This is a genomic window from Corynebacterium jeikeium (assembly GCF_028609885.1).
GTDB lineage: Bacteria > Actinomycetota > Actinomycetes > Mycobacteriales > Mycobacteriaceae > Corynebacterium > Corynebacterium jeikeium.
The window spans coordinates 115,344-173,014 of the sequence record NZ_CP063195.1; the positions used below are offsets into that span (position 1 = coordinate 115,344).

Annotated in this window: 52 protein-coding genes (2 of these 52 cut by a window edge); 31 read left to right on the top strand and 21 right to left on the bottom strand. The window is 62.3% G+C overall.

The genetic code is table 11. The features are described 5' to 3' along the window. Together CJEIK_RS00500 and CJEIK_RS00505 are read left to right on the top strand one after the other, a co-directional pair. Nucleotides 1-402, top strand: the 3' portion of a protein-coding gene (locus tag CJEIK_RS00500; protein WP_011113078.1) for an IS256-like element IS3506 family transposase. 837 nt of this gene lie to the left of the window's left edge; 402 of the gene's 1,239 nt are visible here — the last part of the coding sequence; its start codon lies off the left edge, out of view; it ends in the stop codon at nt 400-402. 168 nt (nt 403-570) lie between these two features. Next, nucleotides 571-1,038 carry an MFS transporter gene (locus CJEIK_RS00505; protein ID WP_143336422.1) on the top strand — a complete coding sequence of 156 codons (468 nt, stop codon included), beginning with the start codon at nt 571-573 and terminating at the stop codon, nt 1,036-1,038. A gap of 12 nt (nt 1,039-1,050) precedes the next feature. Here CJEIK_RS00505 and CJEIK_RS00510 read toward each other — a convergent pair whose 3' ends face one another. Further along, a complete protein-coding gene (locus CJEIK_RS00510) occupies nt 1,051-1,992 on the bottom strand; it encodes a pseudouridine synthase (protein WP_005297332.1) in 942 nt (313 codons plus the stop codon). Nucleotides 1,993-2,088: 96 nt separating this feature from the next. Between CJEIK_RS00510 and CJEIK_RS00515 the strand changes: the two genes are divergently transcribed. The 3 genes from CJEIK_RS00515 (at nt 2,089) to CJEIK_RS00525 (ending at nt 4,216) form a co-directional block, all read left to right on the top strand. Continuing rightward, nucleotides 2,089-2,244 carry a hypothetical protein gene (locus tag CJEIK_RS00515; protein WP_162145167.1) on the top strand — a complete coding sequence of 52 codons (156 nt, stop codon included), beginning with the start codon at nt 2,089-2,091 and terminating at the stop codon, nt 2,242-2,244. A gap of 162 nt (nt 2,245-2,406) precedes the next feature. Continuing rightward, nucleotides 2,407-3,318, top strand: coding sequence for a universal stress protein (locus CJEIK_RS00520; protein WP_005297327.1), 912 nt, complete (start codon nt 2,407-2,409; stop codon nt 3,316-3,318). 142 nt (nt 3,319-3,460) lie between these two features. Beyond that, complete coding sequence (locus tag CJEIK_RS00525; protein WP_005297324.1) at nt 3,461-4,216, top strand: TetR/AcrR family transcriptional regulator; 756 nt, start codon at nt 3,461-3,463, stop codon at nt 4,214-4,216. On the opposite strand, the gene yidC is transcribed toward CJEIK_RS00525, so the two are convergent. Continuing rightward, nucleotides 4,213-5,142, bottom strand: coding sequence for a membrane protein insertase YidC (gene yidC / locus CJEIK_RS00530; RefSeq protein WP_011272850.1), 930 nt, complete (start codon nt 5,140-5,142; stop codon nt 4,213-4,215). The two genes, CJEIK_RS00525 and yidC, sit on opposite strands and share 4 nt — an antisense overlap. Before the next feature lie 79 nt (nt 5,143-5,221). On the opposite strand from yidC, the gene CJEIK_RS00535 reads away from it, so the two are divergent. Further along, nucleotides 5,222-6,022, top strand: coding sequence for a class E sortase (locus CJEIK_RS00535; RefSeq protein WP_005297320.1), 801 nt, complete (start codon nt 5,222-5,224; stop codon nt 6,020-6,022). Beyond that, nucleotides 6,023-6,217 (top strand): hypothetical protein, encoded by a 195-nt coding sequence (locus CJEIK_RS00540; protein ID WP_005297318.1) that lies wholly within the window; start codon nt 6,023-6,025, stop codon nt 6,215-6,217. A gap of 26 nt (nt 6,218-6,243) precedes the next feature. Here the strand turns inward: CJEIK_RS00540 and CJEIK_RS00545 are convergent, their stop codons facing one another. The 4 genes from CJEIK_RS00545 to CJEIK_RS00560 all read right to left on the bottom strand — a co-directional run bounded on the left by CJEIK_RS00545 (nt 6,244) and on the right by CJEIK_RS00560 (nt 9,945). Next, on the bottom strand, nt 6,244-6,789 hold the full coding sequence (locus CJEIK_RS00545) for a DUF2020 domain-containing protein (protein ID WP_005297317.1): 546 nt from the start codon (nt 6,787-6,789) through the stop codon (nt 6,244-6,246). A 75-nt stretch (nt 6,790-6,864) separates the two neighbouring features. Further along, the gene (locus CJEIK_RS00550; protein WP_005297315.1) at nt 6,865-7,209 is read right to left on the bottom strand and encodes a histone-like nucleoid-structuring protein Lsr2; all 345 of its coding nucleotides are present in this window, start codon (nt 7,207-7,209) and stop codon (nt 6,865-6,867) included. Between the two features lie 266 nt (nt 7,210-7,475). Further along, on the bottom strand, nt 7,476-9,248 hold the full coding sequence (locus CJEIK_RS00555) for an alkaline phosphatase D family protein (RefSeq protein ID WP_005297313.1): 1,773 nt from the start codon (nt 9,246-9,248) through the stop codon (nt 7,476-7,478). Nucleotides 9,249-9,318: 70 nt separating this feature from the next. After that, nucleotides 9,319-9,945 carry a DUF6474 family protein gene (locus tag CJEIK_RS00560; protein WP_005297311.1) on the bottom strand — a complete coding sequence of 209 codons (627 nt, stop codon included), beginning with the start codon at nt 9,943-9,945 and terminating at the stop codon, nt 9,319-9,321. Between the two features lie 416 nt (nt 9,946-10,361). Here CJEIK_RS00560 and CJEIK_RS00565 point away from each other — a divergent pair, with 416 nt between their 5' ends. Then, nucleotides 10,362-11,801 (top strand): TM0106 family RecB-like putative nuclease, encoded by a 1,440-nt coding sequence (locus tag CJEIK_RS00565; RefSeq protein WP_005297307.1) that lies wholly within the window; start codon nt 10,362-10,364, stop codon nt 11,799-11,801. 15 nt (nt 11,802-11,816) lie between these two features. Next, entirely contained in the window at nt 11,817-12,545 is a 729-nt protein-coding gene (msrA, locus tag CJEIK_RS00570; RefSeq protein WP_005297304.1) for a peptide-methionine (S)-S-oxide reductase MsrA, read from the top strand. A gap of 19 nt (nt 12,546-12,564) precedes the next feature. On the opposite strand, the gene CJEIK_RS00575 is transcribed toward msrA, so the two are convergent. Together CJEIK_RS00575 and CJEIK_RS00580 are read right to left on the bottom strand one after the other, a co-directional pair. Then, on the bottom strand, nt 12,565-13,329 hold the full coding sequence (locus CJEIK_RS00575) for an LppP/LprE family lipoprotein (protein ID WP_005297301.1): 765 nt from the start codon (nt 13,327-13,329) through the stop codon (nt 12,565-12,567). 284 nt (nt 13,330-13,613) lie between these two features. Continuing rightward, nucleotides 13,614-14,216 (bottom strand): superoxide dismutase, encoded by a 603-nt coding sequence (locus tag CJEIK_RS00580; RefSeq protein WP_005297298.1) that lies wholly within the window; start codon nt 14,214-14,216, stop codon nt 13,614-13,616. A 234-nt stretch (nt 14,217-14,450) separates the two neighbouring features. On the opposite strand from CJEIK_RS00580, the gene CJEIK_RS00585 reads away from it, so the two are divergent. From CJEIK_RS00585 to CJEIK_RS00595, 3 genes are all read left to right on the top strand, one after another. Then, nucleotides 14,451-15,431 (top strand): L-lactate dehydrogenase, encoded by a 981-nt coding sequence (locus CJEIK_RS00585; protein WP_050760860.1) that lies wholly within the window; start codon nt 14,451-14,453, stop codon nt 15,429-15,431. A gap of 110 nt (nt 15,432-15,541) precedes the next feature. Next, entirely contained in the window at nt 15,542-16,453 is a 912-nt protein-coding gene (locus CJEIK_RS00590) for a glycerophosphodiester phosphodiesterase (RefSeq protein WP_005297294.1), read from the top strand. A 34-nt stretch (nt 16,454-16,487) separates the two neighbouring features. Then, nucleotides 16,488-17,360, top strand: a complete 873-nt coding sequence (locus tag CJEIK_RS00595; RefSeq protein WP_370510489.1) for a DUF5926 family protein — start codon at nt 16,488-16,490, stop codon at nt 17,358-17,360. A 38-nt stretch (nt 17,361-17,398) separates the two neighbouring features. Here the strand turns inward: CJEIK_RS00595 and CJEIK_RS00600 are convergent, their stop codons facing one another. Genes CJEIK_RS00600 through CJEIK_RS00610 form a run of 3 tightly spaced genes read right to left on the bottom strand, consistent with a single transcriptional unit; the run spans nt 17,399 to nt 20,912 of the window. After that, nucleotides 17,399-18,742 (bottom strand): LCP family protein, encoded by a 1,344-nt coding sequence (locus CJEIK_RS00600; RefSeq protein ID WP_115597301.1) that lies wholly within the window; start codon nt 18,740-18,742, stop codon nt 17,399-17,401. A 60-nt stretch (nt 18,743-18,802) separates the two neighbouring features. After that, a complete protein-coding gene (locus CJEIK_RS00605; RefSeq protein WP_005297285.1) occupies nt 18,803-19,537 on the bottom strand; it encodes a CPBP family intramembrane glutamic endopeptidase in 735 nt (244 codons plus the stop codon). Beyond that, nucleotides 19,527-20,912 carry an amidase family protein gene (locus CJEIK_RS00610; RefSeq protein ID WP_005297283.1) on the bottom strand — a complete coding sequence of 462 codons (1,386 nt, stop codon included), beginning with the start codon at nt 20,910-20,912 and terminating at the stop codon, nt 19,527-19,529. Before CJEIK_RS00610 ends, CJEIK_RS00605 begins: the two co-directional genes overlap by 11 nt. A 135-nt stretch (nt 20,913-21,047) precedes the next feature. Between CJEIK_RS00610 and pheA the strand changes: the two genes are divergently transcribed. Continuing rightward, entirely contained in the window at nt 21,048-22,058 is a 1,011-nt protein-coding gene (gene pheA, locus CJEIK_RS00615; protein WP_005297280.1) for a prephenate dehydratase, read from the top strand. Between the two features lie 3 nt (nt 22,059-22,061). After that, nucleotides 22,062-22,886 carry a histidine phosphatase family protein gene (locus tag CJEIK_RS00620; RefSeq protein ID WP_005297278.1) on the top strand — a complete coding sequence of 275 codons (825 nt, stop codon included), beginning with the start codon at nt 22,062-22,064 and terminating at the stop codon, nt 22,884-22,886. On the opposite strand, the gene CJEIK_RS00625 is transcribed toward CJEIK_RS00620, so the two are convergent. Further along, entirely contained in the window at nt 22,883-23,233 is a 351-nt protein-coding gene (locus CJEIK_RS00625) for a metallopeptidase family protein (protein WP_005297277.1), read from the bottom strand. The genes CJEIK_RS00620 and CJEIK_RS00625 overlap by 4 nt on opposite strands. Before the next feature lie 13 nt (nt 23,234-23,246). Beyond that, nucleotides 23,247-24,338, bottom strand: coding sequence for a septum formation family protein (locus CJEIK_RS00630; RefSeq protein ID WP_005297275.1), 1,092 nt, complete (start codon nt 24,336-24,338; stop codon nt 23,247-23,249). A gap of 184 nt (nt 24,339-24,522) precedes the next feature. Between CJEIK_RS00630 and serS the strand changes: the two genes are divergently transcribed. The 16 genes from serS to CJEIK_RS00710 all read left to right on the top strand — a co-directional run bounded on the left by serS (nt 24,523) and on the right by CJEIK_RS00710 (nt 48,769). Next, a complete protein-coding gene (gene serS, locus CJEIK_RS00635; RefSeq protein ID WP_005297271.1) occupies nt 24,523-25,797 on the top strand; it encodes a serine--tRNA ligase in 1,275 nt (424 codons plus the stop codon). Between the two features lie 104 nt (nt 25,798-25,901). Further along, a complete protein-coding gene (locus CJEIK_RS00640) occupies nt 25,902-26,852 on the top strand; it encodes a lysophospholipid acyltransferase family protein (RefSeq protein ID WP_005297268.1) in 951 nt (316 codons plus the stop codon). 9 nt (nt 26,853-26,861) lie between these two features. Next, the gene (locus CJEIK_RS00645) at nt 26,862-27,680 is read left to right on the top strand and encodes an HAD family hydrolase (RefSeq protein ID WP_005297266.1); all 819 of its coding nucleotides are present in this window, start codon (nt 26,862-26,864) and stop codon (nt 27,678-27,680) included. 6 nt (nt 27,681-27,686) lie between these two features. Further along, entirely contained in the window at nt 27,687-28,148 is a 462-nt protein-coding gene (locus CJEIK_RS00650) for a TIGR02611 family protein (protein ID WP_005297264.1), read from the top strand. A 76-nt stretch (nt 28,149-28,224) separates the two neighbouring features. Then, on the top strand, nt 28,225-29,442 hold the full coding sequence (glf, locus tag CJEIK_RS00655; RefSeq protein ID WP_005297262.1) for a UDP-galactopyranose mutase: 1,218 nt from the start codon (nt 28,225-28,227) through the stop codon (nt 29,440-29,442). A gap of 45 nt (nt 29,443-29,487) precedes the next feature. Then, a complete protein-coding gene (locus tag CJEIK_RS00660; protein ID WP_248623879.1) occupies nt 29,488-30,426 on the top strand; it encodes an EamA family transporter in 939 nt (312 codons plus the stop codon). Between the two features lie 114 nt (nt 30,427-30,540). Then, nucleotides 30,541-32,604 (top strand): glycosyltransferase, encoded by a 2,064-nt coding sequence (locus CJEIK_RS00665; RefSeq protein WP_034965465.1) that lies wholly within the window; start codon nt 30,541-30,543, stop codon nt 32,602-32,604. A gap of 77 nt (nt 32,605-32,681) precedes the next feature. Then, nucleotides 32,682-33,284, top strand: a complete 603-nt coding sequence (locus CJEIK_RS00670) for a phosphatase PAP2 family protein (protein ID WP_005297253.1) — start codon at nt 32,682-32,684, stop codon at nt 33,282-33,284. Continuing rightward, nucleotides 33,281-34,309, top strand: coding sequence for a decaprenyl-phosphate phosphoribosyltransferase (locus CJEIK_RS00675; protein WP_005297252.1), 1,029 nt, complete (start codon nt 33,281-33,283; stop codon nt 34,307-34,309). The genes CJEIK_RS00670 and CJEIK_RS00675 overlap by 4 nt, the downstream gene beginning before the upstream one ends. Before the next feature lie 334 nt (nt 34,310-34,643). Next, nucleotides 34,644-35,657 (top strand): alpha/beta hydrolase, encoded by a 1,014-nt coding sequence (locus CJEIK_RS00680; RefSeq protein WP_005297249.1) that lies wholly within the window; start codon nt 34,644-34,646, stop codon nt 35,655-35,657. A 557-nt stretch (nt 35,658-36,214) separates the two neighbouring features. Beyond that, a complete protein-coding gene (locus CJEIK_RS00685; RefSeq protein ID WP_370510486.1) occupies nt 36,215-38,176 on the top strand; it encodes an alpha/beta hydrolase-fold protein in 1,962 nt (653 codons plus the stop codon). Between the two features lie 2 nt (nt 38,177-38,178). Beyond that, nucleotides 38,179-38,775 (top strand): DUF732 domain-containing protein, encoded by a 597-nt coding sequence (locus tag CJEIK_RS00690; RefSeq protein ID WP_005297244.1) that lies wholly within the window; start codon nt 38,179-38,181, stop codon nt 38,773-38,775. A 123-nt stretch (nt 38,776-38,898) separates the two neighbouring features. After that, nucleotides 38,899-39,831, top strand: a complete 933-nt coding sequence (locus CJEIK_RS00695) for a cutinase family protein (RefSeq protein WP_005297242.1) — start codon at nt 38,899-38,901, stop codon at nt 39,829-39,831. 220 nt (nt 39,832-40,051) lie between these two features. After that, nucleotides 40,052-41,941 carry a FadD32-like long-chain-fatty-acid--AMP ligase gene (locus tag CJEIK_RS00700; RefSeq protein WP_034965462.1) on the top strand — a complete coding sequence of 630 codons (1,890 nt, stop codon included), beginning with the start codon at nt 40,052-40,054 and terminating at the stop codon, nt 41,939-41,941. A gap of 97 nt (nt 41,942-42,038) precedes the next feature. Then, the gene (gene pks13 / locus CJEIK_RS00705) at nt 42,039-47,102 is read left to right on the top strand and encodes a polyketide synthase Pks13 (protein ID WP_005297237.1); all 5,064 of its coding nucleotides are present in this window, start codon (nt 42,039-42,041) and stop codon (nt 47,100-47,102) included. A gap of 74 nt (nt 47,103-47,176) precedes the next feature. Continuing rightward, nucleotides 47,177-48,769, top strand: coding sequence for an acyl-CoA carboxylase subunit beta (locus CJEIK_RS00710; RefSeq protein ID WP_005297234.1), 1,593 nt, complete (start codon nt 47,177-47,179; stop codon nt 48,767-48,769). Between the two features lie 9 nt (nt 48,770-48,778). On the opposite strand, the gene CJEIK_RS00715 is transcribed toward CJEIK_RS00710, so the two are convergent. The 4 genes from CJEIK_RS00715 to CJEIK_RS00730 form a co-directional block, all read right to left on the bottom strand. Then, nucleotides 48,779-49,546 (bottom strand): hypothetical protein, encoded by a 768-nt coding sequence (locus CJEIK_RS00715; protein ID WP_011272874.1) that lies wholly within the window; start codon nt 49,544-49,546, stop codon nt 48,779-48,781. Beyond that, a complete protein-coding gene (locus CJEIK_RS00720; protein ID WP_005297228.1) occupies nt 49,530-50,132 on the bottom strand; it encodes a DUF6114 domain-containing protein in 603 nt (200 codons plus the stop codon). The genes CJEIK_RS00715 and CJEIK_RS00720 overlap by 17 nt, the downstream gene beginning before the upstream one ends. Beyond that, on the bottom strand, nt 50,119-50,688 hold the full coding sequence (locus tag CJEIK_RS00725) for a DUF6230 family protein (RefSeq protein ID WP_034965459.1): 570 nt from the start codon (nt 50,686-50,688) through the stop codon (nt 50,119-50,121). The genes CJEIK_RS00720 and CJEIK_RS00725 overlap by 14 nt, the downstream gene beginning before the upstream one ends. A gap of 160 nt (nt 50,689-50,848) precedes the next feature. Next, nucleotides 50,849-52,081, bottom strand: a complete 1,233-nt coding sequence (locus tag CJEIK_RS00730; protein WP_005297223.1) for an MFS transporter — start codon at nt 52,079-52,081, stop codon at nt 50,849-50,851. Nucleotides 52,082-52,276: 195 nt separating this feature from the next. On the opposite strand from CJEIK_RS00730, the gene CJEIK_RS00735 reads away from it, so the two are divergent. Further along, a complete protein-coding gene (locus CJEIK_RS00735; RefSeq protein WP_005297221.1) occupies nt 52,277-53,185 on the top strand; it encodes a LysR family transcriptional regulator in 909 nt (302 codons plus the stop codon). 10 nt (nt 53,186-53,195) lie between these two features. On the opposite strand, the gene CJEIK_RS00740 is transcribed toward CJEIK_RS00735, so the two are convergent. The 4 genes from CJEIK_RS00740 to CJEIK_RS00755 form a co-directional block, all read right to left on the bottom strand. After that, the gene (locus tag CJEIK_RS00740) at nt 53,196-55,298 is read right to left on the bottom strand and encodes a PhoX family protein (protein WP_005297220.1); all 2,103 of its coding nucleotides are present in this window, start codon (nt 55,296-55,298) and stop codon (nt 53,196-53,198) included. A 142-nt stretch (nt 55,299-55,440) separates the two neighbouring features. Then, entirely contained in the window at nt 55,441-55,926 is a 486-nt protein-coding gene (locus CJEIK_RS00745; protein ID WP_005297217.1) for a DUF3054 domain-containing protein, read from the bottom strand. A 30-nt stretch (nt 55,927-55,956) separates the two neighbouring features. Then, a complete protein-coding gene (locus tag CJEIK_RS00750) occupies nt 55,957-57,027 on the bottom strand; it encodes a lysylphosphatidylglycerol synthase transmembrane domain-containing protein (RefSeq protein ID WP_005297215.1) in 1,071 nt (356 codons plus the stop codon). Continuing rightward, a protein-coding gene (locus CJEIK_RS00755; RefSeq protein ID WP_005297213.1) for an MMPL family transporter crosses the window boundary here: on the bottom strand, nt 57,027-57,671 show its 3' portion. It continues 1,689 nt past the right edge of the window; 645 of the gene's 2,334 nt are visible here — the last part of the coding sequence; its start codon lies beyond the right edge, outside the window; the stop codon is at nt 57,027-57,029. The genes CJEIK_RS00750 and CJEIK_RS00755 overlap by 1 nt, the downstream gene beginning before the upstream one ends.

A 57,671-nucleotide genomic window follows, 5' to 3' on the forward strand; every position in this document is an offset into this window, starting at 1 on the left:
CAGACAATCTTCCAGCAACCTGACGCCACATCCACTTGGGCTCAAGCCCGCGAAGTTGTCGACCTACTGGAGCCGAAATTCCCTCACGTCGCGGCGTATTTGGAGGAATCACTCGATGAAGTACTGGCGTTTACCGCAGTGCCGAAACCAGTCTGGACGAAGGTGTGGTCAAACAACCCCACAGAACGGTTAAACCGAGAGATCCGCCGGCGCACCGACGTCGTCGGCATTTTCCCAAACCGTGAATCCATCATCCGGCTTGTCGGTGCGGTCCTAGCCGAGCAACACGACGATTGGATCCAACAAAAACGCTACATGTCACTGACCGCACTCGAACACACCAAGCACCTCATGCACCACCCAGGAGAACATCGTGACGACCACCACCAGCTAACCGCCTAACCAAGCCCCGAACTTCATATCGAGCCGAAAGCACAAACGGCTACACCACTACACCGGACTTGACCCATTGGGGCCCTTTTCTCGTCTATTTATGCCGGTGCTCGTTTAGCGCGCTTCGGAATCAGGCGACTGATCGCTGGCGGCTTCGGACTAGCCACCATCGGTGCGGTGATTGTGTGTCTTTATGGTCTTTGGGAGTCGACGCCCCTACTGCTCGGCGGCCTGTTTATTAAGGGTATGGGGTTGGGCGCGGTGATGGCGGTAGCCTCCATCGCCATGATCTCTGGCGTACCCAGCCATCGTGCAGGCATGGCCTCCTCAGTGGAGGAAGTCAGCTACGAGTTCGGCTCCCTGACGTCCATTGCTGTTCTCGGTAGCTTGGTGACGGCCTTCTATTCGGCACTGATTACTCTGCCAACCGGTGCTCCCGAGGAGGCTGCGGACAGCTTGCACGCCGCCGTGCATCTTGCGCATTCTTCAGACGCCAGCTGGGCGGAACCGCTGATAGCTGCCGCAGACACGGCCTATTCCCATGCCTTCGCGCTGATTACAGTCTTGGTCGTGGTGGTTTTGGCGGCCGGCTGCCTCTACACAGCCCGTATCCTGCGGGGCGTAACTGTGGAGCTGCAGGACTGATCTCGCAGATGGCTAGAAGCGGCTGACGAACTTCCGCTCCTGGCCACTCAAAGGGTCGGGGAAGCGGAGCTCCTTGGCGATAAGCCCCATTGGGGAGGAAAAGTCCTCGTCCTCCACGTAGACCGGCCGGGGCGTAGGGGCGTCAATAGAAAAGAGCGCCGCGTCTGTGAGTTCGGTGTACAAGGGATCATTCAGAATCGGCAGACCAAGCGAACGGAGGACGACGCGCAGCTGGTGGGTCTTGCCGGTGTGGGGTTCCAGACGCCAAACAAGAATCTTTCGCCCCTCGCGCCACTCCGTGCGCAGCCCTGTGACCAGGGTAAGAGCATTGGGTGACCCGTCGGTAAGGATGGTGCTGAGGTGCCCGCGCGTCTTCGACATGCTGTGCTCCAGACGCCACGGACGCTCAGGCGTGGGCGGATCCCACGAGCGCCAGTCAGCTAGTGGAGCGATGGGAGCGAATGGAGCCTCCTCAGGCAGGGGAGTCAGTGCCTCGTAAACCTTGTGGGGGATTCGGCGCTCGAACATCGTCTGGTAAGCGCCGCGGATCTCTGGGCGGGCGGTCATCAACAGCACGCCGCGAGTGAGGCGATCGAGGCGGTGAGAGGGGGAGAGCTCCGGGATACCGAGCTGTACCCGTGCTTTGACCAGTGCCGTCTCGGTGATGTGCTGTCCCCGCGGGAGAGTAGCCAAGAAAGGCGGCTTATCCACCACGACGATATCCGCATCCTGGTGCAGTACTGCGATCTCGCCGGGGACGGGACGCTCCGGGGCAGGGCGGCGGTAGAAATTGATAAAGCTACCGGGACGCAGAACGTCGTCCGGGGCGAGTGCCTCGCCTGAATCCAGGCACACTTCGCCTGCAGCGAAGCGATCTAAAACGGCGCTAAAATTATCATCTTCTGCGCGGTGGCGCTGGGAGGAAATAAGGTGCCACAAAAAATCTTTTGCCACCCACGGCGTGTCGGTAGCTGGGGGAACAAGAATCCGCGTAGGATTTAGTCCCTTTTTTACTGGTAATGGTCCCATCAATCCGTTATGCTACCCGGCATGGATATTGCTGCAATTACCGGTTCCCTGTCTTCCCTGTTCAAGAGCGAGCTTGGCGGTGTTCTGCTGAACATCTTCCGCACGCTCCTCGAGTTCTTCTCCCCGTCCAACGCCCCCGGCGCTGAGGACGTTCCGCTGCCCGACACCCAGGCCTAGTTCCTCAATCTAAAATCTAAATTCTCACCCAAAGGGCGCCCGAATTGTCCCGAGAATAGGGGCAAAAGGGCGCCCTTTCTGCATTGATTAGCGCTTTTGAGGATAATGGGAGGTGGTAGAGGATCAATCAAATAATGCCCTTGCAAGGAAGGATCGTTTCCCATGGCTACCACGAGCGATAAGGAAATCATCGTCGCAGTTGATGGCTCAGACGCCAGCAACGAGGCCGTCAGGTGGGCTGCGAACGCCGCCCTGAAGCGCAAGCAGCCGCTGAAGCTGGTCAGCGCTTACACCATGCCGCAGTTTATGTACGCCGACGGAATGGTTCCGCCGCAGGAGCTCTACGACGAGCTTGAGAGTGAAGCCGGCGACAAGATCGAGAACGCCCGCAGGATCGTCACCGACTTCAGCACTGATGTCGAGGTCAGCTACCTGGTCAAGGAAGGCGCCCCGATTGATACCCTGCTGGATCTCTCCGAAACTGCGGAGATGATCGTCATGGGTTCCCGCGGCCTAGGCGGACTCTCGGGCCTGGTCATGGGTTCCGTCTCCAGCGCTGTTGTCTCCCACGCCGAATGCCCGGTCGTGGTTGTGCGCAGGGACAACGACGTCACCGTCGACAACAAGTACGGTCCGGTCGTGGTCGGCGTAGACGGTTCTGAGGTTTCCCGCCAGGCACTACAGATTGCGTTCCGCGAGGCGGAGGCACGTGGCGCCCTGCTGCGCGCAGTGCACTCCTGGACCGACACGCAGATCCACACCACCTACGTTGGTCTGGTGGATGCTCAGAACCAGATGGATCGCATGATCGTCGAGCGTCAGAACATGATGGAAGACGAGCTGAAGGAGCTCATCAAGGAGTACCCGAGCGTACAGGTGGAGGAGATCGTTGAGCGCGAGCGCCCGGTGCAGTCCCTCACCGAGGCGGCAAAGGATGCCCAGCTGCTGATCGTTGGCTCTCACGGTCGCGGCGGATTCAAGGGCATGCTCCTGGGTTCCACCTCCCGCACCCTGCTGCAGTACGCACCGTGCCCGATGATGGTTGTCCGTCCGAAGGACAAGAAGCGCAAGTAAGCCAACGTAACTAGCGGTCGCCACCGGCCGTATAATGCAAATCCTGTAGAGTCCAAAGGGCTCTACAGGATTTTGTAGACTTGAGCGAGTAATCGCGCCACAAGCCGAATAACAGGGATGACAGGACTAAGGAGAAAAGTAGATGGCAACGGCAGAGGATAAACCCCGCACGGCGGGCTCCGCGGCCTCTACTAACTCCTCGGCCAAGGCAGCAGCCAAGACATCGGGAGCAAAGACGGCCAAGAAGGTCGCGAAGAAGACGGCCAAGAAGACCGGTAAGGCCACAAAGCAGACAGCGCGTTCCAGTCGACGTAACCGTCCTGGACCGCGCCAAAGGCTGCTGGCAAGCGCGACGAACCTCTTTACCACGCAAGGCATCCGTGTTATCGGCATCGATCGCATCCTGCGAGACGCAGACGTGGCGAAGGCCAGCCTGTATTCCCTATTTGGATCGAAGGATAATCTGGTTGTCGCCTACCTGCAGGAACTGGATGAGAAGTGGCGCGCCGATTGGCATGCGCTGGCGGATCAACGCGAAAAGCCAGAGGATCGCATCATCGCGTTCTTTGACCTGTGCATTCAGCAGGAACCAGACAACAACTTCCGTGGATCTCACTTCCAGAATGCGGCCAGCGAGTACCCGCGCCCCGAAACCGATTCGGAGCAGCGCATTCGCGACGCGGCGATGGAGTATCGCCGCTGGTGTCGCGACACGATGGCAGAGTTGTTAACCGAACGTTTTGGCTATGCCTCGCAGACACTGGCAGACCAGCTGATGGTGTTCATGGACGGTGGGCTTAACGGAGCGAAAATGTCCCGCAACACCGTGCCGTTGGAAACCGCGCGCGGCCTGGCGAAGCAGCTGCTGCTGACGGCTCCGATGAGCTACAACATCTAGCTATTCCGCTTGGCCTTCCGCGCGAGCTTCTTCTCCTTCTTTCGCTCAACCAGCTGGTTCTTCATCAGCTTGTGGTGCTCCAGGAATTCATCTGAGTAGGGGATCTTGCGGTCCAGGATCCGCTGAATGGTGATCGTCTGGGTAGTGGTCCACAGGTTATTACCCACCCAGTAGATCATCAGCGCTACGGGACCGACAGCCCCCAAAGCGATGGTGAACGGGGCGAGCAGTACGACAGGTCCAATCAGCCACATCATCTTCAGTAGCCCGCGAGCTAATCCCGAATTGTGGTCCACCGTGAGGTAATTCCGGTACATGGAATAACCCCAGTTAGAGGTGGTGAAAATTGCCGCCAAAATCGCCATAGGGAACACCACCCAAAAGACCTGCTCCTTAGTGGTGTGAATTTCCGCGAACTGCGAATCCGCCATCTGTACATAAGCGGCCATAGGAACTCCGAAGAGCTTCGCGGAAAGTAATGATTGGACTTCCTCGGCATTCAGAGGGCCAAAGCCGTTGACGGAAGCATTGATCTCCGGGTCCGGGCTGGTGACGTGGATGAGCATGCGGTACAGGCCCAGCAGAACCGGAATCTGGATAAGCGCGGGAATACAACCATCGGAGAACCGATATTCGTGTTCCTTCTGTAGCTCACGTCGCCGCTTGCCTAACTCCTTGCGACCTTCCGCTGATTTATCGTCGCTGTATTCCTGCTCCAGCCGATAAACCTTCGGTCGGATGTTAACCAAAATACGGCTGGAATAAGACTGCCGATAAACGAAGGGTAAAAGCAGCGATCGGACGGTGACGATCAAAAGCACAAGTGCCAGCAACCAAGATTGCGCTGCATCCCAGCCGAAAATGTCTGCAAAAAGGTAATGCCATGCCTTCAGGAATAAAGCAACGGGATACTCGACAATCTTCATGGAGGTGAGCTTACCCGCCATGGACGGTAGCTGCGGGACACGGTAGGGGAACCCCCTGAAACGTAGTACGATGTGACGCATGGCGCGACACCGACGACAGGCGAAAACACGACTCGATCCGATTAGTGTTTTCGGCGAGGTCTTAATCACCTTTGGCGTCCTTGCACTGCTCTTCGGATTCTGGGATGTTTTTTGGACGGACATCCAATCTGGCCGTCAACAGGCCGCCGTCGCCCAGGAGCTGGATAACCAGTGGGACGATAAGAACCCCCGCCCGCTCACTGAACCGGCCGAAGGCACAGCCTTTGCACGTCTTTTCATTCCTTCTTTTGGCTCGGACTTTAACTTTTCCGTGGTTAAGGGAGTTTCCGATGAGGATCTCACCAAGGGGCCGGGCCACTACCAGGAAACACAGGCGCCCGGTAAGCCGGGTAACTTTGCGATGGCCGGCCACCGCGTGGGGCGCGGCTCCCCATTTAACGACCTAGGCCTGCTGAAAACCTGCGATTCTGTGGTGGTGGAAACTGCAGGTAGTTGGAATATTTACCGCGTGCTGCCAATCGATGTAGCCCCAGGTGATCGTCAGGCGGAGGCTGAGAAATGTATGCCCCCAGAGCTGGCGAAGAAGATCTCCAGCGGCGAATACGCGGGCGTCAACGGCCGCTACATCACCACCCCCAGCGACGTTAACGTGATCAATCCTGTCCCCGGCCAGCAGCGCGTCGAAGTTCACCCGAAGGACGATGCTGCGCTGTTGACCATGACGACCTGCCACCCGCAGTTTTCCAACAAGCAGCGCATGATCGTCCATGCGGCGTTGGTCCGTTCGGAGCCGAAGAAGGGCGGAGAGCTGCCCGAGGAATTGACGAAGGGAGCTTAAATGTACGCGATGTTGTGGCGTAACCTGCCGGGGCCCTGGTGGGTCAAGCTGCTGATCGTCCTGGTGCTGCTGGTGGGCATCTTCTTCCTCCTTATGGAGGTAGTGTTCCCCTGGATCGGGCCGATGATGCCCTGGACGGACGTGGAGGTCTCCGAGGGGCTGCTGCGGGTCGCCACTGGAGGGGCTGCTACTTAAGCTTTAGCACCGCAGCTCTAGCACCGCTAGAGCTTGAGATTCTTGATCGTCTCCTCGGCGATCTTCTGCGCCTTTACGGACTGCTCCTGTGCCGTGGTAACCACCACGGCCGTCTCGTCCTTCCACACTGCGTACACCGCACCGGATTGCCCGTCGCCACCACGGCGCCCGCCGCTCCACCCCTCCGGCTCGAGGGCCTTAAGAGTGGAATCGATTGGCGCGGCATGGTCCACTACCGCGATTGCATCGGAGTTGGTTCGCATGTGGCGCACCATCACCGTGGCCTGCGGGTAGTCTTCGTAGGACCAGAAAACGCATGCAGGAGGGTCGAAGCGTTCATCCGTGCCCGTGCCAGTCAGGCGCTGGCCATTTGTGTTCTGCAACCATTCGCCGTCCAGGTATGGGCAAACCTCTTGGCCGCCCTGCCCCACTGGCTCCGGGGCAGCGTCAATTGGCAGTTCCGTTCCCTTCACCGGGTCGACGGTGCGCTCTGCGGAGGTTTCGGAGGTTGGCTCGTCGGTCTCTGTGCTCCCGCAGGCACTGGCGCTAAAGGCCAGTGCGATGCCTGCCACGAGCGCTAGGGAAGCTCTTTTTACTTTGTGACGCCCCAATTTCGGCAACCTTGAATCCTTCAAAAAGAGTAGCGTTTACTTGCCCTGAGCTTTTTCAAACTTTTCAATAACGTCGGCCGAAATACGGCCACGTTCAGATACCTCAACGTTGTTTTCGCGTGCCCATTCACGGATCATACGGTTGCGCTCCGGATTGGAGTTGCGGCCAGTGGTGCGACGGCCGGCGCTGCCGCGAGTCCTGCGGCGGGCAACCTGAATGTAGGGTTCCAACGCCTTTTCGAAAGCCTCGCGGTTCTTGGCGGACAAATCCAAAGTGTAATCAATTCCATTGACACTGAAATCAACGACGTTGACCTCGTCCTCGGAAAGTGGGGCATTGTCAAGGTCGTCGAAGAACTGGGTAATTTCACGGCGGGCCATCGGGGCATTCCTTCCATTCGAAATGATTGTTGCCTGTAGTTTCCAGGCTGTTGCTTGCGCTGCCTGCGTTACCGGCGCTACTTGCAATATTTAGTGAGTGGATATTCGCACACCAGTCTAACTCATTAAAGACAAAACTCAATGGCGAGTTTTGTTTAAAGCTAAATTATCTGTAAAGGTGCTGGAAAGGTGGCGTCATTAAGAAAAGAAAAGATAAAAATACCCCCAGGTGGGCACCTGGGGGTAATACGACGCTTTAGCGGTTTTTAGCGAGCGGAGTGCTTAGCAGGGTCGATGCGCACGGTGGAGGTGTGGATTCCCTCGCCCCACTTCGCGGTGGCGGCCTTGCCGAAGTGCAGTGGCTGGTTTGGCTGTAGCTTGCCGTCTGGGCCGAGGAAGATCCAGTTGGCGTCCACGGCATCCTTCGTGACACGCACGACGGTGTAGCCGTGGGAGTCGAAATCTAGGTACTTCACGTGGCGGTTCATGTTGGTGAAGGCGTACTCCACGGTGTGAGACAACGCGTTATCCTCCGGCAGCTTCAGAATGTCGTCGATGTTGGAGGAGGTAACGGAGGTGCAGACGATCTCCACGCCGGCAGTGCCGCCGTTCGGGTAGGTTCCCGGCTTGGCCGGAATGTCATTGGCCCAGGAGGAGTGGATGTCGCCGGTGAGCCAGACAGTGTTGCGGATCTTGTTGTCCACCAAATACTTGATTACACGGCGACGCTCGGCGGCGTAGCCATCCCACTGGTCGAAGTTGTAGGGCATGCCTTCTTCCGGCAGTCCCAGAAGCTGGGTGACGGCCTTGGTGGCCTCCGGGTCCAGCGGCGGAATCAGGACCGGGCTGAACATCACAGAGTTGCCGATGAGGTTCCATCGGGCCGTGGAGGTGGACAGCTTCTTGGTCAGCCAACCGAACTGCTCAGAGCCCAGCATGGTGCGGGACTCATCGTCGGTCTTGCGGGCGGAAGTGAAGCCGGGCTTTTCGTTGCGGTAGGTGCGCAGATCCAGCATGTTCAGCTCGACCAGGTTACCGAAGGACAGGTTGCGGTAGATGTGGCCCTGCTTGGAAACCGGGGTGGCGCGGATTGGCAGCCACTCCAGGTATGCCTGCATGGCGGCGTTGCGGCGGGCGATGAAGTCGCCCTCCTTGTCTGCCTGGTGGTTCTCCGCGCCGTGCGACCAGTTATCGTTGGCGACCTCATGGTCATCCCAGGTAACGATCCACGGGCAGGCAGCATGCGCGGCCTGCAGGTCCGGGTCGGTGTGGTGCAGGGCGTAGCGCTGGCGGTAGTCGGCCAGGGAGACGATCTCGTTGGCCGGCTCGTGCAGGCGGACAGAGCCGGTCTTACCGGTGTACTCACCGCGCGGGTACTCGTAGATGTAGTCGCCGACGTGCAGCGCGTAGTCGATGTCGCCGCGCTTGGCCATATCGCGGTAGGCGCTGAAGAAGCCGGCTTCCCAGTTAGAGCAGCTAAACAGCGCGAATCGCAGTTCGGAAACATCGGCGCCCTTGGCTGGTGCGGTACGGGTCTTGCCTACCGGGGAAGTCTGGTCCTTGCGAGGGCCGTCGACAGTGATGAAGCGGTAGAAGTAGCCGGTGTAGGGCTTTAGGCCACGGGCTTCTACCTTCACGGTCATGTCGCTGGATGGCTCTGCCTTGGCGGTGCCGGAAGTGACGATCTGGGTGAACTTTTCGTCGCTGGCGACCTCCCACTTCACAGTGGTGGCCTGGCCTCGGCCATCGCCCGGGTAGTCGTTTTCGTTAGAGGTCACGCGAGTCCACAGCAGGACGCTATCCGGGTATGGGTCGCCGGAAGCAACGCCGTGCTGGAAGGCCTGCTTGCCCATCTTCTTGTTGATGGGCGGGTTCGCGGGCTTGGCGGACCCCAGCGGCGCGGCAGAGGCAGTGGAGTTGGCGGCAACGGCGCCGATGCCGACGGCAGCTGCACCAGCGGCGCTGGTCTGTAGAACCTGGCGGCGGGTGAACTGGCCGGACTGGGCCGGGGTGGAATTATCCTGAGGCTTCTTCGTCATAGCCCAATAAAACCACGCGCAAACGGGTTTCGCTGGGCAAGTTCCCCCCAGCTTGAGCTAGCTCGAGTGCCTACTTGCGCTTGGCCTTAATCTGGGCCTCTACCAGATCCAGTTCATTGGATACGGAGCGCAGCACTCGCTTTGCCTGACCTTCGCTCATGGACCGGGAGTTCTCAACGGCCGTGTCTAGGTCGTCCATACGCTCGGAGATGTCCTTGGCGAAGCCGGTAGGCACGCCGTCATCCAAAGACCTACGGATCTTCTTGATACGCGCTTGCTGCAGGCCGCCATCGCCCGGGAACTGCGCGGTTGCCTGGGTGGCCAGGCCGCTGCGGCGGGCCGCAGAGCTATTAGATGCCTCCTGCAGGGCAGTCATGCCACGGTAGAACAGCGGGATGGCAAAAGGTGCGGCAACGCGGGCGGCGCCAGCGACCTTCAGTACGTTCTTGGAGTTGAAACGACCGGCCTTGATCTGCTCCAGCGAGGCCTTCGCCATCTTCTCGTTGTGCTTGCGCTGCGCCTTGAGTTCCTTGGCATCCAACTTGCGTACCTGCTTGGCCGTCTTGCGCAGGTAGGCCTCCTTGCGCTTCTCCAGCTTCGAGTCGGCCTTTACCTGTGCCTTGGCGCGAACCTTCGCTGCCTTCTCGATGGCCTTCTTTTCCTGACGGCGCTTGCGCATACCGCTGAGCAGTCCCATGTCACTCCGATGCGAATTGATCTGTCTTGATCTGTCTTACTGTTCAACCAGATTACTTAAGAAACATCTTTACTGTACTTGCTTCACTGTACTCCGACACCCCGAGGCAGAAGCTCAACCCTTTAGGGAGGCGCGCAGCCAGCCTCAGGGACGCGCTAGGCTTAGAAACTATTGTGAGTGTGAGCCTGCCTGAAGATCTTCCGCCGCTCGGCCCTAGCGACCTCGTGGGCTGCCGCCACCGTGCGGTACTGCGGCGTCATCAGAATCGGCGCTCCACAGAACAGCAGGAACCACCTGTTGCCCCGCGCATCCATACCGCGCAGGATCTCGAGGCCTACGTGGAGTCCGTTCAGCACAAAGCCACCGCGGCGCTCCGCCGGGAACAGGTGTTTCGCTGTCTGCCGAGTAGGCCGCGGATGGGCGACAAAGTGTTCCCCACCAGGGTGGATATCGACCCTAGCGAGCCCGACACAGCCGTTGAGCAGACCTTGGAGGCACTGGCTTCGGGCGCTCGCCTGATCACCCGTCCCGTGTTGGCCGAAGGTCCTTTCCGGGTGGAGCTGGACCTGCTGGTTCGCGCGGACCTTGGCAAGGGGGTCGACGAGTTTATGCAGTACACCCCTGTCGCCATCTCCTCGCACTCCGTGGCACGTCGCGCGCGGGCTACGCAGCTGGCGGACTGTCGAGTGGCGGACATAGGTGCGCTGGGCTTGGCCGTGCCGGCGCCTATCGACTTCCGCCACCGCGCTGCCGCCGGAGACGCCCAAAAAGTGGCCATTGCCCACGTTGTGCTGCGGAAGTGGGGCTTTGCCGCCAGCGCCGTCGCGCTGATCGGGCGCGCCGGGCCGGGTAGGCCTCGTTGCTTCTTTTTTGACGCCCCCTCTGTCCTCCCCGGCCTGCAGGCCGCGTTGGAGGAACCGATCCCGACCGAGCCACGCAGAATCAAGGAATGCCAGACCTGCGAGTTTCATAATCACTGCCGGGCCCAATTGCTGCAAAGCCAGGAGATCAGCCTGCTGCTGCCGGGGGACAAGGCCCGCAAGTGGCGGGAAAAAGGGATAGAAACTCTGCCGCAGCTGGCGGCCTCCGGTAACGGGGAACAGTCAGAGCTGGCACAGGCCTGGATGGACGGGCAAGTGGCCCTTCGCCGCCCGAAGAAAAACTGGCTGGAGCAGCCGGAGCTTTGGGGCGGTAGCGCGCGGAACGCCGCCGGGGCCTTGCGCGACTGGGTGGAGATCGACGTGGACATGGAGGCCCACCCCAACCGTGGCACTTTCCTTTGGGGTACTTTCGACGGCTCGCGCTACATCGGGTTTGGGGATTTCAGCCGGGACGGCGATGAAGGCCAACACGTCGCCGAGTTCTGGCACTGGCTGCAATTGCAGAAGGATCGCGCTCTGGAGAAAGGAAAGAACTTCCAGGTGTGGGTGTATGCCGCGCAGGGGGAAAACTACTGGCTGCGCCATGCCGCCGAGCGTTACGGCGGGCACCGTTACGAGGTCGCGGGCACCAACGTGAAGGTGACCATGCCCACGTTGGAGGAGGTGAATGCCTTCATCGCCTCCGAGCACTGGTGCGATTGCTTCGGCCTGGTGAAGAAGGCGCTGGCGCCCACGGACTCGCTGGGGCTAAAGACGGTGGCGCCGCTGGCGGGATTCGAGTTCAGCCAGGCGGGCATCAACGGCAAGGCAGCGGTGGAACTATTTGAGCAGGCCATCGGCGGATCCCGCACCACGGCGCAGGCGGCCAGGCGTAAGCTGGAGCGCTACAACGCCGACGACTGCGTGGCGACCTCGGCGGTTCGCGCCTGGCTGCGCCGGGGCGCGCCGGGCCTGCGGGAACTGCGGCGTCAATAAGAAAGAGGACAAGGCATGACGAACTTCTTCGACCGCATTATGGCACTCAACAGCAAAGGACCGTACCGGGCCGAAAGAGTCGGGCCGGAGGATGCACTGAAGGGCGGACGGACGCCCGTACTGGAGAATCCGCAGCCGAACGTAGTTCTGGGAACGCCACTGACCGGCCTGGAGGATAGCTATTGGGCCGAGGCCGATGGGCTAGAGCAACCCGCGCAAATCGTTCTGGGGCTGGGCTGCTTCTGGGGTGTGGAGCGCATGTTCTGGGGCGTGGACGGAGTGTGGGGAACCTCCGTAGGCTACGCCGGTGGCTACACCCCAAACCCCACCTACCGCGAGGTCTGCACCGGGCGGACCGGTCATGCGGAGGTGGTGCGGGTTATCTTTGACGCCGCCGCGGTGAGCCTGGAACAACTGCTGCAGATCGCCTTTGAGAACCACGATCCTACGCAGGGGGACCGGCAGGGCAACGACGTGGGCACGCAATACCGTTCGTGTGTGTACACGCAGGATGCTGAACAGTTGGGACGCGTGCGGCAGGCCATCGCAGGCTGGCAGCAGCGCTTTAGTGACGCGGGCTTCGGGGAGATCACCACGGAAGTGGCCGAGCTGGCGGACATTGGCGACGGTCAGTACTACCTGGCCGAGGACGAGCACCAGCAGTATCTACACAAGAACCCCGGCGGGTATTGCAACCACGGTTCAAATGGCGTGAGTTGCCCCGTCGGGGTGCTGGGGGACTAGCGAGCCAGCAACTTTGGCTCTACTTGGAGAGGTTCTGGTTCGGAATGCGCCCCTCCGGAACGACCTTGCCGCCGTCCCAGCGGAAGGTGACGTCTGAGTAGTACTTGCCAGCATTCGCATTGGCATCGCCGGACTCTTGCAGTGCCTCCCAGTCGCGCATGCGCACGGTGACGGAGGAATCCGTGTCGGAAAGGATCTCCGTCTGCTGGATTGTGTCGGAGCCAACGCCGATGTACTTGCCCTTGTGGAAGAGCATCAGCTGGGTCGCAAACTGGCTATTGCCCTGCTGCGCCTGGGTGATCAGTGCGTAACTGAGGTCGTTGCAGGGGTTGTAGTTCGACTGGCCCGTGGGCTTCCAGCCGAACTGGTTCGGCGGCAGCTTGCTGATGTTGTTCGTGATCTCCGGGGAGTTCGGCTGTTCGGAGCAATCCTTGTTGCCACCGTCAGCGCCAGTACCAGCATCGCCACCTTCGGCATTCTCGCCTTCGGCGGGGTTCGGCGCAGCAGCGTTCTCGGTGTTTGCCTCCGCTGCTGGGTCGCTGCCTCCCTCTGGCGCTTTGTCCTTGTCGGCGTTTTCGCCGTCCGCGGCTTGGGCGCTGGAGGTTGCGGATGCAGAGGGAGCGCCCTCATTGTCGTCATTGCTGTCATCACCGCAGGCGGCGGTGCCCAGCAGGAGGCCGGTCAGGGCGACCACGGCGCCAAGCTGGCGGCTGCGGCGTGTGCCGCGCGTGCTCTGGGGGTCGGGGGAGTGGTTGGAACGGATGGTTCGTACGTGAGCCTTCATTGTTCTTCTCCAATCTCAGGTGGGTGTGTAGGTGACTTGCGGGCCAGCCGTGTAAAACCCAGTCGAGCGCGTGAGCTGAGTGAGTACTCGTTTAAGGGATCGTTCGTATAGCCCGGAGCGTTTCTAGGTACGCAAAAAGCCCTGTATCAAATGGCCGGAAAACCTCCGGCGGATACAGGGCTAGCTCTATTTAGTTTTCAGTGCTAGAAGGCGCTTACAAAGGCGCCCCTTGAGTCAGCTTTACTGCTGGGCTACTACTGAGCTACTGCTGGGCTACTGCTGGGCTATTTCTGGGCAGCCTCGTAGCGCTTTGCAACCTCGTCCCAGTTGAAGACGTTCCAAACAGCCTTTACGTAGTCTGCCTTAACGTTCTTGTACTGCAGGTAGAAAGCGTGCTCCCACATATCCAGCAGCAGCAGCGGGGTCAGGTTGATGGACAGGTTGCCCTGCTGGTCGGTCATCTGCTCGATAACCAGGCGGCCAGCGATGTGGTCGTAGCCCAGGACTGCCCAGCCGGAGCCCTGCAGGCCCAGAGCAGCGCCGTTGAAGTGCTCCTGGAATGCCTCGAAGGAGCCGAAGTCGCGGTTGATAGCCTCAGCCAGCTCGCCGGTCGGCTCGCCGCCACCGTTCGGGGAGAGGTTCTTCCAGAACAGGGAGTGGTTGGTGTGGCCACCCAGGTTGAACGCCAGGTCCTTGGACAGTGCGGTAACTACGCCAGCGATGGAGCCGTCCTTGCGTGCAGCCTCCAGCTTTTCGAGGGCAGCGTTAGCGCCGTTAACGTAGTTCTGGTGGTGCTTGGTGTGGTGCAGCTCCATGATCTCGCCGGAGATGTGGGGCTCCAGAGCGTCGTATGCGTAATCCAGTTCGGGGAGTTCGTACTTAGCCATAGTTTTTAAAGTTCCTTTCACACGTCGGAAGTGCTTATGACAACAAGTGTGACGCGAAAATATAGTTCCTGCAAGGTTTTCTATTAGGAACTTTTTATTTATTGACGCTATATCTCAAAAGTTCAAACATCAGAAATTCTTGAGGTGAGCGTGTCTGAGCGTAGCGCTATCCTGGCCGTGGGCGTCAAAGAGAACGCAGGCACCTACAGGGCAACCAAAAGGAAGAAGGCCACCATGACTGCTCCACAACCGCACACCATTACACCCCCGACCCCCGGCTCCAAGATCGTGCTCATTGGAGCGGGTGACGTCGGCATCGCCTACGCATACACCCTGGTCAATCAAGGTTTGACCGACCACCTGGCAATCATCGACCTGGATGAGCGCAAGACCTGGGGCCACGTACAGGACCTCAACCACGCAGTGCCGTGGTCCCACCACAACACCCGCGTGACAGTCGGCACCTACGAGGACTGCCGCGATGCCGCGATGGTCTGCATCTGCGCGGGCGCGGCGCAGAAGCCGGGGGAGACTCGACTGGACCTCGTTGCCAAGAACACCGCAATCTTCAAGACGATCGTCGGCGACGTGATGGAACACGGCTTCAACGGTATCTTCCTGGTCGCCAGCAACCCGGTGGACATTTTGAGCTACGCGACGTGGAAGTTCTCCGGCATGGACTCCAGCCGCGTGATCGGCTCCGGCACGATTCTGGATACCGCGCGCTTCCGCTATGCGCTGGGCCGCTACTTCGACCTCGCGCCGACCTCCGTGCACGCCTACGTGATCGGCGAGCATGGAGATACTGAGTTGCCGGTGCTTTCTGCCGGTTCGGTGGCGGGTACCTCCATCCGCCACCGGCTGGAGAAGATGGGTGAGTCTGCCGACGAGGACGTCGACGAGATCTTCGTGAAGACCCGTGACGCGGCCTACGAAATCATCCAGGCCAAGGGCTCCACCAGCTTCGGCATTGGCATGGGGCTGGCTCGCATTACCCAGGCGGTGTTCAGCAACCAGGATGTCGTGCTGCCGATCTCCACCCTTTTGCAGGGTGAGTACGGTTTCGAGGACATCTACATCGGCACCCCTGCGGTGGTTAACCGCCAGGGTGTGCGCCACGCTGTGGAGCTGCAACTGGATGCCGAGGAAAAGGAGAGGTTCGACCACTCCGCGAATGTGCTGCGCAAGGTAATGGGCGAGGCCGGGCTGATTTAGGCCGGGCGGCTTTAAGCAGCGCTGCATTTAAGTAAACAATAAGTGAAACTTGGAGGCTGCGGGGCGTGCGCGGATGCCGGTTGCACGCTGGCGCATTACAAATAGAGGGTATGAGAATCGTCGCCCACCGCGGAGCCTCCAAGGAACGCCCAGAACACACCCTGGCAGCCTATGAACTGGCCGAGCAACGAGGCGCGGACGGCTTCGAATGCGACATTCGCCTGACCCGCGACGGGGAGCTCGTCTGCCTGCACGACCGCACAATTGACCGGGTGGCGGTGGACAAACCCGCGAAATCCAGTGGTGTGGTCAGCGAGATGACATTGGCGCAGCTGCGGGAACTGAATGTCGGAACTCCCGAGGAACCCGCGCAGGTGCTTACTCTGCGCGAACTTCTGACCTTCTTTAACGACGTGAACTCCTCGCGGATCGACGCCAAGCAGGAGCACAGCCAGAGGGCGGAGGCGGCTGGTGCTGAAGAGGGGGCGTCACTAAAGAAAGACATCTTTATCGAGACCAAGCACCCGAACCGCTACGGCCCCAAGGTCGAGCACGCCCTGCACTACGAACTGCAGCGGGCGCACCTGGCGGAGAGCGCGCATGTGCACCTGATCAGCTTCAGCCCGCAATCGCTGGTGCGTTTCAAGATGATCAATCCAGCGGTCCACCGTATCCTGTTGCGACGCGAGTACCAGCGGATGCTCAACCCGGGACTGGAGGCACTACATGTTGTGGACGCCCACGGCTTGTCGGTCGCACGTGGTCGGATTCGCCCCGACATTATCGGCCGCTTTGGCGATGGAACCTACGTGTGGACTGCCGACAAGGAAGACGAGGTGCGGTGGGCGGCGCGCCAGGGCGTGACCTGGCTGGCAACGAACTACCCCGGGCGGGCACGGATGTGGCGCGACAGCGAGCTAGGGCTGGACAAGCTGGGGCCCGAAAGGTTGAGGGTAGCCAGCGAAACCAGTGCTTCTGCGTTTTCCTTGGTGCAGCCAGGTACAATTAACGACCGTGGCTAAGAAGAAAAAGAACCAAGACAACCTGCCCGAGGGCATGAGCCGCCGCCAGGCGAAGCTCGCCGCCCGCGCCGCGGAGCGCGCGAAGCTGCAGAAGGATCCGCGTCCCTTTGATGGTTTCGCCATGGAGGCCGACCTCATCGCCCTGCAGGAATTCGTCCCCTCGGCGCACTTTGTCGCCGACGTGAAGGACTCTGAGCACAAGATCTCCGTCGTTACCGTTCTGCCCGGTGCGGTTGCAGCGCTGCGCCGCTCGGAGGAAGACGGCGGCGAGGCTTTTGTTGCACTGCAGACTCAGCGTCGTGGTGACAACCCGAACCGCGACCTGGCATACGCCCTGAACTGGGTAAAGCAGGCCGAGCCGGGGCAGTCCTTGGAGGTCGGAGTGGCCGACGGTACCGAGCCCGCCCTGGCGGACATCCTGAACAAGGATGCAGCCTCGGAGATCACCGTCGCTCAGGACTTCGGCTGGTGGCTGACCGAGGAAAACCGCAACAACCCGCAGATTGCTGCTACGCTGCAGCGCGCTAACGACTCCGTGCTGCCCTCTGAGCGTGTGGAGGCGGATATCAAGGGCGCCGCGTGGTGGATCGACCCGTCCGACAAGGCGCACATCCGCTGGGTTCGCCAGGAGCGTGAGGAGGAGCTGCTGAACGCACTGGCTCGCCTGCACGCCGCTGGTGAACTAAACCTGGGCGAGGGCTCCAAGTTCGCCGGTGTATTCCGTACTCACGGCATCCTGGTTCCGGTGTGGGACCTGGACCGCAGTCGCGAGGCCGCTTCCTGGAAGGAAGGGCTGGAGGCTCTGGACTCGAAGATCGAGGAAGCCCTGGCTAAGGATGCTCAACTGACCGCCGATGAGCAGAAGGCTAAGCAGACCATTCAGTCTCGAGAGGTCACCATCCGCTAGTAGCCGCTGGTTAGCGGCTAGCCCTGACTAGCCTCTCGCTAACGCAGCTTCGCGAACATCTCCTCTGCGCCGGCATCGTCCCACAGTGCGACGTTGCCGGCGTAAGTGTCTTCGTAGCCCGCGATGGGCACAGTCTCCTGCTTTGCACCACCGGCCATGGCCAGCCCCAACGAGGCGAGGTTCCACACGTGGTCGTCCTCGTTGACTGTCATGTTGGCGCTGAGGGCATCGGCGACCTTCAGGTTTTTAAACGGGTTCAACAGGGTGCCGGGGGACTTGATTTTCTTGGACAGCGCGGCCAGGAACTTGCGCTGGCGCTCCACGCGGTCCAGGTCGCCCTGGGCCGAGGTGTAGCGTGAGCGAACATAACCCAGTGCGGTCGGCCCATCCAGTTCCTGGCAGCCCGCCTGCAGGTTGATGCCTGCCATCGGATCCTCCAAGGGTTCATCCAGGCACATTTCCACGCCACCAACTGCGTCTACGACATTGGCAAAACCACCGAAGCCGATCTCTGCGTAATGGTCTAGGTGGATGCCCGTCGCCTGCTCTACGGTCTGCTGCAGTAGCGCCGGTCCACCGATAGAAAACGCTTGGTTGAGCTTGTTCTTTCCGTTGCCGGGGATGTCGACCCAGCTGTCGCGCGGCAGCGATAGCATGGTTGCCTCCCCGCCGAAGCGGGGGATGTGTACCACCATGATCGTGTCTGTGCGTCCCACCGAATCGTTTAGCTCTCCGGCCATGAGGCGGTCGGCATCTTCCTTGCTTAGGCCAGCGCGGGAATCCGAACCAACCAGCAGCCAGTTGGTGCCGGAGGTTCCACCCAGGCGACCGTCGTAATCCTGCAGAGCATCGGTGCGTTGCAGTTTCGTATCGATCCACACTGCCGCACCGATGCTAAAGGCCAGCACGATGACCAACAGCAGGCCTAGTGCCTTGAAGAAACCGAAGCGCTTGCGCCTCTTCGGTCGCGAGGCAGTCAGCCCACGGGGGCGCCGAGTGGAGCGCGGGGGTTCGCCTCCGCCAGAGCGAGCTCTGCCAGGACGCTCGGTGTAGCCGCCGAATTGCGGTTCGCCGAAAGGCTGCCCCGGCTGCGGTCGGTAGCCCCGGTTAGCATCAAGGCCGACATCGCGCGGCGGAATCGGCTCGGCTCGGCGGTAGCGCGGCCGTTCGGGTTGCTGCGGGATCTCGCGGCGTTGGGGTTCACTGTGCTCGGCGGGGCCGCTGTTGCTGGGAGGGATGACGCCCTTACGCACCGGCCGCCCGTAGCGGTCCAGTAGGGGCTTGCCGTGCCGATCCCGGGCGATCTCCGTACCTCCGGCGCCATCCGTTCCACCGGAATTGTTGGCGGGGCGGCGGGAGCCGAAATTATCGCGAGAATTCATGGGGACAATAATAACGGGTTCCGGGGACAGCACTCGTGTCAATGCAGTGGCAAAGCAGTACTAGAACAGCACGGCGTAGCCGACGAAAGCGAAGGTATCGATCAGGCCGTGGCCGATCACGAGGGGCCAGATCCGCCCGGTTCGCTTGAAGTACCACAGGTAGATAACCCCCATGATGATGTTGCCCAGCCCGGCGGAATACCCCTGGTAGAGGTGGTAACTACCGCGAAGCAGAGAGCTGGCGGCGAACACCCAAGCCCAGCTAATACGCAGCTGCCGCAAGCGGGTGCTGAGCCAAGCCACGACAACCAATTCCTCAGCGAATCCATTGGCCCAGGAGTTCACTATCAGCAACGGGATCCGCCACCAGGATTCGTCCAAGCCCGTTGGCACTACCTGCTTCGAAAGCCCTAAATGTACCGCGCCGAAGTAAAACGCCAGCCCCGGCAGCCCGATAATCGCGGCCAGCCCTGCCCCATGCAGCCAATCACGGCTTCGCAGTCGCCAAGTGTGCACCAACGCCGGAGTGGGCAAGTGTCGCAACAGCAGGAATATCGCCAATCCGCCCCAGGCGAAAAGCACGCCGCTGGAGAGCAGTTGCAGTAGCGGATCCAACCACGGCAGCACCGATTGTGTTTGGTTGAGCGTGGCCTTCTGCTCATTGAGCGCCTCCGGGCTAACGGTTGCCTCCACCAGTCGGGCGATGGCGCGTAACCCAGAGGTGCCGAAGGTGATGCTCAGGACGAGCAGCAACTCCCACCGCAGTGCTGTGCGGTTATCGGCGCTAGTGCTCATGGCTGTGGTTGTGGCTGTGGTTGTGACTGTGGCTGTTGTCGGGTTTGGAACGAAAATCCAAGGCTTCGATATCGCCCGGAACCGCAACGCTGAGATTTTCGACGGGCAGGCGCGAGGCGGCGTCCATAATAAAGGCGGCGAGGGAAAGCAGTGTCGCGGCGCTCGTGCGATTACCTACCGCGCCCAGCATCAGGGCGATCGGCCAGCGGCCGGGCACGCGCTCTGGGGCGACGAGCGGCAGCGTGACGGCCGCCCAGCCCGTCAGGTTCCACAGGGTGCCCCACGGGGTCCAGGCGGTTTGTGCCCAGAAGTTATCGGCGGGTTTGAGCTGCGAGAACGCACCGGGAGGTGGAGGTGCGCAGGCGAGCGTCGGTGTGGCGATCACGTCGAAATGCGGCCAAGCCCGTTGTGGGTCTAGCCCGACTATTTGTTGTTCTAATTGTTGACGCCGCCATTTCGGCACCTGGCGGCCTTCCTCCCGCAGCCATGAAGTGATGGGCGACAGCGTGCCCGGCAGGTCCGCGCAGCGGGAGGCAATGAGGTCGCGGAAGAGTTGGAAAGTGGCCGGCGAATAGGGGGCGGGCGCCTGGCTTACGGATTCTACGAGCGGGTGCGTGGTGGCCAGCGCCGTGGCCGCGGCAGTGGCGGCGGCAATCTCCGGGGAGACGACGCTGCGGGTGTGGAAGGGCTGGTTGGTGTAGCCGATGCGTAGAGGCTGTTGCGGTTGAGTGGGCTCCAGGTGCAGCGTGTCCGTATCCGGCGCGGGTAGACCGTAAGCGCGGGCGGTGGTGGGAAGGTCGGAAGCGATAAATCCCTGGGCGACCGGCGTAAAAGAGCCGAACCGATGGTTGTGGGCGGGCTTCAACGCCGCGAGGCCGCAGCACGCCGCAGGAATGCGTATTGAGCCGCCGCCGTCGGTGGCGTGGGCGATGTTCACCAGGCCGCGGGCGACGGCCGTGGCGGCCCCGCCGGAGGAACCGCCGACCATCATCGCGGAGTTCAACGGGTTGACGGGCTGGGGCATGCCGACGGGCTCGGTATAGGCGGTAGTACCGTACTCCGCGGAGGAAGACGCGCCGACAAGCGTGGCGCCGCTGACCAGCAGGCGGTGGGCGGCCGTGTCGTGGTAGTTAGCTACGAAGCTGTGGTGGACCGAACCCATCGTCGTCACCTCGCCCGCCACCTGCTGAAGATCCTTGATCAGCACCTCCTCGCCGCCGAGAGGAAGGTCCGGGTGACTGCGCAGGAAGTCGTAACTGTGGGGGTTGTCGTAGACGCGGGCGACGCCCAATTGTGCATTGCTTAGACCCGTATCGCGCCGGGCGCGGGCGAGGCGAGCAGCGAAAGTACTGGACTGGTCGGGCGTGCGGTTCATTGCCCCCAAGGATATACCTAGGGTGGAGCTGGGAGACGTCTTCTCCGGGAAACGCAGGGAAACTCAGGGAAACGCAGGGAATTGCGAGGAATCGGTGGTCGGGTTCTCCACTAGACTGGCTGCATGAGTGGTTGCATGAGTAAATCTTCTGGGCATGATGCCTCTGGACGCGTCGCATTCCTCGGCCCCGAAGGAACCTTCACCGAAGAGGCACTGAAGCAGTTCAAGCAGCTCGGCGCGGTGCCGGAGGAAGCCACCGAGATTCCCGTCACCTCCCCACGGATGGCGCTGGACATGGTGCGTGACGGCGAGGCCGACTACGCCTGCGTGGCGCTGGAAAGCTCCGTTGACGGGCCGGTCTCGCAAACGGAAGACGCTCTGACCTACGGCAAGCCACTGCAGATCTACCGCGAGGTACTAGTCCCAGTGGTGTTCTCCATCCTGGTGCGCCCCGGCACCAAGCTGGAGGACATCAAGACCTTGACCACTCACCCCGTGGCCGAGGCGCAAGTGCGAAACTGGGTGGCAGAGAACTTGCCGGACGCGACTTTCGTCCCCGCCTCCAGCAACGGTGCCGCCGCGGCAGCAGTGAAGGCCGGAGAGGCGGACGCTGCCGCAGCGCCGGCCCGTGCGGGGGAGATCCACCAGCTAGAGGCCTTGGCCGAGGGGGTTGCCGACGTCGCTGGTGCTCAGACCCGCTTCATCTTGGTCGGCAACCCTGGCAAACCCCCCGAGCGCTCGGGCAATGACCGCAGCGGAATGGTTCTCTGGCTGCCGAACGTGCCCTCCAGCCTGTTGGATGCGATCGCTGAACTGTCCACCCGCCAGGTGGACATGGCACGTATCGGCTCCCGCCCCCGCCGCACTGGGGAAAAGGGCGAGGGCGCGGCCAATGGTAACTACGTCTTCCACATTGGCATCGTCGGCCACATCGAGGATGCCGCCGTGGCCGAAGCTCTGGCTGGCCTGTACCGCCGCGCGGAGGATGTGCGCTTCCTGGGCAGCTGGCCCTCGGCGGAAGCTCTGCCGGTCGTGGAGCCCTCCATCACCCATCCACTGCATCGCCATGCGGACAGTGCCCCGCCGAACTACGCTGAATCCAGTAGATGGATTGAGGAACTCAAGAGCGGTCAGAGGGGTAGCTAGGCAATGGCACAATCGACACGTCTTTTCCTGGTCAGGCACGGCCAGACGACCTCCAACGCCATTCACGCCCTGGATACCGCGCTGCCAGGCGCCGACCTCACTGATCTGGGCTGGGAGCAGGCTGCCGAGGCCGGCCACTGGCTCTCCGAGCGTACCCAGCGCCTGAAGATCGCGTCCTCGTTTGCCGCCCGCGCACAGCAAACGGCCGTGGGGCTAGCCGGCGCCTTCGGCGGGGAGATCGTTCCTGCGGGCTTTTCCCGCGGGGAATCTTTAAATGACGCCACCGCCTCCGCCCGCGCGACCGATCACATTCAAGCAGCGCTGCAGCGGCTGCCGCGGGTCTCCGAGATTCCCGCCGGGCAGTACGAGATGAAAAACGACGAGGATGCACACGAGGCCTACCACTCCATCCTGGGCACCTGGATGCTCGGCCGAGTGGACAAGGCCGTTCCTGGAGGCCTGTCCGGCGCGGAGGTGCTGCGCGAGTACCTGGCTACGCTGCTGGTCGCGCTCGCCGAGAATGAAGTGGCCAACCGGGAGGCAGTGCAGAATGGAGCCGAACCCACCGATATTGCGCTGGTCAGCCATGGTGCCGTGATCCGTCTGGTCGCCCGCTTCCTGGGCGGGGTGGATCCGGAATGGGCATTCATGCACTACCTGGCCAACGGCAACGTCATTACCCTGCGAGTGCCAGACAACATTGCAGAGTTGGCTGATGTTGCAGCGGGCCGGCCTGGGGCGTCACAAAACAAGGCTGCGCGCTCCGGCGTGCTCGACAGTCTGGAGGGCTCCTTCGAAGTGCTGGGGTGGGGCGCGGCGACGCTCTAGCCCCAGCCGAGCTCGTGCAGGCGGTCGTCGTCGATGCCGAAGTGGTGGCCGAGCTCGTGGATGACGGTGATGGCGACCTGCTCGATTAGCTCTTCCTCGGTGTCGCAGATGTCCTCGAGGGCGTAGCGGTAGATCGTGATCTTGTCGGGTAGGGCAGAGGTGTACTCGGAGGTGCGTTCGGTTAGCGCGATTCCCTCGTAGAGTCCCAGGATGTCCGGGCTTTCGGGATTGTAATCCTCGGTGACGATGGCGACGTTGTTGACGTTATCCAGCAGCTCGCGGGGGATCCGCCGAAGACCGAGGTCAACGAGTTCTTCGAAGCGCTCGGGGGAAACGTCGATGGCCATGGGGAAAGTCTGCCTACGGTGCCGGGGCGGGGGTGGCGTTCGGGCTTTCGGCGGCCGGAGTACCGGCGTTGCCAGCATTGCCAGCATTGCTAGCACTGTCGGCATTGCCAGGCCTTGTATCTCGGCGTAGCGGATTGCGCTTCGGTGGGGTCTTCGGCGGGTTACCGTCGATGGTGAAGTTACTGCGTACATCGCCGGCGAGGGTGGCGAATCCACCACCGGGGCGACCGAAAGTCAAAGCACAGTTCACGGTGCGTGAGCCCGCATCCCAGGACTGGCGCTGCAGCGTGGTCCAGAACGGCGTGAGCGTGGAGTTGTATAGCGCATCGTCCCCGCCCAGGTAGTCTTGCGCGGCCTTGGTGCAGACCTTGTTCAGGAACTCGTTCTGCTTCTTCGCATCCGGCCAGGCACCGGGGAATTGTTCGCCGAGGTTTACCACGGAGGTCACCTGCCAGGCGTGCTTCTCCTCGCACGGAACTTCGTTGGTCAGATCGCCGTCCACCCGTACGCAACGGTCTTTCTCGAAGTAGCGCGACTGGTCCTGCTTAGCGGCGAAGCCAGTGGTCTCGGTGGTGCGGCCGGTAGCGTCCGGTACCATCACGCCGCACAGCATCGTGCGGTCGCCGTCGTTCCACGCGGACTGCGGGGGCAGGATCGGGGAGATGGAGTAGCGACCTTCGGGATCGAGCTTGCCCTCGAGGTACTGCATCGTCGGTCCGGTGCATAGCTCGTTGGTCAATTCTTCTTGACGCTTCAAGTCCGGTTGCTTGGCGGATGGGCCAAACTCACTGGTGGGGTATTGGCCGAGGTCTTCGCGAGAGCTGACTTCGAAGCGGTGGGGTTGTTCGCAATCCACGGTGGCGAAGTTGGAATTCACACCATCTTTGCCGGGATTCCAATTCACGCAGTCGCCATTGCTGGCCTGGGTGAACGTGGTGCTGTTCACGTGCTGCCCCTGCTTTTCATCAGCCGGTACCAGCGGGGTGCTGCCCTCGGGGGCGACAAAGGCGAACGCCGCAGCGCTGACGCCACCGCACAGGGCGGCGAACAGTGCGACGGTGATGCTGCGTGCTCGGCGGTGGGTTTTCGCTTCGCTGGTGGTCATGGGAGCTCGCTCTAAATCTGCTTTGGGGTTTTCGGCTGTATTTAACGGTATCTGACGGTAACTAACGGTATCTAACGGTTTTTGACGGTATTCGACCGTAATTGTGAAGCCAGTCTAGTAGGGGTTGTGCCATAGGGGGAACTGGGCAGACAACTACGCGGGCGAACCGGCTAAGCTAAACACCATGATTGATCTGAAGTTTCTGCGCGATAACCCCGATGTAGCCCGTGAATCCCAGCGCACTCGTGGGGAGGACCCGGCGCTGATCGACCAGCTGCTGGAAGCCGACTCTCAGCGCCGCGAGGCCATCAGCGCCGCCGATGCGGCTCGCGCGGATCAGAAGGCATTCTCCAAGGAGATGGGGCAGAAGATGCGCTCCGCTTCCGACGAAGAGAAGCTGGCTCTGCGCGAGGAGGGCAAGCAGAAGGCCGAGGCAGTCAAGAAGCTGGAGGAGGCTCAGTCCAGCGCCGAACAGGCCGTCCACGACCTGCAGATGCAGATCTCCAACATTGTGGAGGAAGGTGCGCCGGCCGGTGGCGAGGAAGACTTCGTCACCCTCGACGTGGTGGGCGAGCCGCCGCAGTTCGACTTCGAGCCGAAGGACCACCTCGAGTTGGGCGAATCCCTGGGGCTGATCGACATGAAGCGCGGCACGAAGGTTTCCGGCGCCCGCTTCTACTTCCTCACCGGCGATGGTGCGCTGCTGCAGCTGGGCATGCTGCAGTTGGCTGCCCAGAAGGCCGTGGAGCACGGCTTTAAGCTCATGATCCCGCCGGTACTGGTGCGCCCCGAGATCATGTCCGGCACCGGTTTCCTGGGTGCTCACGCAGATGAGATCTACCACCTGGAAGAAGACGACATGTATCTGGTCGGTACCTCCGAGGTCGCGCTGGCTGGTTACCACTCCGAGGAGATCATCGACCTCTCCAATGGTCCGCTGCGCTACGCCGGCTGGTCCTCCTGCTTCCGCCGCGAGGCCGGTTCTTATGGCAAGGACACCCGCGGCATCATCCGCGTCCACCAGTTCGACAAGGTGGAGATGTTCGTTTACTGCAAGCCCGAGGAAGCCACCGAGGTCCACCAGGAACTGCTGGCAATGGAGCGCGAAATGCTGGGGGCCATTGAGGTTCCTTACCGCGTGATCGACGTCGCCGGTGGCGACCTCGGTTCCTCGGCGGCCCGCAAGTTCGATACGGAGGCGTGGGTCCCGACTCAGCAGACCTACCGCGAGCTGACCAGTACCTCCAACTGCACCACCTTCCAGGGCCGTCGCCTGAAGACTCGCTACCGCGACGCTGATGGCAAGGCGCAGACCGCTGCCACTCTGAACGGCACCCTGGCAACTACCCGCTGGTTGGTGGCTATTTTGGAGAACCACCAGCAGGCCGACGGTTCTGTGGTTGTGCCGAAGGCGCTGCGTCCTTTCGTCGGTAAAGATATTCTGAAGCCCAGCAATTAGCTCAGCGAATCCGGCGCCTAAAGCGCCGACTCGGCCCAGTGCGCGACCCCCGCGTGCTGGTTGAGCCACAGTTTCCAAGGACTCAGGAGAGGTAACCGCCACCCATGTCGTTGCTCGATAGCTTCAGCTTCCCCGATGGCTACCAGCCCAAGACCACCGGCCACAAGGAAGCCAAGGAATTCCCCTACGGCTTCCCGACGATCGGCATCGCTAAGCTGTGGTTCCGCTACATGCAGCACCTGGATTGCGCGGTCTACGGCGCGGAAAACATCCCCGCAGACGGTCCGGCCATGATCGCCGTAAATCACACAGGCTACTGGGACTTCACCTACGGCGGCGTCCCGGCGCACGTGCGCGGTGGCCGCGTGGTTCGTTTCATGGCGAAGAAGGAGATCTTCGACGTCAAGGGCGTGGGCGCGCTCATGAGCTCCTACAACCACATCCCCGTCGACCGCGCGGACGGCCAGGCATCGGTGGACCAGGCCATCAAGCAGCTGAAGGCCGGCGACCTGGTGGGCATCTTCCCGGAGGCCACGATCTCTCGATCCTTCGAGATCAAGGAGTTCCGCCAGGGCGCCGCGCGTATTGCCCACCAGGCTGGCGTGCCGCTGATCCCGCTGACCATTTGGGGTTCCCAGCGCGTGTGGACGAAGGGGCGCAAGCCGATTTGGCGCCCGAAGGAAACCCAGCTGGTGATCACCGTCGGCAAGCCTGTCGAGGTCACGGAAGATGCACAGGCCACCACCGAGCGGCTGCACCAGACCATGGTTGAGCAGATGGACCTGACCCGCCAGCGTTGGGAAGAGCGCTTCGGCCCCATGCCCAAGGGCGAATTCTGGGTGCCGGCCGCCCTCGGCGGAACCGCCCCGACGCTGGAGGAAGCCACCGTCCAGGACCGCGCCGATGCTGCGGCCCGCAAGGAAAAGCGCGCCCAGGAGAAGGCCGAGGCCGAGCTTCGCGCCGCCGCCGAGGCCCGCGAACGCGAGCAGGCCACTGGCATCAACAAGATCCTGGTGCCGCTGCGCCAGCGCATTAACCGACTGCGCAAAAAGTAGGCCCGAGCAATGCAGGATTCCCCGTTGCTGGTGGTCAGCGACGTTGACGGCACCCTGCTCAACAGCAGGGAGCGGGTCTCGCAGCGGATGCGTCGCGCGGTGAGTTCGATGCTGCGCCAGGGCACCGTCTTCACCATCGCCACAGGCCGCCCGCCGCGCTGGCTGATGCCCGTCTTCGAGCAGCTGCCTGTCCGGCCCGTCTGTGCCTGCGCCAACGGCGCCATTATTTATGACGCCGACCGGGATCAGATCGTGCACGCCGCGACCCTCGAGCCGGACCTCATCCGGGCGCTCATTGAGCAACTCAGCGAGTCCGTCCCTGGGGTGGGTTTCGCCGTCGAGCGCGCCGGGACCAGCGCCTTCGACCGCGCCGACGAGCTATTCTCCGTCTCGCCCGGTTACGACCACGCCTGGGATTCCACCGAGCATGCCGTCCAGTCCCTCGAAGAACTCGCCGCCAAGCCCGTGGTGAAGCTGCTGGTCCGGGACCCCAATCGAACCTCGGCCGAGCTCTTTGCCGCGGTGCGCCCTTTTATTGACGCCACCCAGGCGAAAGCCACCTACAGCTATGAAGGGGGTCTAGTAGAGGTCTCGGCGGCGGGAATCTCCAAGCGCTCCGCGCTGGAATGGATCGCCGAACAGGTCGGTGTGGATGCCGCACAGACCATTGCCTTCGGGGACATGCCCAATGACACGGAGATGCTTACCTGGGCGGGGCACGGCGTGGCGATGGGCAATGCCGAAGAATCGCTGAAAGAAGTCGCCGACGAAGTCACCCTGACGAATGACGAGGACGGCGTGGCCGCCGTCCTCGAGCGGTGGTTTTAGGTAGCCATGTCCAAGCTGAGCGAAAACGTACGTCGGAAGGTAGCCCAGCTGCAGGTGCGCCACGAGGGCTTGAAGAAGAAAAGCTACGGTTTCCTAGTTCGTCCGTTGACGTTGTTGGCGGGCTGGTTGTTTGTGGTTGGCGGCATTCTTATCATCCCCACGCCCGGGCCGGGCTGGTTCCTGCTGTTTTTCGGCATCGGCGTGCTGTCCTTCGAGATGGTCTGGCCCAACCGACTGTTGGATTGGGGGCTGCGGAAATACGACAGCTGCGAAGCCTTCTGGAAGCGGCAGGGGGCGACGACCAAGAGCCTTATCGGCCTGGGCTTTTTGGCGGGCTGTGCTGTGGTCTTCAGCGGCGTTTTCTGGGTGATGTGGAACACCGGAATGCTCGGCTTTGCGGAAGGTTGGTTGGGGGACTGGGTGGAGAAGCTGCCCGACTGGGCCGGGTTTAAAGAACCGCTTGCCTGAAATCGCAGTACCGGGCGGCACACCGAGGTGGCGTCATGACCGAAAAACAGTGAGTTAGCGCGGTAACCTGGCAGGCATGACTGAGCAGACACAGAGCGGACAGAACTACGACCTCATCGTTGTCGGCAGCGGCTTCTTCGGCCTCACCGTGGCCGAGCGTGCGGCAACCCAGGCCGGCAAGAACGTGCTGGTGGTGGAGAAGCGTTCCCACATCGGCGGTAACGCATACTCCGAGGCCGAGCCGGAGACGGGCATTGAGATCCACAAGTACGGTGCGCACCTGTTCCACACCTCCAACAAGCGCGTGTGGGATTACGTCAACCAGTTCACGGACTTCACCGACTATCAGCACCGCGTGTTTGCAATGCACAAGGGCACCGCCTACCAGTTCCCGATGGGCCTGGGGCTGATCAACCAGTTCTTCGGCAAGTACTACAGCCCGGACGAGGCTCGCCAGCTGATTAAGGACCAGACCGACGGGCTGGACCCGGCAGAGGCCAAGAACCTCGAGGAAAAGGGCATCGCCCTGATTGGCCGTCCGCTGTACGAGGCCTTCGTGCGCGACTACACCGCCAAGCAGTGGCAGACCGACCCGAAGGAACTGCCGGCCTCTAATATCTCCCGCCTGCCGGTGCGCTACACCTTCAACAACCGCTACTTCAACGACACCTACGAGGGCCTGCCGGTGGAGGGCTACACCGCGTGGCTGGAGAACATGGCTGCCGACGAGAAGATCGAGGTGCGCCTGGATACCGACTGGTTCGAGATTCGCGACGAGGTCCGCGCGGCCAACCCGGATGCGCCGGTTGTCTATACCGGCCCGCTGGATCGCTACTTTGACTACGCCGAAGGCCACTTGGGCTGGCGCACCCTCGACTTCGAAACCGAGGTGCTGAACACCGGCGACTTCCAGGGCACCCCAGTGATGAACTACAACGATGCCGAGTTCCCGTACACCCGCATCCACGAGTTCCGCCACTTCCACCCGGAGCGGGGCGACAAGTACCCGAAGGACAAGACGGTCATCATGAAGGAGTTCTCCCGCTTCGCGGAGGAGGGCGACGAGCCGTACTACCCGATCAACACCCCGGAGGACCGCGAGAAGCTGGAGGCCTACCGCAAGCTGGCGGCGGCGGAGGCTACGGAGAACAAGGTGCTGTTCGGCGGGCGCCTGGGCACCTACCAGTACCTGGACATGCACATGGCCATCGGCGCGGCGCTGTCGATGTACGACAACAAGCTGGCGCCGTACTTCGAGTCGAGCGAGCCGCTGGAGCAGGCGCGCGGGCACTAAATCCCGGTTGCATCAGCCAAAGGAAGCTGCACTAAAATCGCACGAGTGTTGCGTGAGAAAACCCAAACAAAGGCAGCTCAGCAAGAGCCATCGCCGCGGCGAGTGAGCAAGTTCCTCGCCCTGCCAGTGGCGCCGGTCCTCCTGGTCCTCGTTGGCTCAATTGGTACCCAAACCGCGGCGGTGCTGGTCACGGACATGCTTTCTACGGTTGGCGCGCCGGGTGTATCGGGCCTGCGCATGACCGCCGCCGCCATCATCATGGTGGTCATCTTCCGCCCGAAGCTGTCCGGAATGACGCGCGCCCGCGCCCTCAACATCGTCGTTTACGGCATCGCCATAGGCATGATGAACATGATGGTTTACGCAGCCATCGCCCGCCTGCCCCAGGGCGTCGCCGTCACCATAGATTTCCTCGGCCCTTGCGTCGTGTCTTTTCTAGGACTGACCATGTGGCGCTCCCGCCTGTGGGCCATCGCCGCGTTTGTCGGCGTTGCTCTTATCGCGCAGCCTTCCAATGACCTGGACATTGTCGGTATTGGATTCGGCGCAGTCGGCGCGATCTTCTTTGGCGCATACACGTTGTTTGCCGCCCGTGTTGGGAAGACCGAGGGTGGTGGCATGCCGGATCTGGCGCTGTCCGTGGTTGTCGCCGCGATAGTACTCGCGCCGTTCTCTGTCCCGGCGGTGCCGCATGTTGACGCCACGATGTGGGGCATCATCGTCATCTCTGGCTTTATCGGCGCCGTTGTGCCCTATGTAGTGGATACCATCGCCGCCGGAATTGTCTCGGCCGCGGTCGTCGGCACGCTCTTTGCTCTGGACCCGGTGATAGGAGCGATTTTGGGCTGGGCTTTTTCCGGCGATCAGCTCACTTGGTCCATGGTGGTGGGCATCGTCCTGATCGCGACAGCTGGCGCCATTATTACGTGGCGTGGAGCCCAGGAATCTCGGGAGTTAGATTCGTTGTCCGAAGTAGAGGCCTAGCTAACTCGGGCTGAACTGGGGCTGTGTCGCACAAGCTCTTATGACGGGCTTTCATGGATAATCGGATATATTCCAATGTCTTTTAATGCCTATGCGGAGGTTTGTGTTCAGCATATGAACGCTCAGCCAGTGAAAGCCAGTACCAACGATGGGTTTGATGCCACCCGCTTGGCGCGCATCTTGCTGCCGAAGCGTGGCGAACCACGTAACGTGCGCTCCCTGTATTTCGTAGAGAACGAGGCCACCACCCCCGGCCGCGTTAACGCCGTCTCCCGTACCGAAGCGGTCCTGCCAGCGGGCAGTGAGACTTCCTTCGAGACTTACTTCAACGCCTTCCCCGCCTCCTACTGGCGCCGCTGGTCCCAGCTGGACGAGGTCAAGCTACGCATCGAAATTACAGGTGAGGCTCGCGTAGACCTGTACCGTTCCAAGTACGACGGCTCCCGCATCGGCATCGAGGGAGCCCAGATCGAAACAGATGAGAACGGCCACGGCATCGCCGAATTCATCATCTCCCTGGCCCCGTTCGAAGATGGTGGCTGGATCTGGTTCGACCTGACCTGTGAGAAGGAAACCCGCCTGCATTCCGCGGGTTGGTACGCCACCGTCGAGGCCGGCGAGCAGACCTTCGGGGGCGAGACGCTGCCGGCTGCTGAACCGAGCGTCACCATCGGCATTCCGACATTCAACCGCCCGACTGACGCGGTCGCTGCACTTCACGCACTCGCCTCCGACCCCGAGGTAGACGGCCGCATCGAGGCCCTCATCATGCCTGACCAGGGCGACAAGCACCCCGCCGACGAGCCTGACTTCGATGAAGTCGCGGAGCACTTCGGCGATCGCCTGCGCATCGTGCAGCAGGGCAACCTGGGCGGATCCGGCGGCTACTCCCGCATCATGTACGAGGCTCGTCACCCAGAGCGCGGCACCACCAGCCCCTACATCCTGTACATGGACGATGACATCGCCATCGAGCCCGATAGCGTGCTTCGCGCCCTGGCGGCCGCCCGCTACGCGAAGTCCCCGATGCTGATCGGCGGCCAGATGCTGGACCTGCAGGAGCGCAGCTTCCTGCACAGCATGGGCGAAGTTGTCCACCGCGACGTGTTTATGTGGGGTGGGGCACCGCACACCCACTACACCCACGACTTCTACCGCCACCCGTTGCGCGACCTGGGCGACGGCACTGCTCACAACGCGGCAGGCCAGCCGATCGCGCCGGTGGCCCGGGACGTGATCAACAAGGGTTACGGCACCCCGAACAACTCGGAGAACTCCAAGGACCTGCACCGCCGCATCGACGTTGACTACAACGGTTGGTGGATGTGCCTGATCCCACGCTATGTCGCTGATCGCATCGGCCAGCCCCTGCCGCTGTTTATTAAGTGGGATGACGCCGAATATGGCCTGCGTGCAAAGGACGCTGGCTTCCCCACGGCCTCCTGGCCGGGCATCGCGATTTGGCACATGGCCTGGGCAAACAAGGACGATGCCATCGACTGGCAGTCCTACTTCCACATTCGCAACCGACTGATCGTGGCAGCCATGCAAATGGAAGGATCCCCGCGCGGGCTGCTGGTCTCGCTGGCCAAGCTAGCGACAAAGCACCTCCTATGCCTGGAGTACTCCACCGTTGCCCTGCACATCGAGGCAATGAAGGACTTCCTGGCTGGCCCGGACCAGCTTTTCGACATCCTGGATACCTCCCTGCCGCGCATCGCGAAGCTGCGTAAGAACTACTCCGACGCAGTCGTAGTCCCATCCGCTACCGACCTGCCCCCAGCGACAGGTGGCCCGGCAGACCTCACGCGTATCCCGCTGAGCAAGAAGGCCAAGATTGTCACGCTTGCTAAGGCCCTGTTGCACAACGCCAAGCCTGCCGACGCCCGCCACCACCACGCACCGCAGGTGAACCTCCCGCCCGTCGAGGCCCGTTGGTTCAGCCTCTCCCGCGTCGACGGTGCGACCGTGACCACCGCCGATGGCAAGGGCGTGTTCTACCGCAAGCGTGACCGGGGCCAGATGCTGGCGCTGGCGAAGGAATACGCGCGCCTGGAAAAGCAGGTCTACGACCGTTTCGACGAGCTGCGCAACGCCTACCGTGCAGCCCACCCGCACCTGACCAGCCAGGAAGGCTGGGCGCAGATTTTCGAGCCCGAGAGCGTGGAAAACAAGTAGCGAGCCGGCGTTAGCTGCACCGAACCCAAGCCAGACTGAGACCAAGCCAGACCGAAGTTAAGGACAACGCAGAAACTATGAGCGCCACACGCATAAGCGGCGATCCGCTGGGTGAATCCGACCTGCTGGTCGCGCTGCAAAAGCAGTTGACCGATAAGCCGGGTGTGTTGCCCACTGCACGGGGCATGAGCCACTTCGGCGAGCATGCCCTCGGCTGGATGGGATCCGCTGCCCTGGGCTATGGCCTCGCCACCGCGAAGGGCAAGCCCGCCGACGGGCCGGAACGCCGTGGTTGGCTGTCCGTCGGTGTCAGCGCCTTCCTGGCACACGCTGCCAGTGTGGTGCTTAAGCGCATCATCCGTCGCCCTCGCCCGCACGATCCGCGCATTAAGATCGGCGTGGGGACTCCCTCGAAGCTCAGCTTCCCGTCTTCACACGCAACCAGCTCCACTGCCGCCCTTGTGGCCTTTACCCAGTCGGTGAACAACCGCACCGGGGCGTTGCCTCTGGTGGGCATCCCGGCGATGGCGCTGTCGCGCATGGTTTTGGGCGTACACTATCCCTCTGATGTCGCCCTCGGAAGCTGCATCGGCGCTGCCACGGCCATCGCCGTGCGCAAGGTTGTCGATGGGGGACGTGGGGGCGTCACAAAGAAGAACAGTGAGGAGAAAAGTCAGTGAGCGAACAGCGTAGCAACGGCCGACCGGAGCCGTTGATCGGCGCGGAGCCGCACACTTCCGGGTTGGAAGATCCCAACCAGGCGACCAGCACCGCCACCGAAACGAAGAAGCTGCGCCCACCGCGCAACCTGCCGGAGGCGATGATTAAGGCGCTGCGACCGAAGCAGTGGGTCAAGAATGTGCTGGTCATCGCAGCTCCCGCGGCGGCTGGTGGAGAGATGCTGTTCCACAGTCGCGTGCTGCTGGATGTGCTGATCGCATTTATTGCCTTCTGCCTGGCGGCCAGCTCCATCTACCTGATTAACGATGCTCGCGACGTTGAGGCTGACCGTGCGCACCCGACTAAGCGCTTCCGCCCGATCGCGGCGGGCGTGCTGCCGGTGGGGTTGGCGTATGCGATGTCCGTGGTGCTGATTATTGCGGCAATCGGTGGCTCACTGCTGGCTTCGTCGGGCACGAACCTGGCTATCGTCGTGGCCGTGTACATCGCACTGCAGCTGGGCTACTGCTTCGGCTGGAAGCACCAGCCGGTGATCGACATCGCGCTGGTGAGCTCCGGTTTCATGCTGCGCGCGATGGCGGGCGGTGTGGCTGCTTCGATCCTCCTTTCGCAGTGGTTCCTGTTGGTCGCGGCGTTCGGTTCGCTGTTCATGGCGGCGGGTAAGCGCTACGCGGAGCTGAAGCTTTCGCTGCGTTCGGGCGCGAAGATCCGCAAGTCTCTGGAGAGCTACACCCCGACCTACCTGCGCTTTGTGTGGACCCTGGCTGCCACCGCTGTGGTGCTGAGCTACGCACTGTGGGGCTTTGGCCTGGCGCAGACGGTCGAGTCCGGTGTGGCCGCCGTGTGGTACCAGGTCTCTATGGTGCCGTTCACCATCGCGATTCTGCGATATGCCGCGGACGTTGACCGTGGTGAGGGTGGCGCGCCTGACGAGATCGCCCTCGAGGATCGCACCCTGCAGCTGCTGGCGCTGGCCTGGCTGTTCTGTGTGGCGATGGCGGTCTACATCGTTCCGCTGTTCTAGTTTCCCTGTTCTAGGTCTAGTTTTCTGTTCTTTCTTTGTGACGCCGACTTCTCCTATTTGGGGGAGTCGGCGTTCTTAGCTTTTAGGGCTTTGTTGGGTTCCTAGCGTGCTAATGGTGGGGTTGCAGTGACACAAGTGGGGCAGGAGGGAGATGTGATTAGGCGACTCTAAGGATGTGCTGAGAATGATCTAGGGATGTAGCGTTTAGGGAAAGCGATTCGTTCATTACGTTGAGTGCGATCGTAAAGATTTGGTAACGTACACGCATCCTGTGTTTCGAGGCGCGTCTTCGGGACGCCTCTTGTCATATACGTTTCAAGACATTTAGGACTACATGAACACGACTATGAAGACCAAGGGTCTGGGCTCCAAGCTCACCGCTTTCCTGGTTGCAGTCGCTACTGCGCTGGGCATGGCTGTTGTCACTGCACCCACTGCTTCTGCTGACAACCGTGGCCACCTGCGTCCGGGCTGCCACTGGAGCAAGCACAAGTACTACCTGCAGAACTGCTGGGTCTACTCCCCGGCAATGGGGCAGAAGATCCAGGTGCAGATCAAGCCATCTTCCCGTGGTGGTAACGCTGGCGTCTACATGCTGGACGGCCTGCGTGCACGCCAGGACTGGAACGCATGGGTCTGGTCGGGCAACGCTGTAAAGAAGTTCGTTAACGACGACGTGACCCTGGTCATGCCGGTCGGCGGGCAGGCTCAGTTCTACACGGACTGGATGGGCCCGTACGGCGGTAAGGGTGGCCCGAAGAAGCCGCGTTGGGAGACCTTCCTGACCCGCGAGCTGCCGGGCTACCTGCAGCGCAACTTCGGCGTGAGCCCGACCCGCAACTCCATTGTTGGTCTTTCTATGGGCGGTACTGCCGCAATGAACCTGGCTGCGTGGCACCGCAACCAGTTCAAGCAGGCAACCTCCCTGTCCGGTTACCTGAACCCGACCTGGCCGGGCATGTACGCCGGAATCCAGTACGCGATGTCTGACGCGGACCGGGGTGCAAACATCTGGGACATGTGGGGTAGCCCGGTTGACCCGCGTCGCTTCCGCAACGACCCGACCGTACAGGCTGGCCGATTCAACGGTATGCCTCTGTACCTGGCCGCCTCTGGCGGCGTCCCGTCTCGCGGCGAGAAGTTCCTGGATAATCCGCGAGGAGTTGCTGCTGGCATCGGCCTGGAGTGGATGGCGCGCACCTCCACTGCGAAGTTCGAGATGGCTGCCCGTGCAGCCGGAGCTCGACCTGTTGTGAGCTACCCGATCAACGGTCTGCACGCATGGCCGTACTGGGATGCGGAGCTGAACAAGGCTCGCCCGCACATCCTGCGTGCGCTGGGTGCTTAGCCTGAGATCGCTTTAGTTTTGAACTGGAGTCACTAAAGTCGCTAAAGCCACTAAAACCACTGCCTTGGCTCTTTGCCTAGGGCAGTGGTTTTTTGTGTGCTCAAGACGTGGTGCACTGCGCGAGGAGCTGTTGTGAACGAGGTTTGCGGTCGAGGTTGGTTGGGGGAGTGAGGCTCAAAAGCGAGTGGAGCTTAGGGGCGTCAATAAAAAAGAAGCTCAAGAGTCACATAAGTAACACTGGCAACATGGTAGGCTAACCCTCAAGTAAAACTTTAAATGTTCCGCGTGTTGTCCATGTGAAAGCGCTTTTGCTTGCCATAATTGCTCACGTGCTAGAAGCGCACCTGCGTTAAAAGCTCGGAAAGTTCAAAAGCTTTGAAAAGCTCGAGAAAATCCAGGTCGCGATAGACGTAAACGTAAATAGAGAATGGCTTGATGAAGCACCCGGTGGTGTTCGAAGCAGGAGGGGAACCTGTTTCGAACCAACCAGACCACAACGGCTAAACAGCAACCAAAGCTACACAACAACCAAAAAAGCAACAGAAAGAATGAAGACTATGCGCCTTGCAGCGAACCTCTCCCGTCGCACTCGCTCCGCCAGCAGCCCTCGCCGTAAGACCGCGGCGATCCTGGCTCTGCCGCTTTCCGTTGCGCTGGCAATGCCAATGATGCCGGCTGCCACCGCGCAGAGCTCCCTCGGTGGCAACATGGGCCCGGGGTCCGGCACCAGCTACCTGGATCCGGACAGTGTTCCGAAGCGCACCCCGCGCCAGGTCACCGAGCAGCACCTGGAAGGCCTGCCGGAGGGCGTGAGCGTGGATCGCGTCGAGTGGATCACTGAGCGCTGGGCTAATGTTTTCATCAACTCCGCCGCCATGCCGGGCAAGCCCATCAAGGTACAGATCCTGCTGGCCCGCGACTGGTACTCCCAGCCCGACCGCAAGTTCCCGACCGTGTGGGCTCTGGACGGCCTGCGTGCCCGCGAAGATGAGTCCGGCTGGACCCTGTCCACCAACATCGCCAACCAGTACGCAGACCGCAACGTGAACGTTATTCTGCCTGTCGGTGGCGAGTCCTCCTTCTACACGGACTGGCAGCAGCCGGAGAACGGTAAGCACTACAAGTGGGAGACCTTCCTGACCAAGGAGCTGCCATCCGTGCTGCGCGAGGGCTGGCGCGCCAACGAGGACCGCGCAATCACCGGCCTATCCATGGGCGGCACCGCCGCAATGAACCTAGCTGAGCGCTTCCCGGACATGTGGAAGTTCGTCGGTTCCTTCTCCGGTTACCTGGACACGACCTCCTACGGCATGCCGGAAGCCATCGCCTACGCCACGAACGACGGCAATGGCTACGACGCCAAGAAGATGTGGGGCGAATTCGGCTCTCAGGACTGGATTGACCACGATCCGAAGCTGGGTGTGGACGCGCTGAAGAAGATGACCGTCTACGTCTCTGCAGGTAACGGCAACGCTGGCAAGTATGACAAGCCAGGTACCATCCCTGGCATGCCCGCCAATATGGCCGGCTTCGGTCTGGAGGCCATGTCCCGCATGACCACCGAGACCTTCGTCAAGTACGCGAAGAAGGCCGGCGTTAAGCCGATCACCGCCTTCCGCCCCTCCGGTACCCACGACTGGCCATACTGGCAGTACGAGATGATCCAGGCATGGCCGCACATCGCAGACGCACTGGGCATCCCGGAAGCTGATCGCGGTGCGAAGTGCAAGATCGGTGGCGCCATCGCGGAGAACATGAAGAACGCCCCGGCTACGCTGGGTGCCTGCATCTCCAACGAGTACGACGCTAAGGACGGCGGCAAGGTGCAGGACTTCCGTGGTGGCCGTGCCTACTGGTCCCCGAAGACTGGAGCCCACTTCGTGTGGGGTCGCATCGGCGCCCACTATGCCTCTCTGAACGGTCCGGATTCCTGGCTGGGCTACCCGACCTCCGAGGAGCACGTCATCTCCAACGGTCGTGGTCGCTTCACCAGCTTTGAGAACGGCGGGATCTACTGGACCCACGAGACTGGCGCCCACGCTGTGCCGAAGGACTTCATGGATGAGTGGGGCAAGACCGGCTGGGAGAACGGCCCGCTGGGCTACCCGATCTCCGAGCTGGAGAAGGTCGGCGATAGTTACATGCAGAAGTACCAGAACGGCGTGATCATCCGCGACAAGGACAACAAGACCAACTACGTCCAGGGCAAGATCGCAGAGAAGTACCTGCAGCTGGGTGGCGTGACCTCTAAGCTGGGCAACCCGAAGAGTGGCGAGCTGGCCATCAAGGGCGGCCGCTTCACCGAGTTCGAGCACGGCAACATCTACTGGTCCCCGTCCACCGGCGCACACGTGATCTACTACGGAAACGTGTTCGATGAGTGGGGTAAGCGCGGCTGGGAGCAGGGCAAGCTCGGCTACCCGATCAGCGACCACGAGGACATCCCGGCGGGTGGAACCAAGATCAAGTTCCAGCACGGCGAGATCCGCGAGGTCAACGGACGCGTTGAGGTGCTCTAACTGTGGGCGTCACAAAGAATAGGCAGTTTCGTGCAGCCGCCGGTGCCGCGTGTGCGGCGTTGCTGTCGCTGGCCACGCTGACGGCGTGTGGCGGCGATGAGACGGTCGACAATTCGGCGGAGTCCACGACCGTGCCTTCGGTGACGGAGTCTGCGACTGAGACCGAGAAGTCCGACGATGCGAAGGACGGCAAGGACGGCGGAGACGACAAGGACGGAGAATCTGGCTCTTCGGAAGGTAGTGACGCCCCAGCTCCCGCCGGCGACCGTGGTGGCGAACCGGCAAGGGACGGTGCTGTGGATGAGGTGGACGACATTCCATCCGGCGCGCAACGCAGTGACCAGGATAAGGACTTCCTGAAGCGGCTGAAGGACGGCGGCATCGACCTAACGAAGGCTAATGATGCAGCGGAGATCGGTGGCCTGGAAGATCAGGTCATCGCGGCTGGTCACGCGCACTGCACCGCCGAGGGCGGCGGGCAGGCTGATGTGTACACCCCGTTGGCCGCAGGCCAGTTGGAGGCCAACGGCGTGATCGACGGTGATCCGAAGAAGGCCGAAGACGCCATCCGCGAAGCCGCGAAATCCGCGTATTGTTAGTGGTCACTCGTTTCCCATAACCAGGTTGTCCGCCATAGGTGGCGAGGGCAGCCTGGTTTTGCTTTAAAAGCAGTAGAAGCCGTAAAAGCCGTAAAGCCTCAGAGGAAGGTCTAAAAGAAAGCAATGAAGAAGGTATTGACCATCCTGGCCGTGCTGGTCTTGCTTGCACTGATTGTGGTGGGGGTGGGCAACTGGTTGCTCACCAATGACGGGGGAGATGGCCCAGGACCGGGTAAGCCCACCCCGCCGCCCGCCCCGGAGGCACAGAACCCACCCGGGTGTGTGGACGTGGAGGTACTAGCCGCGCCGGGCACGTGGGAATCCAAGGCTGATGACGATCCACTGGCGCCGCATGCTAACCCTCACTCGCTGATGCTTAACGTCACCCGCCCTCTGGGCGACGAGTTCTCCCCGGACAAGGTGAAGGTGTGGACCCTGCCGTACACCGCGCAGTTCCGCAACATGAACGCACAGCACGAAATGAGCTACGACGACTCCCGCAACCAGGGCTTCGAGCGAATGAAGGAGGAGCTGCGGTCGATGCACGAGAAGTGCCCGGCAACGTCCTTCATCCTGACCGGCTTTAGCCAGGGTGCGGTTATCACCGGCGACCTGGCAGGAGAGATCGGCAACGGGCGTGGCCCCGTGCCTGCCGACCGGGTGCTGGGAGTATCGCTGATCGCCGACGGTAGGCAGGAGCTGGATAAGGGCAAACTAGTTGGTGCGCAGGGCATCCGCGGCACCGGCGCGGAGATCGCTCTGAATCCGGTGAGCGGGCTGATCCAGCCGATCGTGCCGGGCGCTACGATGCGTGGCCCGCGCCCGGATGGGTTCGGTGAACTTAATGATCGAGTAAATAACTACTGCGCCCCTGCGGACCTTATTTGTGACGCCCCAGCGGATCTGGGCAACGCTCTTGTACGAGCCAAGGACCTGGTGGCCGCCAACGCTGTGCATGCGGAATATGCGACTAACGGAAAGGTCGTGGAAGGCCAGACTGTCCCGGAGTACATCGTTGGATGGGCGCGGGATCTGATTAACGAGCGCGTGCAGTAGGGGCTGCCGCTTCGGCGGGTCTCTCTGCGCGTCGATGTGCCGGAGTGGTGGGGGCACGCGGCGCACAGGAAAGCGAAATTGCCGGGTAACAGGAGCGCACCCCGGTACGATGTGTTTTACAAGTGAAACTAAATGTTTATGGTGTTAGAGCTAAGGCCTTAGAGCTAGGTAGCTAACCCGATACCGTTTGAACCGAGTGGAAAACTAGAGGAGACCCCGCGTGGACATCACTGCAGCAATGGGCCAGTTTTACGACGAGCAAGGCGACATTAATGTGCCCGAGCAGCTCACCCTTTCCGGCATGTGCGAGATGCTTTACACCATGGCGCAGATGGAGGGCACGGTGGATAACGTGCTGATCCGCCACTGGGACTTCAGCGAGTCCCGCGAGGGTACGGTGCACGAGATCACCCGCGCGCAGGTAAACACCCGCATCAAGGCCGTCTGCGTTCGCCTGCAGCAGGTCGCCAAGCCTGGCGACCGCGTGGCCATCCTGGCCAACAACTCCCCGGAGTACATGTACGCCTTCCTGGGTGCGATGTACGCCCGCATAGTGCCCGTCCCACTGTATGACCCGAACGAGCCGGGCCACACTGGCCACCTGACTGCCGTATTGGGTTCCTCTGAGCCGACGGTGGTGCTGACGAATAAGCGCTCCGCTACGGCCGTACGCAAGCACTTCGCCTCTACGCCCACCACTGAGCGCCCCCGCGTGCTGACGGTAGACGCGCTGCCGGATGCGCTGGCTGACGAATGGCAGAACCCCATGGCCGCCATCATGGCGGACCCGTCGCTGGCGCCGAAGTCCAGCGAGGAAGCGTTCCTGCAGTACACTTCCGGCTCCACCCGCACCCCGGCTGGCGTGGTGCTTACTCACAAGTCGATCGTCACCAACGTGCTGCAGATCTTCAAGGCGGCGAACCTGCAGTCTCCGCTGCGCCTGAGCACTTGGTTGCCGCTGCACCACGACATGGGCGTGATCCTTTCCGCCTTTGTGATCATCCTGGGCCTACCTTTCGACCTGATGTCCCCGCGTGACTTCATCCAGGATCCGGCTCGCTGGGTTCGCCAGCTAAACCGCAAGAACGAGGAAGAGAACGTCTACACCGTTGTGCCTAACTTCGCCCTGGAGTTGGCCGTGCGCTACGCGGACCCGGCGAAGGTCGCGGAGCTGGCTGACCTGGACCTATCTGCCGTCGACGGGATCATCAACGGTTCTGAGCCGGTCCACCACAGCTCTGTGCAGAAGTTCCTGGAAACCTTCGGCCCCTACGGCTTCAAGAAGGAAGCCATGCGCCCGTCCTACGGCCTGGCCGAGGCCACGCTGCTCGTCAGCACCCCGCAGACCGACGAGCGTCCACTGACGAAGTGGTTCAAGCGCGAGGAGCTCTCCGATGGCACCGCCGTGGAAGGCAGTGCGGACGATGCAGACAGCCTATCCCTGGTCTCTCTGGGTCAGGTGTGCCTCCCGCAGACTCTCGCAATCGTCGACCCGGAAACCGGCAAGGAGCTGACCGACGGCAACGTCGGTGAGATTTGGGTTCACGGCGACAACATGGCCGCGGGTTACCTAAACCGCCCGGACGAGACCAAGGAGACGTTCCGCAACTCCCTGCCTACCGCCAACCGCCTGGATTCTGATAGCCGTGCGGGCGACGCTTCAGAGGACAACTGGATGCGCACCGGTGACCTGGCCGTCATCGTCGATGGCCACCTGTTCATCACCGGCCGCCTGAAGGACCTCATCATCGTCGCAGGTCGTAACCACTACCCGCAGGACATTGAGGCCACCGCCGACGAAGCCACCGAGCAGACCGCCCCGGCCGTCATCGCAGCCTTCGCCGTGGAGGCCGGTGGTTCCGCTAGCGGCGCCGCCGACGGTGAGTCTGTGGAGGGGCTCGTCATCGTTGCTGAGCGTGACCCGGATGCCAGCGAGGACGGAGACGCGGAAGCGATCGAGGCCATGCGCGCGGCCGTTACCGCCACCCACGGCGTGCAGCCGTCTGACGTGCGCATCATCGCACCGGGCACCTTGCCGCGTTCTTCCGCCAACAAGATCGCCCGCCGCGTGGCCGCGAAGGCGTATCTGGAGGGCACGCTGGGCGCTTAATCCATAAAGCGACCTCGGCGCGTTAAAATGTAGCGCTACGGTGACTCACTCATGCCTTCATTAAGGCTTCCCGGTACGAAAGGAAACGCGACCTTCCATGGCAGACAACCAGCAGGGCGTCCCCACGGCTGACCAGCAATCCCGCCCCGCCACTATTCAGCAGATGCGGGAGTGGTTACGCACCTGGGTGGCGAACACCACCGGTTTGGATGCTGCGGAGATCTCCGACGAGCGCTCGATGCAGGACTTCGGCCTGTCTTCCCGCGACGTCGTGGTTCTTTCCGGCGACCTGGAGCGCCTACTTGGCACCACCCTCGACGCGACGATTGCTTACGAGTTCAACACCATCGCCGCCCTGGCCGAGCACCTGATGCAGGGCCGTGGTTCCGGCGCTGTTTTTGGTGGTGACGCCACCACCTCCGCCGGTGCGGCGTCCAGCGCAGGTGGCCCGCTTCCATTGGGCCAGCGCGACATCGCTGTGGTCGGCATGGCGGGGCGCTACCCCGGGGCCGACAGTGCGGACGAGATGTGGGAGCTGTTTTCCAACTACTGCTCCGGTGTGGGCGAGCTCCCCGCAGGCCGTTGGTCGGAGTACTCCCGTGACCCGGAGATGACCCGCCGTATGGAGCAGGCCCAGCTGACGGGTGGTTACATCGAGGACATCGCCTCCTTCGACGCGGAGTTCTTCGGGCTCTCCCCGTTGGAGGCCGCGAACATGGACCCGCAGCAGCGCATCATTCTGCAGCTGACGTGGGAGGCGCTGGAGGACGCGCACATTCCTGCCAACCAGCTGCGCGGCAAGCCCGTCGGCGTGTTCATGGGTAACACCAACAACGACTACGGCATGTTGATCTCCGCCGACCCGGCGGAGGCACACCCCTATGCGCTGACCGGTAACTCCAGCTCGATCATCGCTAACCGCGTTTCCTATGCCTTCGATTTCCGTGGCCCGTCCGTGGCGATGGACACGGCCTGCTCTTCGTCGCTGGTGGCAATTCACCAGGCGGTGCGCTCCCTACGCGATGGTGATTCTGAGGTCGCTGTGGCGGGTGGCGTCAACCTCCTATGCAGCCCCTTTGCAACGGTGGCGTTCTCCGAACTCGGCGTGCTTAGCCCGACCGGCGGCATCCGTGCCTTCAGCGATGATGCCGACGGCATCGTGCGTTCTGACGGCGCGGGCGTGGTTGTGCTGAAGCGCCTGGAGGATGCGCGCCGCGACGGGGACAACGTGCTGGCCGTAATCAAGGGCTCGGCGGTGAACTCCGACGGCCGCTCCAATGGCCTGACCGCACCGAACCCGGATGCTCAGGTGGACGTGCTGCGCAGCGCCTACGCCGACGCGCGGATTGATCCGCAGGCCGTGGACTACGTGGAGGCGCACGGCACCGGCACTATCCTGGGCGACCCGATCGAGGCCACCGCCCTGGGAACCGTTCTAGGCCGCCAGCGCGACGTAGCCGAGCCGCTGCTGCTGGGTAGCGCGAAAACCAACTTTGGCCACACCGAGGCCGCCGCGGGTGTCGCGGGCGTGATGAAGGTTGTTCTGGCAATGCGTGAGGGAGTGCTGCCGCCGAGCCTGAACTACACCGGACCGAACCCGTATATCGATTTCGACCGCGAACACCTGGAGGTCGTGGAAGATCCGCGCGAGTGGCCCGAGTACTCCGGGCGTGCCATCGCCGGTGTGTCTGGCTTCGGCTTCGGCGGCACGAACGCACACGTGGTGATCGCATCGCCGGACCTGGAAGAAGAAGCCGCGGCGGGCATCGGGGCGGGCGGCGCAAACTCCGCAGCACCCATCGGCCTGGACCGCGAGGATTCTGCGGGCGAGGCCCCGCGCGTGCTGCTGCCCGTCAGCGGGCTGCTGCCTTCCCGCCGCCGCCAGGCCGCGGAAGCGCTGGCTACGTACCTGGAGCAAAACAAGGAATCCTTCACCAAGGCAGGCGATGAGGCCGACCAGCTGCGCGGTGTAGCCCTCGCGTTGGCGGGCCACAACCATGGCCGCTCCCGCGGTGTTGTTTCCGCTGCCACCTTCGACGAAGCCATCGCTGGGCTGCAGCGCATCGCCGCCGGCAAGCAGGGTGCAACGGTGAAGACCGCCGATTCGCCTGCTGCCAATGGCCCGGTGTGGGTCTTCTCCGGCTTCGGCTCGCAGCACCGCAAGATGGCCAAGGACCTCTACGGGCTCTCCGAGTTCTTCGCCGCCCGCCTGGACGAGCTGGACCAGGTCGTGCTGGCGGAATCCGGCTGGTCGTTCGTCGAGATGGTGCTCGACGACGAGCAGAACTACGACACGGAGCGCGCCCAGGTGGGCATCACCTGCGTGCAGATTGCACTGAATGACTTGATGCGCGCTTTGGGCGCCAAGCCGGCCGCCGTGGTCGGCCAGTCGATGGGCGAGATCGCGGCGGCATACGCCGTGGGCGGCATCACCGCCGAGGAGGCCGTGCGCACCGCCTGCCACCGCGCCCGCCTAATGGGCGAGGGGGAGCGCCTGCTCCCAGAGGACAAGCAGGGCGCCATGGCCGTAGTTGAATTCGGCGTGGAGGAGCTAGCCACCTTCACCTCTGAACACCCCGAGTACGCAAAGGTGGAACCCGCCGTATACGCCGCGCCAGGCATGACTACCGTCGGTGGCCCCGCGGAGCCAGTGCAAAAGCTGGTGGAGTACCTGGAGAGCGAGGGCAAGTTTGCTCGCCTGCTGAAGGTCAAGGGTGCGGGCCACACCTCGATGCTGGATCCGATCCTGGGCGAGCTGCACTACGAGATCAGCGACCTGGATCCGCAGCCGATCCACACCCCGCTGTACTCCACCGTGGACCGTGGCCGCGTGTACCAGCCGGGCGAGGTTGTCCACGATGCTGAGTACTTCCTGCGCTGCACCCGCCAGCCCGTCTGGTTCTCCGAGGCGACGGGCAAGCAATTCGACGACGGCTACCGCACTTTCATCGAGTTCTCCCCGAACCCGGTGGCCTTGATGCCGCTGATGAACAACTCCTTCGCGCACAACGCCAGCGATTCCAAGCTGATGTTCCTGCTTAAGCGCAAGGAGCCGGTCGCCCAGACCCTGCTTTCCACCCTCGCAGAGCTGTACGTGCAGGGCGCAGATCTGGATCTGAAGGCCCTGGCCGGTGGTCCGCGCGCCACCCTGCCGAAGGTGCCGGGCACGCAGTGGAACCTGCAGCGTCACTGGACGAACGCCCGCCCATCCTCCGGTCCTGTCGTGGATCTGCCGGGCACCCGCGTCGACCTACCCGATGGCCGCGTTGTCTTCAGTGTTCCGGCCGAAGATGTGCCGAGCATTGAACTGCTGGCCGAAGCTGCGGCAGAGGTGCTGGCCGATGGCGCCACCGTGGCCGCCACCCGCGAGCACGCCCCACTGCCGACGGCGGGCCAGCTGACGACCATCGCCGCCGGTTCCCTCGGCGGCTGGTCCCTGTCCGTTTACGCCGCCGACGCGCCCGGTGCGCAGTCGATGCCACTGGTCGCGGAGGCTTTCGTCGCCACTCTTGGTGGCGCGATTGGGGGCCTGGGGGCTGCGAGTACTGAGGGTACTAAGGGTACTGACGCCGCCTCGGCGTCAGCTGCCGCCAAGACCAGCGAGTCGCCGGCCGCCTCCGCCTCTGCCGCTTCCGCCAAGGAAAGCGCGGGCAACACGCTGCCTGAGGTTGACGAGTCCGCCGACCGGTGGGACCCGAACTCCGGCGAATCCGCTGGGGATCGCCTGCGCGCCATCGTTTCCGAATCCATGGGCTACGACATCGAGGACCTGCCGGGCGAGCTGCCACTGATCGACCTGGGCCTGGATTCTCTGATGGGCATGCGCATCAAGAATCGTGTGGAGTACGACTTCGACCTGCCACCGCTGCAGGTTCAGGCACTCCGCGATGGCTCCGTGGATGACGTGATCGCGCTCGTGGAGCAGATGATCGCGGAGCGCCACGCGAACGCTGACAGAGCCGATGCTGCCGGTGCTGATACTGCCGACAGCGCTGAGGCCGCTGCCGGGGGAGAAGGTGGCGTCACTGGTGAAGAAGACGGTGCAGCGACCGACTACACCGCGACTGGCGGCGGCGTGGCACCGCGAGATGCGAGCGAGCGCCTGGTGTTCGCCACCTGGGCAAAGGTCACCGGCAAGGCAGCCCAGGGCGTAACGAGCCAGCTGCCGGGCATCGACGAAGAGCAAGCCCGGGGCATCGCGGACCGCTTGACCGAACGCTCTGGAGCGGAGGTCAGCGCCGAGGATGTGCTGGCCGCCGAAACCCTCGAGCCGCTGAGCGAGAAGGTGCGCAGCAGCCTCGAAAGCGAAGTGGAGGGCAACATCCGCGTGCTGCGGTCGCGCCCCGAAGGCAGCACTCAGCCTGCGGTGTTCCTGTTCCACCCGGCTGGTGGTTCCTCGGTGGTGTACGCGCCACTAATGCGCCGCCTGCCGGACGACGTCCCGGTCTACGGTGTGGAGCGCCTGGAAGGCGAACTCGCGGACCGCGCGGCGGCTTACCTGGAGGAGATCATCGAGCTGGCCGACGGCCGTCCGGTTCTGCTGGGAGGCTGGAGCTTCGGTGGAGCCCTGGCGTACGAAGTTGCCCACCAGCTGGGTAAGCGCGCCGCAGCGGGCGAACCGAGCGCAGAGGTCGAGCGCATCGTGCTGCTGGATACCGTGCAGCCGAAGAACCCCGCCCCGGATACGAAGGAAGAGATGCACGCGCGCTGGGATCGCTACGCGGCGTTCGCGCAGAAGACCTACGGCCTGCCGCTAGAGGTTCCGCACGAGCTGTTGGACCAGCAGGGCGAGGGCGTGATGATGCAGATGTTCCAGCAGTTCCTTACCTCCCCGGAGGCCAAGGGGATGGGCCTGCCCGCGGGCGTGCTGGAGCACCAGCGCGCCAGCTTCGTGGACAACCGCATCCTGGAATCCCTCGACTTCTGGGCCTGGGCGGATGTGAAGGCACCGGTCACGCTGTTCCGCGCGGAGCGGATGCACGACGGCGCGATCGAGCTGGAACCGGCCTACGCCGAGGTGGCACCAGACGGTGGCTGGGGTGAGATCGTCGAGGATCTGGAGATCGTCCAGCTGCGCGGCGACCACCTGGCTATTGTGGACGAGCCAGAGATCTCTAAAGTGGGACGTGTGATCGCCAAGCACATTGCGGACGGCGTTTAGCTGAAACACGCACGGCGACTAAATAGATAGCCCCTTAGTAGAAGGGGTTTGTCGAATACGAAGGGACTTTCACTGTGACTGCTGCCGATGAGGGAGCACCCGCCGCCAACGGCACCGAAGCCACCGGCGCTACCGCAGAGAAGCTGGCGGAGCTGCACCGGAGGTTGGAACAGGCGCAGGACCCGGGCTCCGAGAAGGCCAAGGCCAGGCGCGATGAGGCCGGGCTGACCACGCCCCGCCAGCGCATCGACGTGCTGCTGGACGAGGGCACGTTCGTGGAGATCGGCGCGCTGGGACGCACCCCCGGCGAGGAGGATGCCCCCTACGGCGACGGCGTGGTCACCGGCTACGGTCGGGTCGGCGGCCGCACCGTGGCGGTGTACGCCCACGATAAAACGGTGTACGGCGGCTCGGTGGGCGAGACCTTCGGCAAGAAGGTCTGCGAGGTCATGGACATGGCCATCCGCATCGGTTGCCCGGTCATCGGCATTAACGATTCCGGCGGCGCCCGCATTCAGGATGCCGTGATGTCCCTGGCGATGTACTCCGAGATCTCCCGCCGTCAACTGCCGCTGAGTGGCCAGTCCCCGCAGATCTCCATCCTGCTCGGCCCGTCCGCCGGTGGCGCCGTTTACGCGCCTGTGACCACCGACTTTGTAGTGGCAGTCGAAGGCCGCACGCAGATGTTCGTAACGGGCCCGGCGGTCATCGAATCGGTGACGGGCGAGAAGATTTCGATGGAAGAGCTCGGTGGGGCGCGTCAGCAAGCCCGCAACGGCAACGTCTCCTACGTCGCAACCAGCGAGGAAGACGCTTTCAACTACGTCAAGGACCTGCTGGACTTCCTGCCTTCCAGCTCCTTCGACGAGACCCCGGAGTTCTGGGCGCCTAACGACGAGCTCACCGAACGCGACTTCGAGCTGAACGACATCATCCCGGACGATCCGAACGCGGGCTACGACATCATGGAGGTGCTCACCCGCATCTTCGACGACGACAACGTGCTGGAGGTGCAGGGCGATTACGGCTCCAACGTCGTCACTGCCTTCGCCCGCATCGACGGCCATGCGGTGGGCGTGGTGGCCAACCAGCCGATGGAGCTGGCCGGTTGCCTGGACGCCGACGCTGCGGATAAGGCCGCGCGTTTTATCCGTATTTGTGACGCCTACAATGTCCCCCTCGTCTGGGTCGTGGATACACCCGGGTACATGCCCGGTGTGGAGCAGGAAAAGGCCGGCCTGATTCACCGCGGAGCGAAGCTGGGCTTCGCCACTGTGGAGGCGACGGTGCCGAAGGTGACCGTGGTCGTGCGCAAGGCCTTTGGCGGTGGCTATGCCGTGATGGGCTCGAAGAACCTGGGTGCGGACATCAACCTGGTGTGGCCGACGGCGCAGATCGCTGTGATGGGTGCGGAGGCCGCCGTGGTGATGATGCAGGGCAAGGCCCTGGCCGCCATGCCGGAAGAGCAGCGCCCGGCGGCGAAGAAGATGTTTATGGACTTCTACAACGCGAACATGACCAGCCCCTATGTGGCGGCCGAACGCGGCTACGTGGACTCCGTCATCACCCCGGACCAGACCCGCATCCGCCTGCGCCAGGCGATGCGCCAGCTGCGCAACAAGCAGGTGGTGGATACTCCGAAGAAGCACACCATCATGCCGATGTAGTCAGCTGCCCTACAGGCCGATGTTGGTTCCCGCGGGCAGTTTCAGAGTGTCGGCCTTCACGAAGTAGGTGTGCATCGTGCCATTCGTCATCTCCAAGTGATTGGAGAGCGCGTCTGGCGTGCCGAGGCCGATCTTCTTGGCAGCTTCCTGCAGCTCCTTCGGCGCCATGTTTGCGTCGATGGGCAGCGGGATCAGCGGCAGCCCGGCCACGCGTGGCGTGACCTCCAGGGAGCTCACCACGATGTGGAAGTTCCCAGTCAGCGTGGTGGTCTGCCCCGGGCCGGTGCGCTGCCAGATGCCACCTTCCGGACCTGCACCTGCGGTGGGGAACTGCACGGACAGGTTCGTCAGAACGGCCTTGTCGGCATCGATGCGCAGCGCCGGCTTCGGACCTTGCGGGGTGGATTGTTGAATCAACGACATCTTCACGTGCCCCAGCAGGCGCGTGTTATCTGCCTTGATGATGTACGTCCCCTGCTGGACCGGCTTTTCGCCCTCGATCGGCCCCGGCGGGGTGAGGTCCATCCGCAAGTCCTCCGGCACCTCGGGCGGTGGCGGAGGTGCCGGCAAATCCGGTAGTGGCGGCGGAGGCGGCAAATCCGGCAGCGGCGGCGGAGGCGGCAAATCCGGCAGCGGCGGCGGAGGCGGAAGCTGCAGCTGCGCCTCGGCGCTTGGCGTGGACTCGACAGCCAGCGCCGCTACTAGCCCGCACATCGACGCCGCCGCGACGACGGCCTTCGCAGCGCTGGAGCCGCCGCGTTTACGCTGCTTGCTCATCTACCTTCCTCTTCTTGCCTTTGTTCTTGCCCATCTTTTTGACGCCCTTAGGCGCCCTTTCTTCATCCGTCCACGACAGCGCCAGGGCTCCGCCGATAACGGCGCACAGGGTGCCCAGAACGAAGCCGCCGATATTCGACATAGGCAGAGCCACGATGCCGAGGATCAGGGAGGCCACGCCCGTGAGCAGGCGAGTATCCGGCTTGAACCACGTCATGAGTGCCGAGGTGATCAGCAACGCGCCGATCAGAAGTGTGGATACGCCAGAGATCGTGGACACCTGGATGACGATGTTCGATACCTCGAAGGACAGGTATGCCGGGACGATCATGATGATGCCCGACAGCAGCATGAAAAGCCCTGCCGCGAACGGACGCTGACGGCGCCAGTTGCCGAAGCCGCGAGTGTTCTTTATCGCGGGAACGTCCTGCTCCTCGACCTCTTGATATGCGGTGCCTTGTATCTCTGTGCCTTGGTTGGCATCGGCCTCTAGGTCTGACTGCAGGTCGTCATCCAGGTCGGGGTCGTAGTTCGGATCTAGCTCTGGGTTCGTGTTGGGATCCGTGCCGGAGTTAGCACTCGGCATTGTCGTTATCCACAATCGCGATCTTGCTGCCGCCGGCGGTCATCTTGTCCGCCGACAGAGAGCTCGCCTCGATGCCCTGGCCCTTCGCAGTCAGGGAATCGGCAACGAGGCCCCAGGCGCCATCCGGGGCGTCCTTGTCGACCTTGCCCGCATTAATGCCGATCTGCGGTTTGACCAGAGTCAGGTCGCCCGTTAGCTTGCGGGCGCCGATCAGCATGTTCTCCGCGGAGAAGTTCTGGCCGGGAACGGTCATTTGGAACTTCTTATCCCCAACGCCCGGAATCTTGATTGGTGCCGTCATACAGACGTCGGTCACCTTGGCATCCTTGATGCGCAGTCGGGAGATCGCCTGGTCGCCATTGTGCATTTTGTCGACGTCGGTGAAGAGGTCGAAGCCTTTACCGTCCAGCTCCCCGACATGCATGTTGAAGATGGTGCCGGAGAGCGCCAGGTGAGCCGACACGCCGCCCTGGGCAACTGCGACGCCCATGCCTGCGGTGGCCAGCAATCCCACGCCAAGGATTGATGCGAAACGTAGTTTGCGAGTATGTCCCATGCGGGTGATCTTAAACACACTTTTGGGCAAGTGGGAGGTTTTTTATCTAAAAAGATCTGATAGTTCTAATAATTTTTCTCGCGAACTCGAGAGTGTACGAGTTATTCGCTCAAGAGTTAAGAGCCTGCTGAAAGGGTGCAGGTTGGAGCTAGGGGCGTCATTAAGAAACGGTCTTATCGCGCCGCATGGCGGCAAGGGCGGTGACGAGGGCGATGAGAGTCAACAGCATCAACCACCCGATAAACAAGCCCCAACCGTGGGCGAAGAAATAGCCGGAGACCCAACCGATGAGAGAAGAGCCGAGGTAGTAGCTCAAGATGTACAAGCTGGAGGCCTCGGCGCGATCCTGCTCGGCGACCTCGCCGACCCACGCGCTGGCGATCGAGTGGGCGGGGAAGAAAGTAGCGGTGAAGATCAGGACTGCCACCAGCGTGGTGGGAACCGTCGGGATGAAAGCCAACAAGAGACCCGCAAGAGCCATGGCGATGCAGGCGACCACGACCTTCGCCTGGCCATAGCGGTTCACCATCTTGCCCGTGCGTGTGGAGGTCCACGTGCCCGACAGGTAGATGACGAAAACCAGCGCGGCCAGGGATTCCGGTAGGCCGAAGGTATTAATCAGCCGGAAGGTCATGTAGTTGTACATGGAAACGAAGCTGCCCATCAAAAGGAATGGCAACAGGAAGAGCTTCAGCAAGATCGGGTCGCGCAGGTGGTTGGCGAAAGCATGCACCTCGTGGGACAGGGTGATCTTCTTCGGGGTGAAGAAGCGCTGCTGTGGCAGCACCCAGGTGGTCACAAGTGCCATCGAAAACGCGAAGAGGGCGCTGAGCAGGGTGGCAATGCGCCAATCTGTGAACTCCAGCGCGATGCCCGGGATCAGCCTGCCGATCAGGCCGCCCAGCGAGTTGCCCGCAATATAGAACCCCATGATGCGGGGAAGGTAGCTGCGGTCGATCTCCTCGGAGAGGAAAGCCATGGTTACAGCTGGGACGCCCGCCACCGCGAAGCCCTGCAGCAGGCGCAGCGCGATGATCGACTGGATCGAGGGTAGGGCGACCAAGGCGATGGAAAGGAGGGTGGCTGCCAAGACAGATGCCTGGATCACGCGGCGGCGGCCGAAGCGCTCGGAAACCACGCTGAGCGGAATGACCATGAAAGCCAGGCCGCCCGTGGTGGCGGAGACGGTCAGTGCGGCCAGTGAGGGCGAAATGCCGAAGTCTTCCGACAGCGCCGGGAGGACAGCCTGGGTGGCGTAGAGAGCGTTGTACGAAGCCAGGCCTGAACACAAGGAGGCGATGAGTGCCATCTTGTAGCCCTTATCCTCCGGGGTGAGGGGGCGAACGTCTGCGGTGTTCGCAGTGTCTGCAGTGTCTGCGAGGGTGTCCGTCACCGATGAAGGTCCTTCCTGCGGGTCTGGGTAATTCTCTAGCGGCTCATGCCCACAATCGATGTATCTAGTGTGGCGCAACCAGTATCAATTCACTAAATGCAATAAATAGCTTTAGCTGTCCCGGATAGAGCATATGCTGAAGTGTGGGCGTCGATAAGAAGGGCAAGAAGGAAGGTAAGAAGGAAGATACAGAGCGTGAAAGACCTAACGTGGCTCCTGGACTTGGCTGAAACCCAGAACATGGTGGATACGTCGCTGCGCCTGGGGATCAGTCAGTCGGCGCTTTCGCGGAGGCTATCGGCGCTGGAAAGAGAGCTCGGTGCGGAGCTGTTCGACCGCAACGGCAGGCACCTCGCCCTCAACGAATGCGGAGCCGCGCTGGCCAGGCACGCCCGCGAGGCCGACGAAGCATGGCAGCGGGGAGTCGACGAAGTACACCGGCTGATGGATCCGGAGCGGGGAACCGTGCGTGTGGACTTCATGCACTCACTGGGCACGTGGATGGTGCCGCAGCTGCTGCGGGAGTTCAGGAACGCGCACCCACAGGTGAGGTTTGAGTTGGTGCAGGGCGCCGCACGGCCACTGACGGACCGCGTGATAGCCGGGGAATCCGACGTAGCGATGGTGGGGCCGAAACCGCACGCGCTGGTGGAGGACGGCGAAGTGCGATGGCAGCAGCTGGCCACCCAGAGGCTGGCAATGGCGGTGCCGACGAACCACCGCTGGGCGGGGCGCAAGAGTATCAGCATCGCAGAGGCCGCGGACGAGCCCTTCGTGGCCATGCTGCCGGGGTACGGAACCCGTATGCTGTTGGACGATCTGGCGGCCGCGGCGGGCTTCCGGCCACGCCTGGTGTTTGAGTCGATGGAGCTGACCACGATGGCGGGACTGGTAAGCGCCGGACTGGGCGTGGCCCTGCTGCCGATGGGGGACCCGAACCTGGTGGTCGCGGGCATAGAAATGCTCCCCCTCGAGGAAGACCGCGAGAGGGAGCTGGGAATGGTCTGGAGCGCACGGGCCCGGTCGGCGCCCGCCGCCGAGGCGTTCCGCGCGTTCGTCGTGGACCAGGCGGTCCGGCGCGACGGCAGGCTGCGCTTCGGCTAGGCGCTGATCCTTAAGCGCCGATGGTGCCGAAGTCGTCCTTCCAGGCAACCACGGTGGCCGGGCGGGCGATGGAATCGCCGCCATCCGGCCAGTGGGAGGTGGAGGTCTTGACGGTGGCCTCTTCGTCCTCACCCGGGTGCTGAACGTTGACGATCACGCGCTTGTCAAAGACCAGCGGGCCACAGGTCTCGGCGCCAGCCGGGACAGTCAGGAACTGCTTGGTCAGACCGCGGGTCTCGCCCTCCAGGGCGACAGCGAACAGGCCGTCGTTGGACTCCAGGGCGTTGCCGTCGGTGGAGACCCACAGGTTGCCGAAGGAGTCGAAGGTGACGTTGTCCGGGCAGGAGATCGGGGAGACCTTGGACTTGTCGAAGCCACCGAAGTAGGTCTCGGCCTCGTCCGGGTCACCACACACCAGCAGCAGGTTCCACTTGAGTTCTTCGCCGGTGAAGTCATCTTCGATCTCGATGACCATACCGTTCTTGTTTTCCTTGACCGGGGCGTACTCGCGGACACCCTCTTTGTTCTTGCCCTCTTCTTGCGTGCCGCGGTACTTGTTGTTGGTCAGAGCAGCGTACACCTTGCCGGTGGTCGGGTGCGGCTCGACGTCTTCCGGGCGGTCCATCTTGGTAGCACCGACCTTGTCGCCAGCCTCACGGGTGAAGACAATGACCTCTTCAGCGGACATGCCGTCTACGTGGGACTCTGCGGAGCCATCCTCCTTGACGGTAACCAGCTTGATCCACTTACCAGTGCCGTCGAACTTTTCGCCCTTCGGCGGGTTGTTCTCGTCGAAGTCCTTGTTGTTGCCCTCAAAGGTGGCGACGTACAGGGTGCCCTCGTCCAGGATCTTCATGTTCTCTTCGCGGTCCTTGTCGGTGTTACCGCTGCGGACCTTGCGGGAGGAGACGAACTTGTAGATGTATTCGAAGCGGGAGTCGTCGCCGGAGTATGCAACCACGGTGCCGTCGTTGGTGACGTGGATGTTGGAGCCCTCGTGCTTGAAGCGACCCAGAGCGGTGTGCTTGACCGGGGTGGACTTCGGATCCCACGGGTTCACCTCAACCACGTAGTTGAAGCGGTGTGGCTCGTTCGGCTCCTTGGTTACGTCAAAGCGGTCGTAGTGCTTCTCCCACTGACGAGCGGTCTTGGCATCCTCGATGCCGTAGCGGCTCAGGCGCTCGCGCTCCTTCTCGTCCTTAACGTTCTCGCCACCGGCGAAGTACTGGTCAACGTTCTCCTCGCCGGACAGGATGGTGCCCCACGGGGTTACGCCACCGGAGCAGTTGTTGAAGGTGCCCTTGACGATCTTGCCTTCCTTATCGTCAGAGGTCTTCACCAGGTCGTGGCCGACGATCGGGCCGCGCAGCTCGAACTCGGTGGTGCCGGTTAGACGGCGGTTGTACTTGCCCATGACGGGCTTCAGCTTGCCGTCCTTATCGTTGCCCTCAACTTCGACGATGGACATGCCGTGGTTAGCCAACTCGATGTCTACGTGTTCCTTGGACGGGTTGTCGATGTCGTAGTCCGGGAACATCTGCTGCGGGGTGGTGTACTCGTGGTTGGAAACCAGCAGGAAGCGATTGTTCTGGCCTTCGATCGGCAGCAGAGCGGCAAAGTCACAGTTGAAGCCGTACTGCTTGGCGGCCTGCTCAGCGGTCTGATTGTCTACGTCGAACTCCTCGGCGCCTTCAACCACCGGGTCACCCCAGCGGATAACGACGTCGGACTTGTAGCCCACCGGCACGACGACCTCGTCCTTGGTGTTCGGCTCGACCATTTCGAACTTCAGGCCGTCCGGAGCGTCTGCACTGTTGCCGGAGCCGCCCTTGTTTTCGCCGTTGCCGCCCTTGGAGCTGTTGCCCTCGCCGTTATCGTCACTGCAGGCTGCCAGGAAGGAAGCACCACCGACGGTGACCACAGCGGCACCACCGGCGCGCAGTGCGGTGCGGCGAGAGAAAGTGCCCTGGATCAGGTCCATGAAGTAGTTGTTGTCGGACTTGTTGTTCACCGGCTTGGAGCAAGCGTCGCCACACTTGTACACGCAGGTACGGTGGGAACGGCTGGACGTGAAGTCCATCTTCTTCAGCAGGTTGCGACCCTTAAGGCCCATGGGGATCTCTCCTCAGTGTTCGTCAGTCTATGTCAGAGTTCGTCAGCAGCATTGTGCAGATTTCTCACAAGACTTTAAGCACCACGAACAAACCTGACGTAGCGCGAAGGTGTACGTCAGGTTAAATAAACTGAAAGGTGCTTCACTTGCCGAACATGCGGCCCATTCGCTTCATACGCGACAACCTCCGCAGCCGCCCCAGGCGGAACATTCCGCGCCAGCCGAACAACAGCAGGCCGCTCATCACGGTGGCAACGATCATGAATGACCAGTGCGGTACTTCCCCGTGGCGCACGCCCCAGATCCCCAGGCCGACAACAACGTTGACGACCCACACCAGCGCACCGGTGGAGAACTCAAATCCGCCGAAGCCGGTCCCGTTGGCGCCGTCTGGCCGAACCACGCCGATCCACAGCAGTGCCCAGGCAATCACCACACCGATCAGGAATGGCCAGGAGGTATCCAGCCAGCCGCCGAAGCTCAGCGGCATCTCCGGAGTGTTGTGTGCAATGCGCGCCAGCAGGGCGAACAGTAGGACGGCGATTACGTCGAGAAACAGCGCGACCCCCGGCGATCGCTGGGTGGTGCCAGGGGTGTCTCCAGTGGAGGTGCTATCGAGGTTGCTCATGACCCTAATCTTACTGTGCTCGACCGAGCCTTATTGTGCCCTGCCGACGGGTTCTTCCTGCTTTTCTTCTTGACGCCCCGTCTCCGCGGCTGCATTCTCAGCATTGCTTTTGGGGTTGACCATCTTGGTGGCGAAAAAGACGATCCATCCCACCAACGTCAGCCCCACGAAGCTGAGCATGCGGAAGACGATGACGGCTCCGAATGCCTGGACGGAGGTCAGGGTGCCGAATCCGACCAGGGCGCTGGTCAGTGCGACATCCACCGGACCAAGACCGCCGGGGGTGACCTGTGCCTGGCCCACCAGTTTGGCGGTGAGGAAGGCCAGTACCACGCCTGCGATGGGCGGGGTGGCGCCGACGGCGTAGATGCAGGCCAGTAGGCAGAGGATCTCGAAAACCCAGTTGCCCAGGCTGGCGGCGATCGCGACGGCCAGTTTGGTCAGTGGCAGTTCCACGGCCGACAGCTGGCGGGAGAACCCGCGGACATTGTCGGTGAAGCGGTCAACGGGCTTGCCACGGCGGGCGTTGAAAGTCCGCAGTCGGTTGACTAGCCAGCGCTCCACCTTGTCTCGGTTCTTTGCCACCCAGTTGGTGAGGATCGCTAGTGCAACAAGGGCGATCAGGGACATCGCCAACGTCAACGGTTTAACTGTCAGCCCTAGGAAGAACACAGCACCGATGGCCAGGATCGCCATGCCGCCGCCAGCTAGCGCTCCCGAAAGCAGCATGTACCAGCTGGCAATTACGGCAGTGGCGCCCCACTTGAGTTGCTCGCGGAAGATCATGGCCGCCGACAACGCGGGTCCGCCGGGGAAAGTCGAGGACCAGGCATTAGCTGCCAGTCCCAGCGAGTTGGCGCTGATGCGCTTCACTTTCACTCCGGCGCTGCGCAGCAGTACGACCATCACCTCGGCCTGCGCGACCATGGAGGCTGCGAGCGCGAGGATGGCCAGGCCGATCCAGCGCTTGTCGGCGTGAGCCAGCTCGCGCCAGCCGTCGCCAATGAAGTGCAGGTGCTCCCGGGCGAGGAAGGCGATGATTCCAATCAGCGCCAGGCTGAGCAGAGCCCTGACTTCTGTGCGCCGCCACAGTTCACGCATTAGCGCTCGCCTCCGCCCCCGCCGTCGGCATTCTCGCGGCTTTCTTCGACACGTCGCATCAGCTCCGCGAAAGGCAGGTTCCGCTGACGTGCAGGAGCCTCACCGGGGCGCTGGGCGGGCACGGGGGCGATGGCGTCCACACCAGAAAGTTCCGCAACCGTCACCCGCGACGAACGGGCAGCAGGCGCTGCCTCGTGCGGCGAGGATTCCAGCTTCTCGTTGTGCCCAACCTTCTCCGACAGGCGCTTGACCCACTTTGGCGCCCACCAGTTGTCGGTGCCCAGCAGGTGCATGACGGATGGGACGAGGAGCATGCGGATGATTGTGGCGTCGAGTAGTAGCGCGATCACCATGCCGAAGGCGATGTACTTCATCATCACGATCGAGGAGAACCCGAAGGCGCCGCAGACCACGATCATGATTAGCGCGGCGGCGGTGATGATGCTGCCGGTGGTGGCTGTGCCGAAGCGGATCGCTTGATCCGTCGACGCACCCCGGGCGCGGGCCTCCACCATGCGGGAGACCAGGAATACCTCATAGTCGGTCGAGAGGCCGAAGACGATGGCGATGATCAGCACCAGTACCGGGGAGGTCAGCGGCCCGGCGGTGAAGTTAAACATGTCCGCGCCGTGGCCATCGACGAA

Coding starts and splice junctions, on each gene's coding strand:
- CJEIK_RS00515 (WP_162145167.1), top strand. CDS start 2,089: ATGGATATTGCTGCAATTACCGGTTCCCTGTCTTCCCTGTTCAAGAGC.
- CJEIK_RS00520 (WP_005297327.1), top strand. CDS start 2,407: ATGGCTACCACGAGCGATAAGGAAATCATCGTCGCAGTTGATGGCTCA.
- CJEIK_RS00525 (WP_005297324.1), top strand. CDS start 3,461: ATGGCAACGGCAGAGGATAAACCCCGCACGGCGGGCTCCGCGGCCTCT.
- yidC (WP_011272850.1), bottom strand. CDS start 5,142: ATGAAGATTGTCGAGTATCCCGTTGCTTTATTCCTGAAGGCATGGCAT.
- CJEIK_RS00535 (WP_005297320.1), top strand. CDS start 5,222: ATGGCGCGACACCGACGACAGGCGAAAACACGACTCGATCCGATTAGT.
- CJEIK_RS00540 (WP_005297318.1), top strand. CDS start 6,023: ATGTACGCGATGTTGTGGCGTAACCTGCCGGGGCCCTGGTGGGTCAAG.
- CJEIK_RS00550 (WP_005297315.1), bottom strand. CDS start 7,209: ATGGCCCGCCGTGAAATTACCCAGTTCTTCGACGACCTTGACAATGCC.
- CJEIK_RS00555 (WP_005297313.1), bottom strand. CDS start 9,248: ATGACGAAGAAGCCTCAGGATAATTCCACCCCGGCCCAGTCCGGCCAG.
- CJEIK_RS00560 (WP_005297311.1), bottom strand. CDS start 9,945: ATGGGACTGCTCAGCGGTATGCGCAAGCGCCGTCAGGAAAAGAAGGCC.
- CJEIK_RS00565 (WP_005297307.1), top strand. CDS start 10,362: ATGGGCGACAAAGTGTTCCCCACCAGGGTGGATATCGACCCTAGCGAG.
- msrA (WP_005297304.1), top strand. CDS start 11,817: ATGACGAACTTCTTCGACCGCATTATGGCACTCAACAGCAAAGGACCG.
- CJEIK_RS00575 (WP_005297301.1), bottom strand. CDS start 13,329: ATGAAGGCTCACGTACGAACCATCCGTTCCAACCACTCCCCCGACCCC.
- CJEIK_RS00580 (WP_005297298.1), bottom strand. CDS start 14,216: ATGGCTAAGTACGAACTCCCCGAACTGGATTACGCATACGACGCTCTG.
- CJEIK_RS00585 (WP_050760860.1), top strand. CDS start 14,451: ATGACTGCTCCACAACCGCACACCATTACACCCCCGACCCCCGGCTCC.
- CJEIK_RS00590 (WP_005297294.1), top strand. CDS start 15,542: ATGAGAATCGTCGCCCACCGCGGAGCCTCCAAGGAACGCCCAGAACAC.
- CJEIK_RS00595 (WP_370510489.1), top strand. CDS start 16,488: ATGAGCCGCCGCCAGGCGAAGCTCGCCGCCCGCGCCGCGGAGCGCGCG.
- CJEIK_RS00600 (WP_115597301.1), bottom strand. CDS start 18,742: ATGAATTCTCGCGATAATTTCGGCTCCCGCCGCCCCGCCAACAATTCC.
- CJEIK_RS00605 (WP_005297285.1), bottom strand. CDS start 19,537: ATGAGCACTAGCGCCGATAACCGCACAGCACTGCGGTGGGAGTTGCTG.
- CJEIK_RS00610 (WP_005297283.1), bottom strand. CDS start 20,912: ATGAACCGCACGCCCGACCAGTCCAGTACTTTCGCTGCTCGCCTCGCC.
- pheA (WP_005297280.1), top strand. CDS start 21,048: ATGAGTAAATCTTCTGGGCATGATGCCTCTGGACGCGTCGCATTCCTC.
- CJEIK_RS00620 (WP_005297278.1), top strand. CDS start 22,062: ATGGCACAATCGACACGTCTTTTCCTGGTCAGGCACGGCCAGACGACC.
- CJEIK_RS00625 (WP_005297277.1), bottom strand. CDS start 23,233: ATGGCCATCGACGTTTCCCCCGAGCGCTTCGAAGAACTCGTTGACCTC.
- CJEIK_RS00630 (WP_005297275.1), bottom strand. CDS start 24,338: ATGACCACCAGCGAAGCGAAAACCCACCGCCGAGCACGCAGCATCACC.
- serS (WP_005297271.1), top strand. CDS start 24,523: ATGATTGATCTGAAGTTTCTGCGCGATAACCCCGATGTAGCCCGTGAA.
- CJEIK_RS00640 (WP_005297268.1), top strand. CDS start 25,902: ATGTCGTTGCTCGATAGCTTCAGCTTCCCCGATGGCTACCAGCCCAAG.
- CJEIK_RS00645 (WP_005297266.1), top strand. CDS start 26,862: ATGCAGGATTCCCCGTTGCTGGTGGTCAGCGACGTTGACGGCACCCTG.
- CJEIK_RS00650 (WP_005297264.1), top strand. CDS start 27,687: ATGTCCAAGCTGAGCGAAAACGTACGTCGGAAGGTAGCCCAGCTGCAG.
- glf (WP_005297262.1), top strand. CDS start 28,225: ATGACTGAGCAGACACAGAGCGGACAGAACTACGACCTCATCGTTGTC.
- CJEIK_RS00665 (WP_034965465.1), top strand. CDS start 30,541: ATGAACGCTCAGCCAGTGAAAGCCAGTACCAACGATGGGTTTGATGCC.
- CJEIK_RS00670 (WP_005297253.1), top strand. CDS start 32,682: ATGAGCGCCACACGCATAAGCGGCGATCCGCTGGGTGAATCCGACCTG.
- CJEIK_RS00680 (WP_005297249.1), top strand. CDS start 34,644: ATGAACACGACTATGAAGACCAAGGGTCTGGGCTCCAAGCTCACCGCT.
- CJEIK_RS00685 (WP_370510486.1), top strand. CDS start 36,215: ATGCGCCTTGCAGCGAACCTCTCCCGTCGCACTCGCTCCGCCAGCAGC.
- CJEIK_RS00695 (WP_005297242.1), top strand. CDS start 38,899: ATGAAGAAGGTATTGACCATCCTGGCCGTGCTGGTCTTGCTTGCACTG.
- pks13 (WP_005297237.1), top strand. CDS start 42,039: ATGGCAGACAACCAGCAGGGCGTCCCCACGGCTGACCAGCAATCCCGC.
- CJEIK_RS00715 (WP_011272874.1), bottom strand. CDS start 49,546: ATGAGCAAGCAGCGTAAACGCGGCGGCTCCAGCGCTGCGAAGGCCGTC.
- CJEIK_RS00720 (WP_005297228.1), bottom strand. CDS start 50,132: ATGCCGAGTGCTAACTCCGGCACGGATCCCAACACGAACCCAGAGCTA.
- CJEIK_RS00725 (WP_034965459.1), bottom strand. CDS start 50,688: ATGGGACATACTCGCAAACTACGTTTCGCATCAATCCTTGGCGTGGGA.
- CJEIK_RS00740 (WP_005297220.1), bottom strand. CDS start 55,298: ATGGGCCTTAAGGGTCGCAACCTGCTGAAGAAGATGGACTTCACGTCC.
- CJEIK_RS00745 (WP_005297217.1), bottom strand. CDS start 55,926: ATGAGCAACCTCGATAGCACCTCCACTGGAGACACCCCTGGCACCACC.
- CJEIK_RS00750 (WP_005297215.1), bottom strand. CDS start 57,027: ATGCGTGAACTGTGGCGGCGCACAGAAGTCAGGGCTCTGCTCAGCCTG.